We start from the raw sequence: 57,671 nt of genomic DNA, 5'->3' as shown, positions 1-57,671 counted from the left end.
TGTTAAGATGTTTTTTTAGCGGGGAATTATTGGCTCTCTATTTATATGCTATGCGTCAAAATGCATCTGAGAGTGATCTTCAATGTTTTGTAGAATTACTGAAAGAAACGGACAGACAACCTCAGCTCCTTTATCTATTACTAAATACTCCGATGATTAATCAGGCATTTCTAGACAAATTAATGCCGTTTATTGATGATAAAAATTTAATAACCTTAATCTTCCAACTACTTGATAAAGAAAAAACCGATCGCGATTACGCTACTACCTTGGATCCACTTCTGTGCCATTTCTGCTACAGATTACAACTTGCGCTTGATGAACACGCTCCGATTCATCAGTGGGTTGGATGGGAAAACTCCGGACTATTAGCCACTCATTTGCTTGAAAACCCGGAGAGCTTTCAAATCTTATGTTCTCGTTCCTCACTATTTCAAGATTTTACTCCATCACTACTGCAAGGTTATTTGGTTAACAACGCATCCACTGATTTAAAATTAAGGGCCAATCGTCTTTTAAATCTCATCGTTTTAGATTCACAGAAGGCAGAAAAAATTGCGTTTAATTTACTTAGCCACTACCAATCTTCTCCCAAAAAATTACAAACCATTTTCATCAATCTTGAAGCAGCTCAAGAAACCTTGAATGAACAAGGCAAGAAAAATTACACGTATTTAAAACAGGCCTGTTGGCGTCTATTACAAGCCAAATCAGATAGTTATGATGAAAATCATTGCGTCACTTTATTAACAACGCAACTTACCTTAACACATTGTTTTGATCCTTTGTTGGCGAAACTGGCCATCAATGTCTGCGAAAGTCAGGATGCTCATCTTAGTGCTCAATATTTAACCCAGATTGAAACCAGTACTCTGGAACAAATACAAGTTGATTATCTAGCCAAAATTTTGACTAAATCCTTATCCGAAAACACTAAAAGCAATTGGGAAAAAGTTGCAATTTATTTAAAAAACAAAGACAAAGAGCAAACGTTAGCGCTGATAAAGAGCCTAATAGCTCAAATTAAAGACAGCAATAACAACCCTATATTGATTGATAAAACTACACAATTTATTCTCAATTTACCCAATTTGGAGTCTCTCATTTCTCTTTTCACTGAAGAGGAATTATGCTGGCTTGTTAGAGAAACCAAAGCAACTGATATCATTGATAGATTTCCTGCCTGGTTTAATCAACTTATCACTAACAAACAATGTGCAGAATTAAATTATGGTTCCCTGATTATCTCTTTACCTCTGAACCAATCTTTATTGGATGCTATTTATCAACATGAGGATTTAAAACCTCACTTTCATACAATCTTCTTGCAGTTAGTGTCTGACGAAGCAGCGCCAGTGCATTTCATAGCGCTCTTCCGGCATGTGATTACACTTCCACCTGAGGACAAACATCATTTCATCACCCAAGTACAAAAACTCATCCGACCACAAAACTTGCAGGGATCTGCCTTATTGTTAATCAATATAACATTATTAAGTCTTCCTAGCATAAATGTGAACAAAGAGGCGGATGTAACACTCGTTCTAAAACATTTAAACTTAATCACAGACTTGCTCAAACAAAACAAAGAAAGCAGCAGAGACTCACAATACTGCCAAGAGCTAGAACAACTCGTACTTAATACCTTATCCTGTTTGACAGGGCATAATCTTCACTGGGCGCATAAATTTTTAGCAAGCGAAAGCTTTGCCGAGTGCGCCTTAATCTGGTTAAAAGAGGTTGACGTGAAAACAATAGGACGGCATCCATTAACCAAGATCTTACTCGAATATACAAATCAGCGACTACCGGCAAATTTAATTAATGATGGTAGTTATCAAAGATTCATTAAGCAATTGCTAAGTTCACCTCCTACTGACATGAACGATGATCAGTTTACAATATTGTTTGAGACATTAACTTCTCAGAATCAGCAACAATTAGCAGTTGAACTATTACAACGCCCTACCATCAGTGATGTCCAATGGTCATCACTGATGACCTTAGCTCGGGCTCTACCTGTATCGACTCTATATAGTATTTATACAAAGAGTAAGACACGATTCGTTTTCGTTGATTTATTGGCTAGGAACCCCATGGGACTAGCCGAACTTGGTAAAGCTGAACGCAATACACTTCTTGCTGACTTAAGCTCGGGGAAACAGATACTGAGAATTTTAGACAGCTACAGTCCTGTGTCCGCCAAAACGGCTTTTGTTGATGCTATCTTTGCCTATCTTGAGGAGAAAAATATACCTCTCGCTCAGTGGTTCGAGACCATGAACATTGATTCCCAAACCCTTGCCGCCTTCGCTAATTACACAATAAATGAAAAAAATAAAGCCAAGCTCATGCTCGTTATCGAGAAGAGCCTTTATCTTAGTCAGGGGATAGGTGCTTACTTACGTAACCCCACTTTGGACATGGCAATAGAACAACGAGGACTACTATATACTTTGTTACAACAAGGTGCTCTAAATCCTTGGTTAGGCTGTAATTGTAACCCCCGACTCGTGCAAGCTTTAGAACCAGATATTATCAGGGAGACAATAAAAGCCCATTTTGAATTGTGGAACCAAGTTAATGAATTGAATGCCTTTTATGAGCCTTTATCTGCTACTCAGGAAGTAGCTTCTCAAATCCTAACGAGTGCAAGATGGGTTCAACGTTTGCCCTTAATTTCTGAGGGAGTTTTAGAAGTTATTGGATATTTACGATCTCATCCCAGTGACCAAACAGTGATTGAACAAACGGAGCTTTATCAGCAAATAATTATCCCTTTATTGTTGCAAAAAAATCTTGACTCTCTTGCCGAAACTCAACTTAATCGTTTATTCAATCTACTCGTTGACTATGCGCAATCGATAAAAAACGTTGATGACTCTCATTACCAAAAAATTAAGGTTTGTATCCAAAATTACCAGCTGCATCTACAAGTCATGGAACATTTCTCAGATTCTAGGTTAATACAATTGTTCAAGCCTAATTCCTACATGGGCAGAATCATAAATGGAAAAATTAATCATTTACGAGAAGTAGAGGTCAAATTAATAAGTACTGCCTTACTAGCACATCAGCAGTGGTTCAAATCGCAACAACTGATACCTGTCATAGAATTTGCAAAATTGTTGCAGATAGGGTTTGGCAAACTAAAGGTATTCGAAGATAGAGGGTTTAGAAACTGGCTTTTGCAATATGGTTTATTTTCACCGCTAACAAATAGCTTAAGTGATGAATTCATTAAAGAACTACTGGGGAAATTTCCGCATATGGAATTCTCTCTGCAAATGGCACAGCTTCACAGGAAACAAATGGAACTAAGAAGTGCTTATCAAGATTTAAAAAATCTGGTAAAAACGACTTCGTTGCAGACACTTATACGGGAGTTATACCTGCAACCTTTGAACAACCTAAAACTTCAGCGCGATGCAGCTGCATTCGCTCACAAACCTAACCTAACCAACTTGCTCCTGTTCGTCATACAAGCAAAGGAAGCATGTTTAGACGAATCCCAATTGCAAGAATTGTTGTTACCAAAAACGTTTACCAATCATTTGGAAATGGATTGGTTTCTTCCAGAAATTGAAAAACTACGAGAGATCGAAAACACATTGACTACGCACACAATGCGTATAACTATTTTGGGGTTTAGTTTCAATAATGATAAGCAAGATATCGCCCGACTAACCAATCTGAAACAATCCTTTGTAAAAACCGATCAGGAAAGCATGGCTGCTATCCTAAATTCTTATTTGCCCGTTTTTGTGGATAAAAAAAATGAACTCCTCGCCAAGGAGTTACTCTATGTGCTAGAAAAATTATATTTGGAACGCAGCAAAACCCAAGGGTTATTAAAAAAATTAAGCCCAGACTTATTAGCACACATTATCCATTTTGCGCTTAACGAGCCTGTCCAACATGAAGAGCTTTTGCAACAAATTATTCATGCAGGCTTTGGTTTGCAATTTCAAAAAGCACTGAACAATATCCTCATCTCAGCATTTGGTCTTGAATCCGCCGGTAAAGAAAATAGCGAGAAACCTTTTTTAGTGCAATTCTCACTTAAGCAATTTGCTAATCTAACCGCAAGTGAATGCGAAAACTTGATCATCTCTCAACGCCTGCTATTTCAAATTAAGCCTGTACCAGAACTAACAAGTTGGCATAGTCAAGGTCAAGAAGCTCATGTCTATTTCTGTGCTGATGCCTCAATATTTAGCATGCTTATGCAATGGCAAGAAGTCATATCACAACACACGCCTAAGGATGAAATTACCATCGAAGCCCAACAAAATATTAATTACTGCTTTGATTTTTTTTCTAAGGAAACAAAGGGATTGGCTTATTATAAGCTTATGGAAAAATTTCATCAGGAAGTAAATAAAGATCAACCCGCTGTGTATTATCATTGGCTTTGCCTATTATCCTTCTTGAGCCACGACAAAACGGTTTTAATCACCTATTTTTTGACTTGGTTAGAACATACTGAAGATAAAAACTTAAAAAGCCAACCGTTTCTTGAAAAATTATTATCTCATATTTTTAATCACCATTTACTAGGAGAATTATGTCAACAACTGTCTCAAAATAAACCGCTAACGGAAAACAAATCACAATGGCTCTTTGAGCACATCCTTGCTACACAAGTAATGGATAATGGCTTGTTACAAAATATTGCTCTTGGTTTTTCATGGCCATGGTTACAGGAGAAAATGAAGGACCAGTCTCTTGATCAACTGGCTTTATTGCGGCTAACTCTGGGGCAGGGAAAGCATCTCAAGGCCATTACAGAAAATAACTCAGCCAAGCTGACTTTACTTACTTTGCTCAATGAATGCCGATTCCCACCTAATGAGCTAATTCCTTTACAAAAGAACATTACAGATATCACTACTAAAGCTTTGTTTGCAGCACATTTATTAAGTCGAAAAGATTATTTAGATCAACTTCCTGGTGAAAATTTTCTTGAAAACCAAGCTGAGTTCGAGGACCGCTTTGATTTTCGGCTACAGTCAATGGTAAATCAGCTTGATCTTGCAGCAATACCACCTGAAGCCATGAAGGAACTACAACCTGAAGCAGCAGCCACTCTATTATGCTCTGTTAGACATTTTCATCGGTTAAATACTTCTTATATGGAGCCCATTTTACAGCGAGTAGGAGAAAAAAATACTGCATTCATCAAATACTGGTTAATCCATTCTGCAAACATGCCAAACGTTGCCAAACCTCTCGTTGCTTTAATCAAACTGCAACCCCATGTCGTCCTAAGTCAACTTTTACAATTATCTGAGCCTAAAAGAAACGCCCACTTGCTAACATTGATTCAAAACCTTGATCAATTACCAACAACGACAGCTAAAAATTTAATTATGCTTTGTGATGAAGCGCATCTAAATTATGCCTGTCACTTGTATTTCTATGGAGGGCAGTCCGAAGATATTTCTATACAATTTATCCAAGATTTGACTGATAAAATTCTTGAGCAAAAAAAGCCCTTAACTTCACGGACGATTCAATTACTCATTAGGCTGAGCGAAGGAGAAAAATTTGATTCGCTTCGTGAAAAAATTGGTAAAGCCACGAGTGATTATTTGCGTAGCAGTGCTTTATTTGCTGACTGTTCAATTTTCTATGATGATGGTCACTTAAATATCAAGCGCATGCAAAAGCATATTCCTCTGCTAACCGGGCAAACGGATAGTGCAACACAGCAAAGTTATCGTCAGACATTCACAAAAATTTTTAAGAAAATGCTGTTAGTCAAGGATGAGACTCCTATTCAATTCACTGACACCACTATCACCATGAACCCTTTGATTGCGGTTTTAGCGAAAGACATTGAACAGATAAAATCAATTGATTATTTTCTCATACATTATCACGGCAAAGCAGAGGCACTGGAACAATGCCTAAATCATTATCTTAATCACCTTGAATTGGGCAACCGAACCCTGGGTAGTAAACAACTCCAGACTACAGCATGGCTTTTGAACCGCTCTGAGATTGCCATGAGCACACGAAAAATTTTATTTGAGGTATTTATTAAACATCCTAAATTACTCAATGAAAAAATTAGTGCATCCCTACTGACATTCAACGCCGATCGAATCGTAAGTCAGTTTGGCCAGAAAGGTGATTATCAAGCGCTCATTTTTGTGTGTTCTTTGGGGTTGCCCAGTATGGATGAAGACAGTGACAATACCAGAATGGTGCAACAAGCTTTACAAGAAGCTGAATTTGAATCTTCTCTAGCTAACATCACGGGATTCCTGTGCAATTTCCGCATTTGGTTAAAGCGCACTTTTTTTTATGGCTGGGAAACCTGGTTTGAACCAAAAAAACCCAAATATGTGATACCTTTCACTAAAGACAACTCGCAAGACCATTCAGCAAGCATCATTTTACAAGAACCAAGTTCTTCAAACTCTTCCATTGAGGAAGTGTTCTCCATCCAGCCTACGTCTGCATTAAAAGAGGGATTAGAAAGCTTATTACGTCGTGTGAAGGGAAATGCTGACTTAACTTCTCTGCAAATACTTGTTGATGGGCTTGCGATATATGATTGGCAAACCCCAAATTCGACTGAGTTAGACACAAGGAAAACGATTGATGATCTATTTGAGGTATTGCTGCAACGGATGAAATCAGAGCACAGCATGAGCACATGGCTACCACAGCATTTTGAAATTTTTATAGCCAACCGCACGCGCTTAGTAGGACTCTATCTGGAACACAATCAACAAGAAAAATTACTCGATTTATTATCCCACGCGAGCAAAGGACCGGGGAATTTTAATCAAATTTTAACAAAGCTATCAGAGGTAAAAGAACCTGAGCTTGTAACTGACAAAACAATACCTATTGTTGTGCAACAAATGGATGTTTCTTTATTGGGAAAAGTAACCGGCACACTTTCCTCGTTGTCTTCTTTTTTTTGGACATCGCCAAGCAAGAATGCAACTCCAGATCGGTCTGTAACCTCAACCTCAGAAAAGCGTGGATGGTTTCAGGGGATCCTGTTTAAATAGAGCATATCTAACTCATATACGGTTTGGGTTAGCATCGTTTCTTCCCTTTTTGACAAATTTATAACCCTAAATTATGCTTTGAGAGCGATTGCTGTTTTACCTGTTGCATACAAAACATCGGAGGTTGTAGTTAAATCTACAGGGGAGTTTGACATGATCCTATCCCCGTTAGAGCTAATTTCGGGGTAATACCGCAAAACCCCTCTTGAAATTTTCAAAATAACCACCATGGCATAGATTATGGAAATTAATAACAGGAGGAAAAAAATGAACCTTATCAAACGTGAGTTCCCATTGACCAGAGACTTAGGTACTTTGACTAGGGATTTTAATAATTTGTTAGAGAGCTTTTTCAAGAGTCATCCTGAAGATTACTCATTTGTTGATACAGGTGCGTGGGCTCCTGCAGTTGATATTAAAGAAGAAAAAGATCATTTTCTGGTACTCGCTGATATACCAGGAGTAAAGAAAGAGGATATGCACGTTTCCCTTGAAAATAATATCCTAACCATTCAAGGTGAACGGCATTTTGAAAAAAAAGAAACCAAGGGAAATTACTCTCGTATAGAACGTTCTGAAGGGCAATTTTATCGCCGCTTCAGTTTGCCAGAAACAGCTGATGAGAGCAAAATTCGCGCAAAATGTAAACACGGCGTACTGGAAATAACTATACCTAAGAAAAAAGTAGGCCTGGAAAAACGTATTGAAGTCAAAGTGGAAGAATAAAAACTAAAAACTAACCGGATGACGTCAAATAACGTCAATTTTGGAGGCCTTAGTAAGTAAGCTTTACTTCTAAAATTGAAGAGCTTTTTTATGACGTCTTGAAGTCTTTTCGTTGTATGAAGAGATTTCAAGGCGTATACTTCCCCGTGCACCTAGTATTGGCACCGATTTTTTCTGCTTGCTTAACTGCAATTAACCGAAATAAGCCCTATAAAGTAAATAAACGCCGATTAGAAGAGATATCACCGTAACGACTATCAAATAAGTTGGATTCCTCAACCACCATTGCCAAATCTTCATTATTGTGTCGGGGCAGAATAATCGAACAATCCCCCCTATGAGCACTAGCCAACCAATGATAGTAATAATCACCGGCCAACCCATTACCCAAACATTATGACTTACGACCATCATTAAACCTAAAATCAAAGTCACAATGGCAATGAAAAATAACAATGCTCGTTGCGCTAAAATATCCTCCATAATAGCTTTTGTAGCATCAAGCCTTAGCAAAGTGCAAAGACTCGCTATCACAAAGTACCAACCGACGACTTGGGCTAAAAAAATACTTAGTTCCATGATTTTTCTCCCAAATACACCCCTCCTATTATAAGTATAGGTGACTTATCTCACTCAAACCATGCAAATTTTGTCCTACAAAGCAACCTAGCCCTTGAGAGAAACATCAAATAAGAACCTCGAACCAGCCCCCTCATCCGCCCTTTGGGGCACCTTCTCCCCATTTCTGGGGAAAAAGGAGGAGGTTCTTTGGGGAGCAGGTTTATGATGATTTGAAAATCAATCCATTCAGCTTCATCTAAAATTAGTAAGAGCTGTGTTATTTATAGAGGAAGAAATAATGAAGGCTGCATACATCGAACACGTCGGAGGAAGTGAGAACATCCTAATCGGTGACTTACCTCTTCCCATGCTTGCACCAAGCGAAGTATTGGTAAAAGTTATTTATACCACTGTAAATCATGTAGATTGTTATATTCGTTCAGGAAAATACCCGCAGCCTCTCCCTAAGCCTTTTATTATTGGTCGTGACTTGTGTGGTGAAGTCGTACAAATAGGAGAACGAGTAACCGATTTTAAACCCGGAGATTATGTTTGGTCCAATTGCCAAGGGATCCATGGGCGGCAAGGAACGTTTGCAGAGTATGTCGCAGCATCTGAAGATACCCTCTTTCATTTACCCAGGAACGTTGATCCTCTTACAGCAATCATTGTCTTACATTCTTTTTTTACCGCTCTATTAGGTTTGGAGCGCGAGGCAAAACTTAAAAAGAACGAAACCATCTATATTCAGGGAGCAGCCGGCAGTATCGGTGCTGCAGTCACACAAGTTGCCAAATCATTTGGAGCAAGGGTCATTACAAGCACTAGTGGTCAAGAAAAAATGAATTATTGTTATCAGCTAGGTGCAGACGAAGTCCTGGATTATAGAGAAGATCTCAAAGCCATACTTATGCAACTTGCCCCCCAAGGAATTGATGTTTTTTGGAATACTTCTCGTATTCATGATTTTAAACAAAGCTTACCATTATTGGCTCATAAGGGTCGTTATATTTTAATGGCTGGCGCAGGTATGGAGGCAATATTGCCTATCGGTGAATTATATACAAGAGATGCTTCAATTCGCGGATTTGCAATTACGAATGCGACCCTTGATGAAATGAAGCTCACTGCTCCAAAAATCAATACCCTACTAGAGCAAACCAGCCCGCATAAAATTGCTAAAACTTTAACTCTTAAAGAGGCACGCCAAGCTCATGAGATGATGGAGACAGACGAGTTATGGGGTAAAATCGTCATAAAAATAGGTTAGTTCTCTGCCATTAGGTTAAACGATTTCGAATCTCCATTACGGCGAGTTGAATTCTAATCAAATATCGTCAAACCCTTACCTAACTCACACTCTATTTGATATGTTTTAACCTTACTATAATCTTGGGCACGCATGAGTGTAATATTAAGTGTCGCATGACCATTTGCTTGTAAGTTAAATTTACTATAGCCAAATGCGGGAGTATCAGGCAAAGAGGGATCGTTGAGGGTAAAATGTCTATCTGAAGCAGTAATTCGTTGATCAGCAATCAGCATGACAGCATTCGGTCTTACGGACGTAATGCTATTTGGTAGAGTTTGCTCAGAAGTACATTCTTTGATTGCCCAAACAAAGCTTAATTGCTTGCCGTTTTTAATTGCTGTCGCAATATCTGCGAAAGAAGCTAATTCTGCTGCATGAACGCTGAAACTTAATATCACAATCGCTAAAGTTAATAACTTTTTCATTTGTATCCTTCCTTTAAACTCAAACGCTGTGGATTGTACTGTAAGGAAGCCAATTTTCGAAGTAAATCCAATATTTTTTGAAAATAAATATCTCTAGTCTTTAAAGACGAAGGGAAGGATCCACAGTTAGCAAAATTAATTGCTTTAATTGAAGGATGAGGCGCTCACTATCTTGTCTTATTTATGCATTCATTGGGCACATTACAGACAAAAAACCACCAATTTTTATCAAGAGGTTGGCCTTCATGAATAAACATGATTTAATCCTCTTGTTCGAGCAAAGAGTTAACCCTTTGCTAATATTTTAATATACCTCTGTTTATGTAACATCATAATGTTTGAAGAAAAGAGAATAAATAAATTAAGTATCGATAAGATAAGCCATTTTTCGGCAAAATTCCCCATATCTAGTATCAAGCGTTACTGGATGGAGTGTTCTTTATTTCCAAAAACCCACTCCATCAGCCCTACTCTTGATTTTAATTCTATCGACATGGGAGACCGGAATGAGAAGCATCTCAATATTAGTGCGAACTCCAAAGCGATAAAGGAAGCTCCGATTTTACAGCAAACACAAGCACCCCATTTGCTTTTAGTGGAAGACAATATTATCGCGCTACGTTTACTTGAATCCATCACTAAACAAGCTGGATGTAAATTCACGTCCACATTGGACGGAGAAAAAGCTCTGGAGTTAGCCAAAACAAAACATTTTGATTTAATTGTCACTGATATTGGTTTACCTGGCATGTCAGGAATTGAAATGACCATTTACATTCGTCACTGGGAACAAGCCAGCAAAAAACAGGCCACGCCAATTGTCGGTCTTACAGCTCATTCATTAGCAAGTTCGGCTTATGAGTGTTTAGAAGCAGGTATGAATCAAGTATTTGCCAAACCAATTAATTTACAAACGATGAAGGAAATTATTTCAACCTTGGTCATTCCCTATAGCCAGAAAGAACCAATCCCTATGGAGTCTGATCATGAGATGCCCGAGAATGAAGATGAACTTTTTGCTTTAGATAACTTCCCACTCTTTAATCTGAAGCAAGGCATTACAAATCTCGGGGATATTAATTTACTCAAGGAACTCTTAAATCTAATGATAGAAGAAGTGATTCCGAAGGATCAAAGCGAGATACAGAAAGCCTATAGGGATGGGGATTGGACAAATGTAGAAAAAATTGCTCATAAAATGAAAAGCGGTGCCTTGTATTGTGGGACCACTAGATGGCAATATGCCTGTCAGTACCTGGAACGTTATAGCCAAGCAGGTCATAGTCGACTTTTAAACAAGTTGTATCAACAATTAATTGCTGTCTTAGAAGAAACAAAAAAAGAAATTATTCATTGGTTAAAGCAGCAAGAAGAAAAACCAAGACTCAGTTAATATGTCTTAACCATTACCCTGCTCAATGATGCTTGCTCCTGTCAGCCTGCCAGGTTAACAGACCAAGAATGAACGCAACTAAAAAGAGAGCAGGAACATCACCAAGCAAATGCTTTATATGCATAGGGTAATAAAGGGACTGAATCATCATGATTACACCATGAATGATACTCGACCACACAGTGAACCAAATCAAGCTAAGATGCTTTAAAGGGTTCTTGGATGCAATTATCAGAAAAACACCCAGTGTTGCATAAATTCCAAGAATCATTTGCAGATAGAGCGATACCCCCTCTGAATGCCAGGCCCAACCAGCAGGCCAAATAACGGTAAGGGGGTAAATTGCAAAAACAAATATTACACCCGTAATGAATAAAGCAAATTTTAACCATTTTAATGCTGTTGATGATTTCATTTTTCTTCTCCTGCATTAAGAAGTACCAGCGTCGAGAACACCTCCATATATTATTACCGTTCACTTTAAACTGGCCAAGATAATCTTGCTACCCTGGCCACTTCGTTTAAGGTACTAAAGTCGTTTCTCTGCTTTTATCTGCTACAATCGCACCAGACTCCCCACAGAAGGTAGCCCCAGCACGCGTAAATATGTTGATGAGGCTTGCGGGCAGCGACAGTAGAGTCGCTAAAACAAAACTAGGGGTTAAAACGACAGATACACCAACTGCCACGCCAGCAACATCTGCAATATCAAGAGATTCTCTAGCAAACTTATCCTTGCCGAATAAAGCAGCACTACCAGCAACGATATAAGCTAGCAGACAAATGGTAATAGCCAGTGCTACGATTAGCGCAGCTAATGCACTCAAAACGCCTAAGAGCAAGGGGGCACATATAGGGGCACTTAGGGTAATCGCGGTGTCTTTAGTATCACGGTAAGGGACAAAAAATCCAGGTATATATTTGCTGTAAAACTTATTTCCTTCATTCCAGGTTAATTTCAGAAGATCTTTTATCATGCTTAGGTTGTTATTTACTGTCATAAGTATCCCCCAATAAATTTCCATATCTTGAGCACTCCACTTTAGACAGTAACATCTTCAGCTCCTTTTGAAAATGATCGGCGAATAAACCATCTAGCATAATATATGGAGAAAGCTTGGGTGATGTTATTCTTGATGCAGGCAGTGGGCTAACCGAGGAATCCAGAAATCAGTGCAAAGGCTCTTCGTCAAACCAGAGGATAATTGAGTCAAGCTGGCTGACAACCGATAATTTCCGGTCTAACTTCTTTTAATTGATTGCGCTCATCCACAAATATCACAATAGGTTTATGCTGATGGCAAAATTCTTCTTGGATTTGAATAAATGAAGCAATAATTATAATATCGCCTGGTGTCACTAAATGGGCTGCTGCACCATTAACACAAATGCTCGTCGAATTCTTTTCTCCGGCGATTGCATAGGTCTCGAAGCGCGTACCTGCCGTTACATTCCATACATTGACAGCTTCATTAGGTAAAATATCTGCTGCGGCTAATAACTCTGGCGCGATGGTGATGCTCCCTTCATATTCCAAATCTGCATGAGTAACCTGGGCGCGATGGATTTTTGATTTCAACATTTTTCTATAAAACATGGGACAGCCTACTTCAATAATAATTAGAAAATCCAATTCTGAACAAACTAAAAGGAAGAATGATAGCATGGAATTGTCCTGCTATCATTCTTCCTCCAAGGCGTTAGGCCGCCATCCATTGTGTGAGTTTAACTTAAAACTACCTCTGATGATGCTTGTAATTTTAAAGATGACAAAAACTCCCACAATTTGGTTAGCATCTTACACTTAAATAGCCTATTAATGTTTTGAGATTTTTTCTAAATCCGCTAAAGAAAGCACCCCTGTTAATCGTTTATTTTTATTTAACACAATGAGGCGACGAATCTGATGATCCTTCATATATCTTGTTGCTTTCTTGATATCATCATTTTCGAAACAATAAAGCACCCCTTTATGCATGATACTTTGTACGGGTGTACTAAGATCCTTCCCTTTAGCGAGACAACTAACAACAATATCTCTGTCAGTAAGGGTGCCAACAAGTTTATCTGTTTTCTTATCACCAATAGGCAGAAAACCCACATCCAACTCTTGCATTTTTCTAGCTGCTTCACTGATTGTACAAGTAGTAGGCAAATACTCTGGATTAGGTGTCATAATTTCTCTTACTTCCATGGTGTTCTCCTTAAACTTGCTTCAGTAAATCTACTAATCCTATGGTCAACTTAAGCAAACAGCTGACAATATTATTGCTGTTATAAATGACCTTCCATCAATATAAGTATATTCAATTTTTCAAAAAAGGGCTGTTTAAGAGCTGACATTGTTTAATAATCACACGATAAGTTATTGAAAAATTGTATTTAATTGCCGTTAATTGTTGAAATTACAATAGGCGGTAAAAACCGCGATGCAAGTTCTATACTTTTAGATAAACCAATATCTAGATCCAGAGTTGGAAAATGAAACTTCTCTGCCTCATTAGTTTATTGTGTTGTCATCTTGGCTTTGCTGCAAATCAAAAGATAGTCATTGGGGTTCCCCAGTATGCTCCGCCTTATGTTATGGTCGAGTCACCTCAAATATTCTCTGGATTTGATATCGATTTGATGAATGAAATCTGCTCCCGATTGCAATGGGATTGTGAATATAAGCCAATGAAAATTAAAGCTTTCTTTTCTGCCTTGACTGATCAAACAATCGATTTTCTCATTGGCGCCATTGCTATTACACGAGACAGACGGCAGCAATTCTTGTTTAGTATTCCCTATATGATTTGTGAAGCTGGTTTTTCTGTGTTAGAAAGTAGTTCTATCAATAATGTAGGTGACTTGCAAGGAAAGCGAGTTGGGGTCCTAAAAGAACGAATCTATTATGATTTCCTTTCTCGCAATTTTCTTAATCAATTTACTATCGTACCTTATGAGCGTTACACAGAGATTTTTCTTGCAGCAAGAAATGGAGACATCGATGCCGTTTTTGGCAATTACTACAGCGCCCTGTATATGGATCATCAATGGCCCAATGAGCTTAAAGTTCTCAAAGAACACTTCCCTGTTGGAGAAGGGTTAGGTATTGCTACTCTGCCTGCCAATAAAGCCAAAATGGATCAAATCAATAAGGTTTTGTTGCAAATCCAAGCTGATGGCACTTTTAGTAAGAATATACAACTATAATTTCCAATTCTTTATTAAATCTAATCTCAACCAGAATTAAGCCGGCTCCTTCAGTTTCCAGCGCTTATGCAGCCAGTGCCATTGTTCAGGGTGCTCTAGAATAATCCGCTCCAAGGCTTGATTGTAGGTTAAGGTATTACGATAGATTGACTCTTGCGCATCACCATAATCCTGCCACAATATAGGTTCATGAAATTCAAGCACATGACGACCATCAGCTAATCGATAGCTAGCTGCAGGAACAACAGGAACGCCTGTATGACGAGCGAGGCTTGCGAGACTGCGATAAGTCCCCGCTTTCTTACCAAAAAACTCTACGGCAACCCCATCACGATTTGCTAGCGAAGCATGTTGATCCAAAACAAAAATAACAGCATGATTTTGCTCCAATGCATTGCAAACCTGCTCTAAAGAATTCTTTTTGGGGATAACATTCAAGCCAGCCTGATAGTAGCGCCTGAATAGCAATCGCTCCAGCGTTTTGCTTCCAAGGGTACGCCGAATAAAATGGAACTGTCCCTGGAATTCTTTGAAATTCAAAACGCCACCGAGGGGAGCAAACTCCCAGTTACCAAAATGTCCAGTGAGGATTAATACTCCACGTTTTTTAGCAATAATGTCTAATAAGCGTTGATGCCCTCGAACTTCTACGCGCTCTCGGAGGCTTTTCTCACTGATGAAACGTAGATGAATGATTTCTTTAATTGAAGTAGCCAAGTGAGAATAAAAGGCTTTTGCTAAACGTTCTTTTTGCGCTTTCGTTAATCTATCACCAAATACCAACTCGATATTTGCGCAGATCACACCCCGTCGGTATGGGATAAATCGATAAAGCATACGTCCCATCCAAGAGATACGAAGCTTACTTATCTTAAGATCAAGGTCAGTCACAGGATTTAATCACCAAACAAGCGTTCATACTGGCAAAGCCACGATTAATCATCACAGCTGTTTTAGCATTTTCAAGGTAACGATGGGCCGCGCTGAGATTCAAATTCTCACAAGAGGAAGCAGCGCTCTCAAAATTAGCTATACCAGGTAGACATTTGTTCTGCAAAGCATACGTTGTCAATACAGCATCTAACGTGCCCGAAGTACAGATAGTATGCCCCATCGACCACTTAAACGCCGTAACTGGAACCCGTCCAAACACCTGACTAATGGCCTGTGCTTCGCTGTCATCAGATTTAATATTGCCGTTACCATGAGCGACGACGAAATCAACTTCTGCTGGTTGAATATCCTGCCCCTGCAAAGCTTGAGTTATCACGTTAGCCAATGCTTTACCATCATGATTAATTGAGAACAAGCCAGCGGCTTCACTTGCAGCAATCCCACCAACAATCTCCCCATAACATTGAGCCGAGCGCCTTTTAACGCTTGCTTCACTTTCCAATATGAGCGCTGCTGCACCCTCAGCTAAAATCGTGCCATCATGCTCTTTATCAAAGGGTTTTAAGTGTCGTTTGCTGATGATACCTAATTTTTCGTAATAAAAGAGAGCCTGAGGTTCAATACCTATATCATAGGCCACCACCACAGCACGCTCCGCTTGGCCTTGCTTTAAAGCATGGTAAGCTTCAATAATAGCCTGGGTACCTCCAACTGCATGATTGGTAATATTATGATTTGGACCTTTGAAGCCATAAGTAATGCCCGTATAAGCCAAGACATTATTGGGTAAAATTCGCAATAACCACATCGGATGCACTTCATCAAATAATTGCTGTGCAAATTGCTGCATATTACCATCGGTTTTGGCTAATAATGGCAGAAAATCTTCCTGTTGAAAGTACTTGTTCCCAGGCGAACCGACATAAATGGCCGTTTTCTCATTAAAAGAAATTTGATCACTGGCGCCTAGGCTGTCACGGTAGCTCATTAGTTGACTGTGATTGATAGCTTGTACTGCTACATTAATGCCCATGACGTCTTGTCTTGAAATCACTTTCATTAATTTTCGATCAGGCAACATTTTTGCTGGTTGAAAATGCTTTAATTCTCCAGCCAAGCGATGGTTCCAGGAAGATAAGTCCCACTGTTTAGTTTCTTCAATCCCGCTTTGGCCTTGTAAGATTGCCTCCCAAGTACTATCAGCAGTATCACCACAGGCTGTCAGGGCGCTTAAGCCTGTAATAAAAACACGGTTGGAGCTCATTCTTTACCTCCAAACTCAGGATGCTTAAACAGCAAACAGCTATTTGAACCGCCAAAACCAAAAGAATTCGAAAGGACAACACCTAAAGATTTTTCCCGTGGTCCCTCACTAACATAATCGAGATCACATTCAGAGTCAGGTGTTGTCAAATTGGCCGTTTGAGGAATTTGAGCATGTTGAATGGCAAGAACTGACAACACAGCTTCTAGAGCACCAGCAGCTGCAATTAAATGACCTGTCTGACTTTTAGTTGAGCTCGTCGGCAGTTGCTTAGCGCGCTCTTGGAAAACAGCCTTAATAGCATTGGTTTCGCTCAAGTCATTCATTTTGGTGGACGTTCCATGAGCATTAATATAATCTACATCATTGGGCGTTACCCCAGCATCTGTCAAGGCACCTCGAATTGCTTGAATAGCCCCGTCACCATTGGGATGTGAATCAGTAATTCGATAAGAACTTAACGAGTTACCTTCACCTGCCAATTCTGCGTAAATTTTTGCACCACGGGCTTTTGCTTTATCCCATGCTTCAAGAACCAGAAAAGCGGCACCTTCACCTAAGACAAAACCATTCCGAGTGGCATCAAAAGGACGACTGGCCGTGCTCGGACTGTCATTGTAAGTCGACAATGCACCTAACAAACAAAAACTGGACAAGCCTAAGGGGCTGATCATGGAGTCAAAACCACCTACAAGCATAACGTCAGCCTCACCTCGCCTTATCACTTGTAATGCTAAACCCAAAGCTTGTCCACCTGACGCGCAGGCAGTATGTACAGAGGAAGCATAACCCTCTATACCAAATTGTTGGATGAGCAAGGATAGTCCTGAATTCGATGTGGTTTTACCAAAATCAACAAGATGATAGAATTTTTGTGCTTTTTCTTGTAGTTCTTGCCAGTTAATGATGCCATCGCTGGCACAGGTTTGCTGGAACCGTTGCAGATAATCAAATTCAGCCGTCATCATACCACTGCCAGTAACTACGCCCCAGCGATGAGCGGTCTCTTTGGTTGGTCGAATAGCGGCATCTTCCACGGCTTGGTACGCTGCTTCCAGAGCATATTGTGTAAATGACATCATAAAGCGATTCTGTTTACCTTTAATCGCAGGGTTCAGACTGAAGCCTTTTACTTCAGCTGCTATATGAGTTGGGAATGCACTAGCATCAAAATGGGTTATTTCTGCCACACCGGAGTGGCCTGCCAGCAAATTCGACCACGTAGACTGGACATCATTACCTAAGGGGGATACTACGCCTAACCCTGTGATTGCCACTCGTCTATTGTTCATCATTAACCCTTCCTCGCGGTCATCACTACATCTAAAATACAAACACGTTTGCCATTAACCTCACTGCGATAGTTTAAAATCAGCTGCTGCTCGTTCTGTTCTTTCACTTTGAGATCACACAAAATGATGTCCCCGGGCTGAATAAAATCAGTCATTTTAATTTTACGGAGTTCGCTTACTGTATAGTCAATACTAAAGGGGGCACGCGCTATAAATTCTCGAGCCAAATTGAGCTTGCATTCAAGCAATACAGTCATGGGCAATACTGGTTTTTTGGGGAAATGGTCAGGAAAATAAGGGGCTGCTCGCGTAATGCGCTTTTCAGCACTAAGGCTCACACCAGGTTCTGAGGCCACGATGCGGTCAAACGAAAAAACCGGTAAAGGACGAGCTGCCTCATCCCATAGGGTCTGTTGACATGTCATCTCAAGGCCTACGTCCCGCGACTTGTTCGCGGGATCCATGGATGCCGTGGACAAGCCACGGCACGTCGGCATTGTGGAGCAATTGTCAACACGCTCTAGAACGTTTTTTAGATTTACTGAGGTCGTTTTTACAGGCCATTCACCTGGGCGATTGATTTCACTGAATTGCTGACGCACTTCCTTTTCATCGATAAATTCAGTCATAGGCAACAAGGGACCCAAAGCACCATCAATGTTAAACACCACCTCGTCACCAACTCGAGCCACACTATTATACAGAACAGCTGATTCATCTAGGCGCTCAATGAAAGACTCCAGCTCCAATGTTTCGCCTATGTAGACGGATCGATGTAGACGAGCACTGGCAACTACCCCAGCCACAGGACGTAAGGTGAAGTCATTAAAGGCCATCACATTCCACGCAGCGAGTTGACCTAATGTTTCGCCAATTAAAGAAGGAGCGAAACATAATCGGTTGCTATCATCGGGACAAAGATAAGTATCTTCTCGAGTAATATGCTTTACCCCCCGAATGACCTCTCCAGGAGTTAGCTGCAAAATTCTGTCAACAAATAAAAAGCGCATCAGGCTAATGTTTCACAGGCTTTTTTTTCATTAACTGCAGAAATAACCATTTTACAAAACGTTTCTACAGTAAACAGTGTCGGGATTTCGCTGACTCTTATGTTTGCTTTAAAGTGCTCATCAGGCACTTCATTTAAATAATTTTTAAGTGCTTGCATACCTGCAGCAGTTAATACACCACCTTTTTCAAATTCGTCTTCCGCCAGGTTGCCACGAGCATTTTTTTCTAATTGACCTCGAGGAATTTTAATACTAAATTCTTTTTCAAGTTGAAAAACAAGATCAAGAAAATCAATCGATTCAGCACCCAAATCAGCTATTAAGCGACTATTTAAAGAAATTTCTTCCTCATCAATAACTAACACATCAGCGATAATTTCCCTGACTTTAGGGTATACGCTTTGTACATTCATGTTCATTCCTCAGCGGTCTTTCAGTTCTAAAAACTGCAGAGTATACCATACATTTTTTAAAGAGAGCTATGCGATGAAACAAGCAAAAAATCTTCTTTTACCCTTAGAATCAACAAGCGGAAAGCATGCAGCTTCAATCTATACAAAAAATGCTATGGCTATCCTTATCTCACTCTTATAATGTTTCCTGAATTATCATTAATTAAGCTGGAATATATGCATAAAGTCATAATAAGCATCGCCGTTGCGCTCTTTTTTTTCTACCTTCCTTTGCAAGCCTCAACTGCTACACACCCTTTACCCTCAACGGTAAATAGACCTCTTTCGAAAAATGAGAATCAAGAGTTTCGTGATATGGTCATTGCTTACGTCCGTGCTGTAGCTAATCATAAAATTCTTCATTTGCCATTAGCAAAATCACAGTTAAACGAGCGCTGGGGTTGGAATCCTTGGAAACGTTCCAATTGGAGTGTTCAAGTCGTCATTTATTATCATGGCAATAAGATTGGTGAAGGTAGCGCATGCGACAACCACCTCGAAGAGGTAGTACAAATCGCAACAGAAAAAGCGCTAGCTCATACTACTTTGCCAAAAATCACAGCCAAGGAACTGGCCGAATTTCGCTTCCAAGTTAGCTTTGCCTACTATCCGACTCAATATTACGCCTTTATTGAATACTTGGACAAAGGATTGGAGCTTCTGGGGAATCGCGTCGCTATACGCCTGCTTGATACGCAACTGATTAAACAACAACTGATTAATAGTCAACATTATCTTCTTAATTTAATGCATCCGATGCTGCATGGCTATGGGAAATTTTACAATGCTAAGGAGGACATCCGTCCAGATCAGCTAAGAACGATTTACAGCTCGTCAAGCTTATACACTTTCATAAAATTGTACCATTTCAATCACAACCAGCAGCTTGAGAAGCACTTCAAATCAATAGCTAATTTTATTCTATCAATGCAAGTTCCCTCTGGACCTAATGCCGGCGGTTTTTACTATTCCTACAATTTAAAAACAAATCAAAAGAGCAATTACATCGTTGTTGGGACCACTGCAAAAACGATTTTTACACTTTTGGAGTTGTACCAACTATACAATGAAGAAACTTATCTTATTGCCGCGAAAAAAGCGGGAGATTGGTTATTATCTATGGTTAGTGAGGATGGCAAAGTCACAGTAAAGGCCAAGTATGAGAACAATATCTGGCAATATAAACAACAACAGTCTTTTCTTTATTCTGGGCAAGTGCTCTCAGCCCTCTCACGTCTTTATGCAGTAACCAAAGATCAACGCTATTATGATGGCGCTACAAAGATTGCCAAGCGATTAAAAGATGAAGCTGAGAAACAAAATCTTTTTGTAGGTGATGATTATCGAGATAAAAATACGATTTCCACTAGTTGGGTTCTTATGTCCATGATTGACTATGCAAAAATCAATCAGGATGAGGTTTATCGGGAGCTTATCCGTCAACTTTCTAACGTCATTCTGTCAATGCAAATTACCAATAGTCATGACGCTTACGTATATGGACGTTATTGGGATGCCACAACACCGAGTGGCAATGGTTGGCTCAATGAGGTGATCGGGAATTTATATGAGTTTTGCAAAAATACCCATTTGACTGATTGCCAACAATATCGCAAGCCAATGATATTAACAGCTCGCTGGTTAATTCAAAATGCTTATACTAAAGCCAATACTTATGATGTTAAAAATCCATCCCAGGCTATTGGTGGTTTTATTACTCTTTCCAATAGCCAAACGGTACGGACTGATGCTGTTTGTCATGGAGTAAACAGTTTAATTAGTCTGTTAAACATAGTCGGCGATAAAGAGCAAGTGTTGCTAGTGGTCCCTGAAAGACCATTAACAGAAATTTTGCCCTCATTAAGAGAGGGCAATGGATTTTCTTAACCAGATGCTAAGAAGGTTGTTGACGGTTCGCTAGCTGTTCGGCCAATATAGTAGAAACGTCAACAGTCCCTATCCTACCTGACTATAGCCTGCATCAACAAACAATGTATGAGCATTGATCATTTTTGCTTCCGGGAGACACAGAAGATAAATAGCATCAGCCACATGCTCTGGTGTTAGCGGTTCTACGGATAATGCACGCGAATGGTATTCATCAAGCAATTGTTCACGATTAGGAAAGTGCTTTAGAGCATCCGTATCAACGACTCCAGCAGAGACAGTATTTACAGTGATGCCCAATGGCGCTAATTCAAGACTTAAGGAGCGGACTAAGGCCTCAAGTGCCGCTTTAGATGCACCAATAAAGGCATAATTGGGTATAGCCCTTAAAGCACCTAAACTGGAAAGAGCGATCACGCGACTGTTAGGCGGCATTAATTCTCTTCCTTCAGTAACCAGATGATTTAATGCTAAAGCGTTCGTTTCTAGACACCAACGCCAATGCTTGGTAGACATCTTAAGCGCTGGTTTGAGTACACCGCTTGCGGCATTACTAATAAGAAAATCAAGCCGATTAAACTGCTCACGATATTGGGAAAACATATCCTTGACGGATTGATGATCCGCAACGTTAGCCTGAATAGCTATGGCCTTGCGATCTAATTGTTGGATTTCTCTAAGCAAAGCTTGAGCTTCATCCGAGCTATTGTAATAAACAATGGCTACGTCACAGCCGGCCCGTGCCAATTTCAAAGCGGTTGCTCTGCCTATTCCGCGTGCTCCACCGGTGATGAGTGCTACTTTATTAGCAAAAACCAAACTCATGTTTTTTCCTTTAGGTGAAAAATCCACCAAACTACAGCGATTCTGATTATCTGTCAATCACACCCGACAAATGCAAGATATTCTTGTCTGTTTGACGTTTACTTTGTACCATCTGCAAATGACGTCATGAAGTGCATTGTTAATGAAGTATTCCTGGTTAAAAACAGTTTTTCCCATTGCTACAATCTTCTCCTTTCGTATGCTGGGCTTATTTATGTTAATCCCGGTGTTTACAGTCTTTGCCACCCAACTCGAAGGAGCCACACCTACTTTGATGGGTCTAGCATTGGGAAGTTATGGCTTGACACAAGGACTATTACAAATGCCATTCGGCATGCTTTCTGATCGGTTTGGAAGAAAACCCATATTAACGTTGGGTTTATTATTTTTTGCATTGGGAAGTTTGCTTGGTGCCCTAAGTCATTCGATTTATATGATGATTTTTGCCCGTATCTTACAAGGGACAGGAGCGATTGGCAGTGTTTTGATTGCCTTACTTGCCGATTTAACCCCAGATGAACAGCGCACCAAAGCGATGGCTGTCATTGGTATGACTATAGGCCTGTCGTTTAGCTTAGCAATGATTTTAAGTCCAGCGCTTACTTCTCTTTTTGGTTTACCTGGAATTTTTTATCTCACTACGCTACTAGCCCTATTAGGTTTATTATTACTTCATTTAGTTATTCCAACACCAAGCAAACAATGTTTTCATGTCGATAGTGAGGCAAATCCTTCGCTCTTTAAATCAGTTATTGGCAATAAGCATCTGCAACGCCTGAATGCTGGGATCTGTTTGCAACACTTTATTTTGACCGCTACTTTTTATGCGATCCCCATTCTCTTGCAGCAGCAAATTAAGCAAGGGCATTTAAATCAGCAATGGCATTTTTATCTTCCTTTAATGCTTTGCTCATTTGTCTTTATGATCCCATTTATTTTACTTGCTGAAAAGAAACATCTAATAAAGCAAATATTCATTATCGCTGTTTTCTTAACAACGATTGTTCAATTTTTTCTTGCCTTCTTTAGCCAGTATTGGCTTAGTCTCTGGCCTTTGATGTTTATTTATTTCATAGCGTTTAACATTTTAGAAGCCACTCTTCCTTCCTTGGTCTCCAAGCAAGCTGACCCAAACACCAAAGGCACTGCTCTGGGTATCTATTCCAGTAGCCAATTCTTGGGGATCTTTTTAGGCGGTGCTTCTGCAGGTCTTTTATATCAATTTAATGGTAATGCTGCGATATTCTTTGCGAATGCATTTTTGGCCTTGTGTTGGTTAGCTATTGCTTTATTTATGAAACCGGACGTTTATCTATCAACACTTATCTTGCCTTATTCCAAAAATATCAAAGATATTAGTGAATTAGCAGGGCGTTTAAAAACCTTGGCAGGAGTTAAGGAGCTTAATATTGCCCATACTGAAGGAGTCATTTACTTGCAGGTTGATAAAGCCAGTTATCAAGAAGGTAGTGCAGCAAAACTCCTGCAACAATAGCCGTCACCATAGCTAGTACCACAAAACTAATCCATTTATCTAACTACGCAATTCTAGCTAGATTGGTTATAATCCAGCTCTAACTTTCGCACAGGAGAATTATAATGGCACGTGGAATCAACAAAGTAATTTTGGTTGGTAATGTTGGGGTAGACCCTGATGTGAGGTATATGCCCAATGGCAACGCCGTAACAACCATATCTCTGGCAACAAGTGAAACATGGAAGGATAAGCAGACAGGAGATAAGCAAGAGCGCACTGAATGGCACCGTGTTGTATGCTTTAACCGCTTAGGTGAGATTGCCGGTGAATATGTTCGTAAAGGCTCCAAGCTCTATGTCGAAGGTAGCTTACGCACCCGCAAATGGCAGGATCAACAAGGCCAAGATCGCTACACAACCGAAATCGTTGCTACCGATCTCCAGATGCTCGATAGCAAAACAGGTTCATCAAGCTATGATGATGTGCCAGTTCCATCTCAAGGACAACAACAAGGTGGTCGTAAACCCCAAGCAGTATCAGAAGCAGCACAAAACGCTTTTGATGAGTTGGATGATGACATCCCATTTTAATGGGTAGATACAAAAAAGGATGTGTAAAAAAGCCCGCGCTTGCGGGCTTTTTTACATTAATAGATTTATTCTTCTACAGAAGTATCTTCTACTGGTCTATCCACTAGCTCAACAATAGCCATTGGTGCATTATCACCAGCCCGATAACCACATTTCAGAACACGGACATAGCCACCAGGTCGCTCAACATAACGAGGTCCCAGAGTTGTAAATAGTTTCCCTACAGCGCTCTTAGAGCGTAATCTGTCGAAAACATAACGTCTAGAGGCAACAGAATCTTTTTTGCTGACAGTGATAAGAGGCTCGATATAACGACGTAGCTCTTTTGCTTTTGGCAATGTAGTTTTAATCAGCTCATACTCAATAAGAGAAACACACATATTAGAGAACATGGCTTTTCTGTGGCTGCTGGTCCGGCTAAAACTACGACCTGAATTACGGTGACGCATGACAAACTCCTAAATATTACTCGCCAAGATTTGCTGGCGGCCAATTTTCTAGCTTCATTCCCAATGATAAAGAGCGTGAAGCAAGTACGTCTTTAATTTCAGTGAGAGATTTCTTGCCTAAATTTGGTGTCTTCAACAATTCATTTTCAGTTTTTTGAACCAAATCACCAATATAGTAAATATTTTCTGCTTTTAAACAGTTAGCTGAGCGAACTGTAAGTTCAAGATCATCAACTGGCCTTAGCAAGATAGGGTCAAACTCATGACGCTCTTTATGATCTGCACGAGACTCTTCAAACTTCATATCTACAAAAGCATGTAGCTGTCGTTGCAGTATAGATGCAGATATGCGTATTGCTTCTTCCGGATCTAAGGTACCATCAGTTTCTAAGTCAATGGTCAGCTTATCAAGGTCAGTTCTATTTTCAACACGAGCATTATCGACGAAATAAGCTACCTTTCTTACAGGTGAAAATGTATTATCAATTTTCAACTTGCCCACAGACTTACGTGCAATATCATCATCTAAATCGCGTACAAAAGTATCTGTTGAATGGAAGCCTACACCTTTTTCAACTTTCAAGGTCATGTTCAGCTTGCCATTTTCATTAAGATTAGCAATAACCAACTCAGGGTTAATTATCTCTTGACCATGGGTCAATTGAATATCACCAGCGGTTACTTGACATGGCCCCTGCTTACTTAAAGTAAGGAGAGCCTCGTTGCCAGTTGTAAGTTTAATGGCCACTTGCTTAAGGTTGAGCAGAATGTCAACCACATCCTCTTGTACTCCTTCTATAGTAGAGTATTCATGCAAAACACCATCAATAGATACCTCTGTAATAGCATAGCCTGGCATAGAGGATAAAAGTATCCGCCTTAGCGCATTACCTAGTGTATGGCCATAGCCACGCTCTAAAGGCTCAAGTACGACTCGTGAGTGGTAAGGCGACTTAGCATCTACTTTAAGTACAGATGGCGTCATCATTTCATGTATATCCATTCGGTTTGTCTCCGAGCTTACTTAGAGTAAAGTTCTACAACTAAATTAACGTTATAATAGCTTGCTAAATCATTTAGTGTAGGCGAATTGTTATACGTGCCTTTTAATGCACTTGAATCAACAGCCAACCAATCACAGGGAGCACGTTGTTCAGAGAGTGCCATAGCAGCTTGGACTCGCCCTTGTCCCTTCGCTTTTTGGCGAATTGAAATGACGTCACCAGGTTTTACTAAATAAGAAGGGATGTTAACCACTTGCTCATTTACTAAAACAGCTTTGTGCGCAACCAGTTGTCTGGCTTCGGCACGAGTGCTGGCAAAACCCATACGATAAACGACATTATCAAGACGTCGCTCGAGCAGAATCATCAGGTTTTCACCGGTTGAACCTGTTTGTCGAGCCGCCTTTTTATAGTAATTACGAAATTGTCTTTCCAATATACCATAAAGACGTCTAATTTTTTGTTTTTCACGTAACTGAAGACCATAATCACCCAAGCGTGGCTTATTCGCACCATGCTGTCCCGGAAGTTTTTCAGATTTACATTTAGATTTATGATCGCGAACACCGCTTTTTAAAAATAGATCCGTACCTTCTCTACGTGATAATTTACATTTTGGACCAAGGTATCTAGCCATTAAAAACTCCTGATTTTATACGCGACGTTTTTTGGGTGGCTTACATCCATTATGAGGTATGCCAGTTACATCGGTTATCTCAACAATTTTAAAATCCTGTGATATCAATTCACGAATCGTAGACTCGCGACCTGGTCCAGGACCATCAATAAATACCGCAACAGACTTCATGCCATACTCTTTTGCAACAGCAGAAGCCTTCTCAGTTGCAACTTGGGCAGCATAAGGCGTACTCTTCCTAGAGCCTCGAAATCCGGAACCGCCTGCAGTTGCCCAACACAATGCATTACCTTGGCGATCGGTAAACGTTACAATGGTATTGTTGAAAGAAGCATGAATATGAACGATACCATCAGATACCACGCGTTTTACCTTTTTTCTTGTTTTTTGTTGCTTTGCCTTACTTATAGCCATCTTTCTTTCCTACATATAATTTAGATATTGCTAGTCTTACGTCGACCTTTACGAGTACGAGCGTTCGTTTTTGTGCGCTGTCCACGCAACGGTAAGCCACGACGATGGCGAAGACCACGATAGCAGCCAAGATCCATAAGTCGTTTAATATTCATGGTTACAACACGACGTAAGTCACCTTCTACAGTCATTTTAGCGATCTCTGCACGCAAAGCTTCGAGCTTTTCTTCAGGCAATTGAGATACCTTTGTTGATGCATCAATTCCTACAGCCTCACATAAATTAATTGCTGTCGATTTGCCAATACCATAAATCGAGGTAAGTGCTATCACGATGTGTTTATGATCCGGTATATTAACACCTGCAATACGAGCCATTAGTCTCTCCGAACGTTATTTTGCTCTGCCACAAAGGGACAGAAGAATACTATTATAATGATCCAAAATCAAGCAAAGATTTAACCCTGTTTTTGTTTATGCCGTGCATCTTTGCATATAACGCGGATAGTTCCATTACGCTTAATAATCTTGCAGTTGCGACAAAGTCGCTTTACTGATGCTCTAACTTTCATTAAAAACTCCAATAATAAATCATAAAAGACCAGGCAACTTGGTCCCTCTAAAATTGGCTTTTTTCATCAAGGAATCATATTGTTGTGTCATCAAATGAGCTTGTACTTGAGCGACAAAATCCATAATTACCACAACGATGATTAACAGCGAAGTTCCACCAAAATAAAAAGGCACATGCCAGGTATACATTAAAATTTGTGGCAATAAACAAACAAGCACTAAATAAATAGCACCCACTAAAGTTAAGCGAGTCATCACTGAATCGATATAGCGAGTTGTTTGTTCACCGGGACGTATACCAGGAATGTAAGCTCCTGATTTCTTTAAATTATCGGCCGTATCTTTAGGATTAAATACCAATGCCGCATAGAAAAAAGCAAAAAACAGGATAGCAGCAGCATAAATAATCAGATAAAGCGGTTGTCCTGGGGAAAGCGCCATACCAATATCAGCAAGCCAATCCATACCTCTACCTTTGGCAAAGAATTGTGCAAGAGTAGCTGGTAATAAAATGATGCTTGAAGCAAAAATTGGTGGGATAACTCCCGACATATTAATCTTCAATGGCAAGTGGCTTGTCTGCGCAGCATATACCTTACGACCATGCGTTCGCTGTGCGTAGTTAACCCTTATACGTCGCTGCGCTCTTTCCATGAAGACCACAAAACCAGTAACTAACACAACAATAACACCAATCAGAAGTAAAGTCAGAGCCTGCATCTGTCCTTCTTTAACCTGTTGGAATACAGAAGCAATAGCATGAGGCATACTTGAAACAATACCTGCAAAAATAATGAGTGATATTCCATTGCCCACTCCTTTCTCGGTGATTTGTTCCCCTAACCACATCAAGAACATTGTACCGGTCACCAGTGTGACAACCGCTGTAAAGTAGAAAAATATATCTGCATGCAGCGCAATTTGTTGACCCGCTAACCATCTAGCCATACCTAAGGATTGGAAAATGGCCAGGACTAGAGTTAGGTAGCGAGTATACTGGTTGATTTTTCTGCGTCCAGATTCACCTTCTTTCTTGAGTTGTTCAAGCTTTGGCGAAACAACTGAAAAAAGCTGAATAATGATGGATGCAGAGATATAGGGCATGATTCCTATTGCAAAAACAGTAACGCGCGACAAAGCTCCACCAGAAAACATATTGAATAGACCAAAGATGGTATTCTGTTGTTCACCAAAAAAATTGGCTAATTTCTGCGGATCTAAGCCCGGAACAGGAATATGCGCACCTAATCTGTAGACTAAAATTCCAAGTATGACAAATATCAATCGTGATTTTAATTCAGCCAATCCACCGCGAGATTGGCTAGATGTTTGCCTCTGGTTATTCATAGTCACTCTTCAATACTGCCGCCAGCTTGCTCTATAGCTGCGCGGGCACCTTTGGTTACACGCAACCCCTTTAACTTAAGAGAAACATTTAATTCGCCAGATAAAATAACCTTAACTTCACGAATTGATTTATTAACCAAGCCAGAATCTTTTAATACCTGGAGATCAATGCTCTCTGCACCTAAAGCAGCCAATTCATTCAGAGTCACTTGATCAATTGAACGTGCAACACGCGATTTAAAGCCCATTTTAGGAAGACGACGCTGGATAGGCATTTGTCCACCTTCAAAGTTTATCTTGTGAAAACCGCCTGCACGAGCCTTTTGCCCCTTATGTCCTTTCCCACAGGTTTTACCTAAACCAGAGCCAATTCCTCTACCAACACGTCTTCTATTTGGACGTGAACCAGGATCTGGAGATAGTGAATTCAGATTCATTACGCACCTTCCTCAACTTGTACTAGGTAGTTCACAATGTTAATCAGCCCTCTAATAGCAGGAGTATCTTGTTGAACAACACTACTATTCAATTTTCCTAAACCAAGTTGCTTAACTATATCTTTATGCTTTGGCTTACGTCCGATGGTGCTTTTCACCAATGTGATTTTAATTTTCTTGCTCATTATTCTTCCGCCATGACTTCTGCAACTGACTTTCCGCGCTTCGCAGCAACATAATCAGGTGTTCCAATATTAGTAAGCGCGCTAATCGTAGCTCGTACAATGTTACTTGGATTGGTTGAGCCAATGCTTTTTGCAAGGATATTTTGTACTCCCAAAACCTCAAGCACAGCACGCATTGCACCACCCGCAATGATTCCTGTACCTTCACTCGCAGGCTTCATAAATACTTTAGAAGCTCCATAGTTCCAGGTAATTTCATGGTAGATGGTATTACCAGCTAATGGAATATAAACCATGTTCTTTCTAGCTTGATCCATTGCTTTTTGAATCGCGATAGGCACTTCTCTGGCTTTACCTCGCCCAAAGCCTACTTTGCCTTTACCATCACCGACAACCACTAATACGGCAAAGCCAAAAACACGACCGCCCTTAACTACTTTGGCTGTACGAGTTACAGATACCAACTTTTCTTGGTAGCCGTCACTTTTTTGAATTTCATCAAATGACATAACCGTTCCTTAAAAATTCAACCCAGCTTCACGCGCACCTTCGGCCAAAGCTTTAACTCTCCCGTGATATTTATAACCTGCACGATCGAAGGAAACATCACTTATCTTTTTAGCCTTTGCTCGTTTACCTAAGAGCTTACCAACTTGTTGGGCTTGCTCTATCTTAGTTCCCGAAAGCTTAGACTTTAACTCACGATCCAAAGTAGATGAGCAAACAAGTACTTTGTCCCCACGAGCTTCACGAACGACAATCTGAGAATAGATATGTGAGCCACTTCTATGAACCACAAGTCTTGGTCTTTCAGGATTGCGACCTTGAATAATTTTTGCCTTCAAACTGCGTCGGATACGGGCTTTTTCTTTATTACTCATTTTTGCACCTTATTTCTTCTTGGCTTCTTTACGAACAATAACTTCACCAGCATATTTGACACCCTTACCTTTATAGGGTTCTGGGGGTCTGAAACCGCGGATTTCTGAAGCCACTTGTCCAAGCAACTGCTTATCAATACCACGAATAATAATCGTCGTGTTATTAGGAGTCTCAACCGTCACACCTTGAGGTAGATGATATTCAACGGGATGTGAAAAACCTAAAGACATGGTTACTGTTTTTCCACCAGCCTGAGCACGATACCCTACTCCTACTAGTTCGAGTGTCACATCAAAACCAGTAGTGACACCTTTAACCATGTTATTTACCAAAGCACGAACTGTTCCTGCTTGCGCCCAAGCATTGGGGTCATTGGAAGCCGGCTTAAATATAATTTGATTGTTATTCTCTTTACTTTTACTAACACTAACCAGCTTATTATAATGTTGAACGAGTGACCCTTTTGGCCCCTTAACAGTTAGGGTATCTTTTTCTATCGTAAGCTCAACATTCGCAGGCAAATTAATTGGGGCTTTTGCTACTCTAGACATATCATTCCTCTCAAGTATTAGGCCACTTCACAAAGAACTTCACCACCCACCCCTTGCCTTTTAGCTGCAACATGACTCATTACCCCTTTAGAGGTAGAAAGAATGGCAATTCCAAAACCAGGTATTGAAGGTAAATCCTTGAACGATTTATAAACCCTTAAACCAGGGCGACTAATACGCAAAATACGTTCAATTACAGGTCTACCGTGATAATACTTCAATTGCAACGTAATTGATTTAAGATTATTCTCAAGAGACTGTACACTATAGTCCAATATATAACCTTCTTCTTTTAATACCCTAGCAATTTCTTCTTTCAACTTAGATGAATTTAGGGTTACGCTCTGATGTTTAGCTTGCTGACCATTACGAATTCTAGTCAACATGTCAGCAACAGGATCATGCATACTCACAGTTGTTCTCCATAGAATAAAATTTACCAGCTGGATTTACGACCGCCAGTGACGTTACCAGTCATTAATTGCTGTCTTAAGCAAATCCTACATAGTCCAAATTTGCGATAAACAGCATGCGGACGCCCGCATTGCTGACAACGCGTGCTGTGCCTTACTGGATTAGAGTTAATAGGAAGCTTGGCTAATTGAGCTTGAGCTTCCATAACTGCATCAAAATCCGTAGACGATTTAATTAATGTCTTTAGTTTATTTCTTCGCTCTCTATATTTCGCGACAAGTTTAGCTCTTTTATGTTCGCGGGCGAGCATTGATTTTTTAGCCACAATATTACCCTTTCTTAGTGTTTATCTCTGTCTTTCAAAGGCAGGTTGAACGCTTCTAACAAGGCCTTCGCTTCTTCATTCGTTTTAGCACTCGTAGTAATGCAGATATCTAAACCGCGAATGCTATCCGTTTTGTCAAAATCAATCTCAGGGAAAACGATTTGCTCATGAATCCCCATACTGTAGTTTCCAGTACCATCAAATGACTTTGGATTTAATCCACGAAAATCGCGCACACGAGGCAGAGCAATTGTAATAAGACGATCAAGAAATTCGTACATCCGCTCACGTCTTAACGTTACTTTGCAGCCAATTGGCCAACCTTCACGAATCTTAAATCCTGCTATGGATTTTTTGGCTTTTGTCATCACCGGCTTTTGCCCAGATATTAAAGACATATCTTCCATAGCATGGTTCATAATTTTTTTATCACCCACTGCTTCGCCGACGCCCATATTTAGCGTAATCTTAAGAATCTTGGGGACTTCCATCACACTTTTGTAGCCAAATTTCTTGACCATCATTGGCACTACATCTTTCTTATAAAACTCTTTAAGTCTAGCCATTTCCGTCACCTAATTAGACAAGCTCGATTACTTCGTCATTGGATTTGAAGTATCTAACCTTGTGCGTTTTACCGTCTTTTTCCAGGAATTTGAACCCTACCTTGTCTGCCTTCTTAGATACGGGGTTATACATGGCAACATTAGAAACATGGATCGGTGCTTCGCGAGTGATGATCCCACCTTGCTGGTTGAGTTGAGGATTTGGTCTTAGATGCTTCTTAATAAGATTACCACCCTCTACAACAACAGTATTGCCAAGAACCTTCATTACCTTGCCTACGTGACCCTTGCTCTTACCAACGGTAACGATCACAGTATCACCTGATCTAATACGATTCATAACTAATCCTTCTCACAATACTTCAGCAGCTAGAGAAATGATTTTCATAAATCGTTCTCTTAGCTCACGAGTTACAGGCCCAAATATACGAGTGCCTATAGGCTCATTTTGGTTGTTTAAAAGTACAGCTGCATTACCATCAAAGCGAATGAGAGAGCCATCATCACGGCGCACGCCTTGACTTGTTCTTACAACAACGGCTCTCATAACCGCGCCTTTTTTTACCTTGCTACGTGGTATTGCATCTTTAATGCTTACTTTGATTACATCACCAACACGGGCATACCGTCTATGTGACCCACCAAGCACTTTGATACACATCACTTTACGTGCTCCACTGTTATCTGCAACGTCGAGCACAGTCTGCATTTGTATCATGTTATTCTCCAGCTCTAAATTCGACCAGAAAAAGGCTGCTGATTATATCAGGCCTCTTAGTATTTTAAAAGTAATCAAAATGATTATTAGGAAATTACTTCAACTAATACCCAACTTTTCATTTTAGAGAGTGGTCGAGATTCGCGAATTCTTACAATATTTCCAATTTTGCCAATTTGATTCTCATCATGAGCGTGAAGTTTCGTTCTGCGCTTCATGATTTTTCCATATTTTGGATGTCTTACAGTGCGTTCAACCATTACAACAATGGTTTTCTGCATTTTATCGCTGACAACTTTGCCAACGATTGTTCTGGCATTAGTTTCACTATTTGGCATGACGCTTTCCCACCTTCTCAGTCATAATTGTTTTAACTTTTGCAATACCTCTTCTGACCTTGCGAATAAGATGTGTCTTATCCAGAGAGCCATTAGCTTTTTTCATGCGTAAGTTAAACTGATCTTTACGTAGAGAGAGAAGCTCGGCTTGCAATTCTTCGGGGGTTAAATCTCTTAGCTCGTTAATATCTTTCATTACATCACCTTGCGCTCTTCAAATATAACCTTGAAAGGCAATTTCGCTCTGGCCAACTCAAACGCTTCCATAGCCAACTCTCTGCTCACGCCTTCCATTTCAAATAGAATTTTTCCTGGTTGAATTTGAGCAACCCAATATTCAACACTACCTTTACCTTTACCTTGTCGAACTTCAAGAGGTTTTTGGGTAATTGGTTTGTCTGGGAAAACTCGAATCCAAATTTTTCCACCCCGTTTAATATGGCGGGTCATGGCACGTCTCGCAGCTTCGATCTGTCTTGCAGTTAAACGACCTCTTTCGAGTGCTTTTAGACCAAATTCACCAAAGCTTACCTTGGAACCTCTTTGAGCCAAACCACGGTTTCGCCCCTTCATTTGCTTACGATATTTCGTACGTTTTGGCTGTAACATGACTGTAATTCCTCACTTACTTACCGCTTTTTTCAGCGGCATTGCGATTCTTCTGGGGAAGAATTTCACCTTTGAAGATCCATACCTTAACGCCAATGATCCCGTAGGTGGTTTTTGCTTCAGCAGTACCATAGTCAACGTCGGCACGGAAAGTATGTAAAGGAACTCTTCCTTCGCGATACCACTCGCTACGAGCAATTTCAGCACCGCCCAGCCGACCGCTCACACAGATTTTAATTCCTTTAGCACCAGCCTTCATTGCAGAAGTAACTGCACGCTTCATTGCACGTCTGAACATAACACGTTGTTCGAGTTGTTGAGCAATCCCTTCAGCGACTAAGGTCGAATCTAATTCAGGCTTACGAACTTCTTCAATATTTAGATGAACCGGAACACCCAATTTAGATGCTATTTCATTGCGTAAAGCTTCGATACCGCCACCTTTTTTACCAATAATGACACCTGGACGGGCAGTCTGGATAGTTACAACTGCATTACTAGCAGGACGTTCAATGCGGATCTTACTCACTGCTGCGGCCATTAACTTCTTCTTCAAGTACTTTCGCAGATTTATATCTTGATTCAGAAGCTGCCCGTAATTCTTACTTGCATACCACTTAGAATTCCAGTCTTGAATAATACCTAGTCTTATACCTATAGGGTTTACTTTCTGTCCCATCGCTATTCCTCGTCAGATACTTTAATTGTGATGTGGCAAGTACGCTTACAGATACGATTAGCTCGACCTTTAGCCCGAGGACTAATTCTTTTCAGAGTTGCTGCCTCATCCACGCAAACCACACCCACTCTAAGTTCGTCAATATCTGCACCCATATTGTTTTCTGCACTTGCAATTGCAGATTCCAATAATTTCAGCATAAGATGCGCGCCTTTTTTAGGAGTGAATTTCAGAACGTCAATAGCGTCGGAAACATCCTTCTTACGAATCATATCAGCGATCAGTCTGCCCTTTTGGGCAGAAAGCGGTGCATTTTTTAATTTTGCTGTTACTTCCATCATTGCCTCTTACTTAGCTTTGGCTTTTCTGTCACCAGAATGGCCTTTGAATGTACGAGTCATGGCGAACTCACCTAACTTATGACCCACCATGTTGTCTGTAATATAAACAGGAACATGATCTTTGCCATTATGTACCGCAATCGTGAGATCAATCATCTCAGGTACAATTGTGGAGCGCCTGGACCAAGTTTTAATTGGTTTTTTGGACTTAGACTCAATCGCCGCTTCTATTTTCTTCATTAAGTGATGATCGACAAAAGGACCTTTTCTTATAGAACGTGCCACCTTGATATCCTCTTAGCTAATTATTTTTTCTTACGTCTTCTGACGATAAAACGATCAGTTCGTTTATTACTGCGCGTTTTATACCCTTTAGTGGGAATACCCCATGGAGTTACCGGATGACGACCACCAGAAGTTCGACCTTCACCACCACCGTGAGGATGGTCCACAGGGTTCATAGCCACACCACGAACCGTCGGTCTAATTCCACGCCAACGCTTTGCACCAGCTTTACCAAGCACACGCAAGCTGTGTTCACTATTGCTGACTTCACCAATAACAGCCCTACAAGAACTCAAAACCTTACGCATCTCGCCAGAACGCAATTTTAATGTTGCATAAGTACCTTCTTTAGCAACAATTTGCCCACTGCAGCCAGCGCTTCTGAGCATTTGAGCGCCTTTTCCAGGTTTGAGCTCAACACAATGAATCGTCGTACCAACTGGTATATTTCTAAGAGGCAAGCTGTTTCCGGTGCTAATAGGGGAATCTTCTCCGCTCACAACAATGTCCCCGGCCTTTAAGCCAGACGGCGCAATAATGTAACGCCGTTCACCATCTTTGTAAACCACTAATGCGATTAAAGCAGAGCGGTTTGGATCATACTCGAGTCTTTCAACTCTGGCTTCGATACCGTCTTTGTTTCGCTTGAAATCAATAATTCGGTATTTGGAGCGAACCCCTCCACCAATATGACGTACGGTAATACGACCTTGGTTATTGCGTCCACCCGTTTTATTTAACTTCTCAACAAGACCAGCGTATGGCTGTCCCTTATGAATATTATGATGGACGACGCGAATTTCACCACGCTTTCCGGGTGACGTTGGTTTAGATTTTAATAATGCCATCTTAATCTGCCTTATTCAGTCACAGTAAAATCAATGTCGTAATTTTCATGCAAGGAGACAAAAGCTTTCTTCCAATCACTACGCTTGCCACTCATTTGCTTGAATCGCTTTCTCTTGCCCTTAACGTTGATTACGGACACAGATTTCACTTTGACATTAAACATCTGCTCAACAGCCTGTTTAATCTCTTGTTTGGTTGCAGTTTTTAAAACCTTAAAAGTGAACTGCTTATATTTATCTGCCATTACAGTCGTTTTTTCAGAGGTGTGCGGTTCGCGCAGAACCATTAATATATGTTCAGCATTCATTGTAACTGCTCCTCTAAACTCTTAATGGCCTCTTCTGTCATCAACACTTTCTCGAAACGTAACAAAGAGACTGGATCTAATGATGTTACGTCACATATGTCATATTGAACCAGGTTGCGAGAAGCCAGGTATTCAGATTCACCTACTTCATGCATAACAATTAATGCATTTTGCAACTCAAGTTCATTCATCTTCTTAAGGAAATGCTTGGTTTTATGAGATTCGCATTGAAAATCACTAACCACAACAAGATTCCCTGTACGATGAAGCTCGGAGATTATACTGCGCAATGCGCGTTTGTACATTTTTTTGTTGAATTTTTGGCTATAATCGCGTTTCTTTGAAGCAAAAGTAACACCTCCAGAACGCCATAAGGGACTTCTTATAGTTCCTGCTCTTGCTCTACCGGTCCCTTTTTGCCGCCATGGTTTTTTTCCACCACCACTTACTTCAGAACGAGTTTTTTGGGCGCTGTTCCCACTCCGAGCATTATTCATAAAGGTAACTACAGCTTGATGAATAAGTCCTTCATTGTAAGCGTAATTGAAAATATCATCGTTCACTTTCAATTGTGTATTGGTATCTTTGGTTTGGATTTCCATCATTTGCCCCCTTTCTTCTTAACTGCGGGCCTTACTTCGACTCGTGCACCTGGGCAACCGGGAATAGCGCCTTTAATTAGAAGCAAATTACGTTCTTTATCAACACGAATCAATTCTAGGTTCTGAATAGTACTGCGTGAATTTCCAAGATGCCCAGCCATTTTCTTTCCTTTGAAAACACGACCAGGAGTTTGATTCTGTCCAATAGATCCTGGGACACGGTGAGAAAGTGAATTACCATGAGTAGCATCTTGCGTACGGAAATTGTGACGCTTTACTGTTCCAGCAAAACCCTTACCTTTCGTATTGGCTGCCACGTCAACAAACTGTCCTTCAGTAAAAACATCATGCACAGAAATAATCTGACCTGCAGTAAATGCATCAATAGCGTCAACACGAAATTCGCACATCATATCACCGGCTTCAATTTCAGCTTTGGCAAAATGACCTGCCATAGGTTTACTAACATGGCTAGACTTCTTTTTCCCGCCAGTCAGTTGAACAGCTATATAACCATCTGATTCCATGGTTTTAATTTGAGATACACGGTTAGGAGCAACCTCAACCACAGATACAGGAATAGATATGCCGTCCTCTGTAAACACCCGTGTCATACCGATTTTACGGCCTAATAACCCTATCGTCATTCTAACACCTCGTTAATAACCTTTGCCTCGATTTATTCATCATCAAGACTAATCTGTACGTCAACTCCTGCAGCCAGATCAAGCTTCATCAGTGCGTCTACTGTTTTTTCTGTAGGATGCACAATAACCACCAGGCGTTTATGAGTACGCAATTCATATTGATCTCGGGCATCTTTATTAACATGAGGAGAGATCAACACAGTGAATTTCTCTTTCTTAATTGGCAAAGGTATAGGGCCACGCAATTGAGCCCCAGTACGTTTTGCTGTTTCAACGATCTCGCGAATTGATGAATCAATCAATCGATGGTCGAAAGACTTAAGTCGGATTTTAATGTTTTGATTATTGCTCATTATCTTCACTCAATAATTTTTGCGACTACACCGGCACCAACGGTGCGGCCACCTTCACGAATCGCGAAACGCAATCCTTCATCCATTGCAATGGGTGAATGCAAACTAACTGTCATTTGGACGTTATCACCTGGCATAACCATCTCAACGCCGCTTGGCAGTTCGCATGAGCCTGTTACATCTGTCGTTCTGAAGTAAAATTGCGGACGATAACCATTGAAAAATGGAGTATGCCGGCCACCTTCGTCTTTTGACAGAACATATACTTCTGCTTCAAATTTGGTGTGCGGCTTAATTGTACCAGGTTTCGCTAATACTTGACCTCGTTCAACTTCATCTCGTTTCGTTCCACGCAACAACACACCTACGTTATCGCCTGCTCGACCTTCATCCAGTAGCTTCCTAAACATCTCAACGCCTGTGCAGGTCGTCTTCTGCGTATCACGGATACCTACTATCTCAACTTCTTCACCTACCCTAACTATTCCACTCTCTATACGGCCAGTAACTACTGTTCCACGTCCAGATATGGAGAATACATCTTCAATCGGCAGCAGGAAGCTCTTATCAATGTTTCTCACTGGCTCAGGAATGTAGGAGTCCATCGTCTCAATCAATTTCTCAATCGCAGGTACACCAATCTCGCTCGTATCCCCTTCCAGAGCTTTCAATGCTGAACCAACAACAATCGGAATCTCATCACCAGGAAATTCATAGCTGCTTAATAGGTCGCGGACTTCCATCTCTACCAACTCAAGAAGTTCAGGGTCATCAACCATGTCCGCTTTGTTCATGAATACCACAATATAAGGAACACCCACTTGGCGAGACAATAAAATATGCTCCCTCGTCTGAGGCATCGGACCATCTGCTGCTGATACAACCAGAATAGCACCGTCCATCTGAGCCGCTCCCGTAATCATGTTCTTCACATAATCCGCGTGACCTGGACAGTCCACATGCGCATAGTGACGATTTGCTGATTCATATTCCACATGCGCCGTCGATATCGTAATTCCTCGCTCGCGCTCTTCTGGCGCCGCATCAATTTGATCATAAGCCTTCGCTATACCACCAAATTTCTTTGCCATAATCGTTGTAATCGCCGCTGTCAATGTGGTCTTGCCATGGTCCACGTGACCAATCGTCCCCACGTTTACGTGTGGCTTCTTACGCTCAAACTTTTCCTTCGCCATTTTTAATACCTCATTAACTTTTATTGTTTCTTAATAATTGCTTCAGCAATGTTGGTTGGCGCTTCTGCATATCTAGAGAACTCCATAGAATATGTTGCACGACCTTGAGTTGCAGAACGAAGATCTGTAGCGTAACCAAACATTTCAGCAAGAGGGACTTCTGCCCGCACTATTTTTCCAGCAGGAGAATCTTCCATACCTTGAACCATACCTCTTCTACGGTTGAGGTCACCCATTACATCACCCATGTAATCTTCAGGAGTAACCACTTCCACATGCATTATAGGTTCAAGTAAAACAGGCTTAGCCTTCAATGCACCTTGCTTGAAGCACTGTGAACCAGCAATCTTGAATGCCATCTCGCTTGAATCGACCTCATGGAATGAACCATCAAACAAAGTCACTTTGACATCAACAACGGGATATCCAGCGAGAACACCATTTTGAAGTTGCTCTTGTACACCTTTATCAACAGCAGGAATATATTCTTTGGGAATAACACCGCCAACGATAGCATTTACGAACTCATAACCAACACCTGGTTCTTGGGGTTCGATTTTAAGCCAAACGTGACCATATTGACCACGGCCACCTGATTGGCGAACAAACTTACCTTCTTGTTCAACGGCAGTTTTGATTGTCTCGCGATAAGCAACTTGTGGCTTACCAACGTTCGCCTCAACATTGAACTCACGTTTCATTCTATCAACAATAATTTCTAGGTGGAGTTCTCCCATGCCCTCGATAATTGTTTGCCCTGACTCTTCATCTGTATGAACACGGAATGAAGGATCTTCTTGTGCTAATTTGCCAAGAGCAATAGACATCTTTTCTTGATCCGCTTTTGTTTTAGGCTCAACAGCCACAGCAATAACTGGATCAGGGAAATCCATGCGCTCTAAAGTCACAACATGGTTAACGTCACAGAGCGTATCACCGGTCGTTACGGTTTTTAGCCCCACAGCTGCAGCTATATCTCCAGCTCTAACCTCTTTAATTTCTTCGCGCGAATTAGCATGCATTTGCAATAAGCGACCAATGCGTTCTTTTTTGCCTTTTACTGGATTGTAAACGGTATCACCACTTTTAAGTACCCCAGAATAGGTACGAAAATAGGTCAGGGTACCCACGAAAGGATCCGTTGCAATTTTAAAAGCCAATGCCGAGAACGGTTCATCATAAGACGTTTTGCGATGAATTTCTCCACCATCTTCATCCATACCACGAATATCCGGGATATCAATTGGGGAAGGCAGATACTCAATCACTCCATCAAGAACAGCTTGAACTCCTTTATTTTTGAACGCTGAACCACAAAATACTGGAACGATCTCATTGTTAACAGTACGTTGTCGTAATGCGCTTTTAATTTCTTGCTCAGTGAATTCTTCACCTTCAAGATACTTTTCCATTAACTCTTCTGATACTTCAGCTGCAGCTTCAATAATTTTAGCGCGGTACTCTTCACATTTCGCTAACATGTCTGCAGGGACGTCTTTATATTCAAAGCTCATGCCTTTGGATTCTTCATCCCAATGAATGGCTTTCATTTTTACCAAATCAACTACGCCTTTGAAGGCATCTTCAGCACCAATAGGCAACTGCACTACCACAGGATTAGAACCTAAGCGTTGCTGGATTTGCTCAACTACTCTGATGAAATTAGCTCCCATTCGGTCCATTTTGTTCACAAAAACGATCCGTGGAACACCATACTTATCAGATTGTCGCCATACAGTCTCGGATTGTGGCTCCACTCCTGACACGGAGTCAAACACCACGATCGCGCCATCAAGAACACGCAATGAGCGTTCTACTTCAATCATAAAGTCAACGTGGCCTGGGGTATCAATAATATTAATACGATGGCGCGGATAATTTTTATCCATTCCTGACCAGTAGCAAGTCGTAGCTGCCGAAGTAATGGTGATTCCACGCTCCTGCTCCTGAACCATCCAGTCCATCGTTGCAGCACCATCATGTACCTCACCCATTTTATGTGACATACCCGTGTAAAAAAGAACACGTTCGGTGGTTGTAGTCTTTCCGGCATCAACGTGTGCAGCAATGCCAATATTTCTGTATAGCTCAAGTGGAGTAGACACGACTTACCTCTCTATTAATTCCATCTAAAATGCGCAAAAGCTTGGTTAGCTTTAGCCATTTTATGTGTATCTTCACGTTTTTTAACTGCTGAACCTTTGTTCTCAAACGCGTCCATTAGCTCACCTGCCAGACGTAACATCATCCCTTTTTCGCCACGGGAGCGGGCAGCCTGAACAATCCAACGCATGCCTAAAGCGATGCTTCTATCAGTACGAACTTCTACAGGAACCTGATAAGTAGCTCCACCTACACGACGTGATCTAACCTCAACGCTTGGACGCACATTATCCAGTGCTTGTTCAAAATAACGCAAAACACCAACAGCGCTTGAACCAGTGCTGCCTTCATCACCACTCTCTTCATCAGTCTTTCGGTTCTTCTTTACACGCTCGTTTAATAGCTCCAATGCACCATAAATTATTTTCTCAGCAATAGATTTTTTGCCGCTAACCATGAGCACATTAATAAATTTAGCGAGCAGTTCACTATGATGTTTAGGATCAGGTAAAATCTCGCGTTTGGGGACTTCTCTTCTTCTTGGCATGTCTAATTCCTACAATCAGATTATTTCTTATCTTTTGGTTTCTTAGTACCGTACTTAGAACGACCTTGTTTACGATCGTTGACACCAGAGGTATCCAAGCTACCGCGAACAGTGTGATAGCGCACACCAGGTAAGTCTTTAACACGACCACCGCGAATCAATACTACAGAGTGCTCTTGCAGATTGTGGCCTTCACCACCAATATACGATGTAACCTCGAAACCATTGGTCAAACGAACACGGGCAACCTTACGCATAGCTGAGTTAGGCTTTTTAGGTGTGGTTGTATACACACGAGTACAAACACCACGTCGCTGTGGACATGATTCCAATGCTGGGACATTACTCTTCTTTTTAGGGTTCACGCGAGGCTTTCTTACTAGCTGATTAATAGTAGCCATTTATTCTTAACTCCGATCTTCACTATATCTGTTTTCGAATGCATAAGGAGGCCGGATTCTATATAGGTACGGCAAGTTTGTCAAGTTCACAAACCTGCCGCTAAATAGAGTCCGTATTAATGCTCATTGTGATCCGCATTCAGCGCTTCGCTCAATGCATGTTCTACATCACTAGCAGTCACCGTATGCGTGCTAGGCTCTACACCAGCAGCTCTAGCGCGTTTAGCCTTGCGGCTTTGATGATAGGCATAACCAGTTCCGGCTGGGATCAAGCGACCTACCATTACGTTTTCTTTTAAACCACGCAAATCATCAACTTTTCCACTGACAGCAGCTTCGGTTAAGACCCGAGTCGTCTCTTGGAAAGAAGCGGCGGAAATAAAGGATTCGGTCGCCAATGAAGCTTTGGTGATACCCAGCAGAATTGGTGTTCCCTCCGCAATTTGCTTACCATCAGCAAGCAACTTATCGTTTTCTTGGAGCATGACGCTTTCTTCAACTTGTTCACCCACCAGGAATTTCGAGTCCCCGGCTGAAGTTATCACTCGCTTACGCAGCATTTGTCTTACAATCACTTCAATGTGTTTGTCATTGATTTTTACCCCTTGTAAGCGGTAAACGTCTTGTACCTCATTGACGATATAATTTGCCAATGCTCCAACACCAAGCAAACGTAAAATATCATGAGGATTGAGCGGGCCATCGGCAATAACCTCACCACGCTCCACATGTTCACCTTCAAAAACTGAAATATGGCGCCATTTAGGAATCAATTCTTCATGATATTCATGTTCAGATGCAGTAATAATTAGACGTCGTTTACCTTTTGTCTCTTTGCCAAAGTTCACTAATCCAGAAGTCTCCGCCATGACAGCAGCATCTTTTGGTTTTCTGGCCTCGAAGAGATCAGCTACCCTTGGTAATCCCCCGGTAATATCACGCGTCTTGGAACGTTCTTGCGGGATACGAGCAATAACATCACCAATACCAACAGTGCTACCATCTTCAAAATTAATGATTGCATCGACAGGCAAATAATATTGAGCAGGAACATTTGTACCTGCCAAGTAGATATCCTCACCATCGTCAGAGACCAATTTCACCATCGGACGCAGATCTCGGCCAGCGGCACTGCGTTGCTTGGCATCGATAACGACGATATTGCTTAAACCTGTTAATTCATCTGTTTGGCGATTCATGGTCAGGCCTTCGATAAGGTCTACAAATTTCAACCTACCGCTAACTTCTGAAATCACTGGGTGTGTATGTGGATCCCAGGTGGCAATAATTTGCCCAGCTTCGACAGACATATTGTCATGTACCGTTAATACAGCACCGTATGGTAACTTGTAACGTTCACGCTCACGACCAAAATCATCAGCGATGGATACCTCCCCAGAACGAGAAACAGCAACAAGATTACTATTTTCATGGGATACGGTTTTAATGTTATGTAAACGGATGACCCCTTTATTCTTAATTTGAATGTTGTTAGCCGCCGTCGCTCTTGATGCAGCACCTCCAATATGGAAAGTACGCATTGTTAACTGTGTTCCAGGTTCACCGATGGATTGTGCAGCAATAATACCCACAGCCTCCCCGGTATTAACTAGATGACCACGCGCCAAATCACGACCATAACATTTTGCACAAAGTCCAAATCTGGTTTCACAAGTAATGGGAGATCTTACCAGTACTTGGTCAACACCAAATTTCTCAAGTTTTTCCACCCAATCTTCATCCAACAATGTACCTGCGGTGACGATGGGTTCTTTTTCATTTGGAATATAGACGTCAGTAGCCACTACACGACCAAGCACACGCTCATGCAGTGGTTCAACAATGTCTCCACCTTCAATCAACGGTTGCATTAAAATACCATGCTCTGTACCGCAATCATCTTCAGTAATGACAACGTCTTGTGCCACATCCACCAGACGACGTGTTAAATAACCTGAGTTTGCCGTTTTTAACGCAGTGTCAGCCAGACCTTTACGTGCTCCGTGAGTGGAAATAAAGTATTGGAAAACATTTAAGCCTTCACGGAAATTAGCTGTAATTGGTGTCTCAATGATCGAGCCATCAGGCGCAGCCATTAACCCTCGCATTCCTGCCAACTGTCTAATCTGAGCTGCGGATCCTCTAGCACCAGAGTCGGCCATCATAAAGATGGGATTGAACGATTCTTGGCGCGCTATCTTACCATCAGGCGTTGTGACTTCTTCTGTAGCAATTTTCGTCATCATTGATTTAGCCACCATTTCATTGGTACGTGACCAAATGTCAATGACCTTATTGTATCGTTCGCCGTTGGTTACTAATCCTGAACGATATTGTGTTTCAATCTCACGCACCTCATTGTCGGCTTGTTCAATGATGGCGGCTTTATCGTCAGGGATTTCCATATCTTCTATACCAATAGACGCTCCAGCTCTGGTAGCAAATTTAAAGCCGGTATACATCAGTTGGTCTGCAAAGATAACCGTTTCTTTCAGACCAAACTTACGATAGCAAGTATCAACAACTTTGGTGATGGCCTTTTTAGTCATTGCTCTGTTGATTAAAGAAAATGACATTCCTTTAGGTAAAAGATCTGAGAGAATAGCACGGCCGACGGTTGTTTCCACCAACTGATATCCCTCTCCCTCTTCATGCGGCATTCTAATTTTCACTTTGGCATGAATATCAACATAACCTGCTTCATAGAAATTTTGCGCTTCTTGTGCACTGGCAAAAATTTTGCCTTCACCTTTCGCGCCTATACGTTCTCTCGTTAAATAATAAAGCCCTAGTACCACGTCCTGGCTAGGAACAATAATTGGCTCACCACTCGCTGGTGATAAAATATTGTTAGTTGACATCATGAGCGAACGTGCCTCTAACTGGGCTTCCAGCGTTAAGGGCACGTGAACAGCCATTTGGTCACCGTCGAAATCCGCGTTATAAGCGGTACAAACTAAAGGATGAAGCTGTATCGCTTTGCCTTCAATTAAAACGGGTTCAAAAGCCTGAATACCTAACCTGTGCAAGGTAGGTGCGCGGTTCAAGAGAATCGGATGCTCACGAATAACATCATCCAAAATATCCCAAACCACCGGGTCTTCACGCTCAACCATTTTTTTAGCAGCTTTAATCGTGGTTGCTAAACCTCTAAATTCAAGCTTGCTAAAAATGAACGGTTTGAAAAGCTCTAGTGCCATCTTTTTGGGTAAACCACATTGGTGAAGACGCAATGTTGGGCCGACCACGATAACTGAACGTCCTGAATAGTCAACACGTTTACCAAGGAGATTCTGTCTAAAGCGGCCTTGCTTACCCTTAATCATGTCTGCCAATGATTTTAAAGGACGCTTGTTCGTTCCAGTAATAGCACGGCCACGACGACCATTATCGAGCAAAGCATCAACTGACTCTTGCAGCATGCGTTTTTCATTGCGCACAATAATATCAGGCGCACTAAGATCAAGTAGTCTCTTCAAGCGGTTATTACGATTAATAACTCGACGGTAGAGGTCATTTAGATCAGAGGTAGCAAAACGTCCACCATCTAAAGGTACTAGAGGACGTAAATCAGGAGGCAGAACGGGGAGAACATCCATAATCATCCACTCAGGTTTATTGCCTGACTCCTGAAACGCTTCTAGCAGCTTCAATCGCTTAGTAATCTTTTTGATTTTCGTTTCGGAATTCGTTGTCGGTAACTCTTCACGTAGTGTGCTAACTTCTTCGTCAAGATCAATTTGACGCAGTAAATCACGGATTGCTTCTGCACCCATACGAGCATCGAATTCATCACCATACTGCTCCATTGCATCGAGGTACGCTTCATCATTTAGTAGCTGGCCGCGCTCCAGTTCCGTCATGCCTGGGTCAACTACGACAAAAGCTTCAAAGTACAGGACACGTTCAATGTCGCGTAAAGTCATATCGAGTAATAGACCAATTCGTGATGGCAACGATTTGAGGAACCAGATATGAGCCACTGGGCTTGCAAGCTCAATATGCCCCATGCGTTCCCGGCGTACTTTAGCCAATGCGAGCTCCACGCCGCATTTTTCGCAGATAACTCCGCGGTGCTTGAGACGCTTATACTTACCACATAAGCATTCATAGTCTTTGACTGGGCCAAATGTTTTGGCACAAAACAATCCATCACGTTCTGGTTTGAACGTGCGATAGTTGATAGTCTCAGGCTTTTTAACTTCGCCGTAGGACCATGAACGAATTAAATCCGGTGAAGCCAGTGCAATTTTGATTGCATCAAATTCTTCACTTTGACCTTGCTGTTTGAGGATGCCAAGCAAATCACTCATTACAGGTGGTTTTCTCATAGGTTCGAGATTAGCCAAGTCTATGCCTCCAAAAATAGTTGTCAGAAGTTATCATTGAACGAATTAATCATGTTCGAGCTCGATATCGATACCCAAAGCCCTTATTTCTTTCAATAAAACGTTGAAAGATTCAGGCATACCGGGATCCATACGATGATCGCCATCAACTATATTTTTATATATCTTAGTACGTCCTCCGACATCATCTGATTTAACTGTTAACATCTCTTGCAACGTATATGCAGCGCCGTAAGCTTCTAGAGCCCAAACCTCCATCTCCCCAAAGCGTTGGCCACCAAACTGGGCTTTACCACCTAATGGCTGTTGGGTCACCAGGCTGTAAGAACCAGTGGATCGCGCATGCATCTTGTCATCAACTAAATGATTTAGCTTAAGCATATACATATAGCCTACAGTTACTGGATTATCAAATTGCTTTCCAGTTCTGCCATCATACAAAATTGTCTTGCCATCAGGTCGAAGGCCAGCCAATTCCAACATCGCTTTAATCTCATTTTCGCTAGCCCCATCGAAAACAGGGGTTGCCATTGGCACACCCGCTTTAAGATTATCAGCTAAAATCATGACTTCCTCATCATTCAAACTCTCAAGATGAACTCGTTTCTTATCATGATTGTAAATTTTATCTAGGTAAGATCTAATTTCTTTCACAGAATTCTGACTTTCTATGAGATCAGCAATTCTTTGGCCAAGACCTTTGGCAGCCAGACCAAGATGTGTCTCTAGCACCTGGCCGATGTTCATCCGAGAAGGAACCCCTAATGGATTTAGTACGATATCCACAGCGGTGCCATCCTCCATATAAGGCATGTCTTCGACTGGAACAACAATGGAGATAACGCCTTTGTTTCCGTGACGTCCCGCCATTTTGTCACCCGGTTGTATGCGTCGTTTAACGGCCAAGTAAACCTTAACGATCTTCAATACGCCAGGTGCTAGATCATCTCCTTGCACGATTTTTTTGCGACTGTCATTAAAGCGTTTTTCCATTTCTTTACCGAGTAAATCCATTTGTTTGGAAAGTTGCTCTAATTGTTGACTGATAGCATCATCATCCACACGAATATCGAACCATTTTTCTCGGTCGATTTTATTCAGATGATCAGACGTTACCTTGGAACCAGCTTTTATTCCTGGACCGCCTTTCACAACCTTATCAAGTAAAAGATTACTGACACGATGGTAAATATCTTCTTCGCGAATGCGTCGTTCGTCGATTAAGTCCTTGCGAACACGAGCGAGATGTTCTTCCTCAATACTTTTTGCACGCTCATCCTTCTCAAGGCCATCACGAGTAAAGATTTGCACATCGATTACTGTGCCATTCATACCAGATGGTACCCGCAGAGAAGAGTCTTTAACATCTGAAGCTTTTTCACCAAAAATAGCTCGTAATAATTTCTCTTCTGGAGTAAGTTGTGTTTCACCTTTTGGAGTTACTTTACCAACCAAAATATCGCCAGCACTAACTTCTGCACCAATATAAACCACACCTGATTCATCAAGATTTGCTAAAGCAGCCTCACCTACATTAGGAATATCGGCAGTGATCTCCTCTGTTCCAAGCTTCGTATCTCTAGCGATGCAGGTTAATTCCTCGATATGGATGGTAGTAAATCTATCTTCTTGAACAATTCGCTCTGAAATAAGAATAGAATCCTCGAAGTTGTACCCGTTCCATGGCATGAACGCCACTAAAAGATTTTGTCCTAAAGCAAGTTCACCCATATCTGTACAAGGGCCATCAGCCAATATGTCGCCTCGCTGTATTCGATCCCCTTTGGACACGATAGGACGTTGGTTAATGCAAGTATCTTGGTTTGAGCGGAAATATTTGGTTAAGTTATAAATATCGACTCCCGCTTCACCAGCAGTTGTTTCATCATCATTAACACGAACCACTATGCGTGACGCATCCACAGAATCAATAACTCCGCCACGTTTTGCTACGACAGACACGCCTGAGTCAGAAGCGACAGTACGCTCCATTCCTGTGCCCACCAATGGCTTCTCTGAACGTAGCGTCGGTACTGCTTGCCGTTGCATATTTGAACCCATCAAAGCACGGTTAGCATCATCATGCTCCAAGAAAGGAATCAGCGATGCTGCCACAGAAACGATCTGCTTAGGAGAGACATCCATGTAGTTTATTTTGTCAGGTGTCGTTAAGGAAAATTCATTCTGATGTCGGCATGGGACCAAGTCAGCCAAAATATTCCCCTTGGCATCCACCGGGACATTTGATTGCGCGATATATTGATCAACTTCCTCGATTGCTGAAAGGTATTCGATCTCATTGGTCACACGACCATTAATTACCTTACGACAAGGTGTTTCAATAAAGCCATAATCATTCGTTCTAGCATAAACAGACAAGGAGTTAATTAACCCAATATTTGGTCCTTCAGGTGTTTCAATTGGGCAAACTCGACCATAGTGAGTCGTGTGTACGTCACGAACCTCAAATCCAGCTCGCTCTCTTGTCAATCCACCTGGACCAAGAGCAGAAACACGTCGCTTGTGTGTAACACCTGATAAGGGGTTAACTTGATCCATAAATTGCGACAATTGACTTGAACCAAAGAATTCTTTTACTGCAGCAGAAACAGGTTTTGCGTTGATTAAATCTTGCGGCATCAAATTCTCGGATTCCACCAAGCTTAAACGTTCCTTGACAGCTCGTTCAACCCTTACAAGGCCAACCCGGAATTGGTTTTCCGCCATTTCACCTACACTGCGTACTCGTCGGTTTCCTAGGTGATCAATATCATCAACCATTCCGATACCGTTGCGGATATCGATAAGCGTTTTGATGACGGCAAGAATATCCTCTTTAGTCAAAGTGCCTGGACCAGAATCCTCTTTTCTACCTACACGACGATTAAATTTCATGCGCCCAACAGCTGACAAATCATAACGATCTTCAGCAAAGAAAAGGTTTTTAAACAATGCTTCGGCGGCCTCTTTTGTAGGTGGCTCACCTGGGCGCATCATGCGATAAATCTCAACCAGTGCTTCAAGCTGACTGGTCGTGGGATCTATTCTCAGGGTATCAGATATATAAGAACCATGATCAAGATCATTTGTATAAATCATATCGAAACTGAGGATGCCATTATCAGCAAGCTGATCAAGTAATTCAGCGCTAACTTCATCATTAGCCTGAGCAATAATTTCTCCTGTTTCAGCATTAATTATATTTTTAGCCAGTACCTTACCAATGAGATAATCAGTGGGGACTACAAGATCCCGCATATTGCTTTTTTCCATTTGCTTAATATGACGAGCAGTAATGCGACGACCTTGCTCTACAATGAGTTCTCCAGTTTCAGGTACAGCAATATCAAAGGATGCAATTTCACCACGTAGCCTAGCAGGAATGAGATTAATGTGGAACTCACCGTTTCTTAATTGACAGGTCGTGGTTTCAAAAAATTCGGCAAGAATATCTTCTGTTTCGTAACCTAAAGCACGTAGCAAAATAGTAACTGGTAGCTTACGTCTTCTATCAATACGTACAAAGACACAATCTTTAGGATCAAACTCAAAATCAAGCCAGGAGCCACGATAAGGAATAATACGTGCTGAGTAGAGTAATTTACCGGAAGAATGTGTTTTACCGCGATCATGCTCAAAAATAACGCCTGGGGAACGATGCAGCTGAGACACCACAACCCGCTCTGTACCATTAACAACAAATGTACCAACATCGGTCATTAAAGGAATTTCACCCATAAACACATCTTGCTCACGGATGTCCTTAATCGGCTTTGGTTCACCACTTGCCTCTTTGTCAAAAACAACTAATCTGATTTTGACTCGCAGTGGCGCTGAATAAGTTAGGCCTCTTAATTTACACTCACGCACATCAAAAGCTGGCTCGCCTAATTTGTAACTGACGTATTCAAGTTTGGCATTTCCAGAAAAACTCTCAATAGGGAAGACGGATGAGAATGCAGCATGTAATCCCGTCTTTTGCTGACCATTTCCCGTTGAATCTGTCTGCAAGAAGTCTCTATACGATTTGAGCTGGATCTCAAGCAGATTGGGAATGTCCATCATATCTGCCTGCCTACCAAAGCTTTTGCGAAATCGTTTTTTCTCAGCATGTGAATATTGAGGTTTAGCTTTTGCAATTGCCATGGTGGTTCCTCTGTAAAATTATTTGGATATCATCAAACACACAAACCCAGCCATGAAACCATGGCCGGGTTCTTTAACTTTTCTGTAACAGTATTACTTAACTTCGACAGTCGCGCCGGCTTCTTCAAGTTTCTTTTTAATTTCGGCGGCTTCGTCTTTAGATACACCTTCTTTAACAGTTGAAGGAGCTCCTTCTACCAAGTCTTTAGCTTCTTTCAAGCCTAAACCGGTGATTTCACGAATTGCTTTAATTACGCCGACTTTGTTTGAACCAAAGCTGCTCATTACAACGTTGAATTCAGTTTTTTCTTCAGCGGCGGCAGCAGCACCTGCAGCAGGTGCTGCAACAGCAACAGCAGCAGCGGCAGCGGAAACATGGAATTTTTCTTCCATTGCTTCTATTAGTTCTACTATTTCCATTACAGACATGTTAGAGATTGTGTCAAGAATCTCATTTTTTGATACAGCCATTTCTAGCTCCTAGGTTAAAAATTATAAAGATTATGTGGTTTATTACTGTTTTTTGTCCTTGATTGCAGCAAGCGTTCTGACCAACTTGGCATGCGGCTCTGCAAGAGTACGAACAAATTTTTCGATAGGTGCTTTCATCACATACATAAGTTTAGCCAATGCTTCCTCACGTGTAGGTAGACTAGCTACAGCGTCGAGTTGATCAGGACTAAATACCTTACCACTGACAGCTAATGCTTTGATCTCAAGCTTATCAAATGTCTTGACGAACTCCTTTAACATTCTTGCTGCATCACTCGGGGCTTCGAGAGATAAAGCAATAAATAAAGGACCAACTAGCATATCATTGAGACAGGCAAAATCGGTGCCTTCGAAAGCTCTACGAGTGAGTGTATTTCGCACTACCCGTAAATAAACACCGGCTTTGCGTGCTTCGCTACGCAATTGTGTCATTTGATTGACAGTTAAACCACGATAATCAGCAACGACTGCCGAAATAGCCTTAGAAGCAACAGCAGTTACTTCTTCAACAACGGCTTTTTTTGCAGCTAATGTTAACGTCACGTTACTGACCTCCTAAGTTGAGCAAATCATATCAAGAATGATTTGACAGTTATGGTGGCCGTCCCAGAAAAATCCCGGAGCCGGTTCACCGTCTGCGCAGGATATTAAGCTCTAATCTAGGCACCTGCGGTCTTCGACGGCATCGAACCATGTCTTTGCCGTGAAAGCGATTTAAAAGGCGATATATATTACACGGGTAGTGTAGCAATATCAATAGGCAAACCTGGTCCCATTGTGGTTGATAAGGATATTTTCTTTAAGTAAACACCCTTCGCCGATGCTGGCTTAGCCTTTTTCAAGTCAATAATCAATGTAGAAATATTTTCGATTAAATCTTCTGGGGAGAAGGTTATCTTTCCTACTGTACAGTGAATAATACCGTTTTTATCAGTTCTATAACGCACTTGACCAGCTTTAGCATCAGCAACAGCAGCTTCTACATTCGTAGTAACAGTACCGACCTTCGGGTTGGGCATTAATCCACGAGGACCTAGAATTTGACCCAGCTGACCAACAATACGCATTGCATCTGGTGTTGCAATCACCACATCGAAATTCATTTCACCTGCTTTAATTTGCTCGGCTAAATCCTCGAAACCAACCAAATCAGCTCCAGCATTTTTAGCTTTCGTTGCATTTTCGCCTTGTGCAAATACCGCAACGCGAACTTTTTTACCAGTACCTTTTGGTAGATTTGTTGAAGAGCGTACAACTTGATCTGACTTACGAGGATCGACGCCTAAATTTACGCTGATATCAACACTTTCTTCAAAATTCTTACTCGCAAATTCCTTAAGAATTGCTATTGCTTCTGTTGCATTATAAAGATGATTTACTTTCACCTTTTCACGGATATTCTTTTGCTTTTTACTCATCGCCATTGCATCACCCCTTATTCCAAACCTTCGACTTCTATGCCCATGCTTCTAGCAGTTCCAGCGATACTGTGGACTGCTGCATCTAAACTACCCGCTGTCAAATCAGGTTGTTTCATTTTGGCGATGTCTTCAAGTTGAGCGCGAGTAAGCTTAGCAACTTTTTTGGTGTTGGGCGTGCCACTACCGCTCTGTATTCCCGCAGCTTTTTTAAGTAAAACAGAAGCTGGTGGGGTTTTGGTTACAAACGTGAAACTACGATCAGAATAAACCGTAATAATTACTGGGGTGACCAGACCTGGTTCAATATTTTGAGTAGCAGCATTAAATGCCTTGCAGAACTCCATAATGTTGACACCACGTTGTCCCAGTGCCGGACCTACTGGAGGACTTGGATTAGCCTTACCAGCAGGGATTTGCAATTTAATATATGCTTCAACTTTTTTAGCCATTATGACTCCTCATGGGTATAGCGCTAGTTCACTGCAACAAAAGAGCATCACAAAGTTACTTTAGCTTCCCGGTTTACAAAATTAGTTAGGTTTTCTCAACCTGACTAAACTCCAATTCAACTGGTGTCGAACGACCAAATATCAACACGGCCACTCTTAAGCGGTTTTTCTCATAATTAACTTCCTCAACCACACCATTGAAATCAACAAAAGGTCCTTCTTTAACTCGAACCACCTCACCTGGTTCAAAGAGAATTTTGGGTTTCGGCTTGGTAACACCTTCTTCAACACGTTGCAAAATAGCCCTTGCTTCCTTATCCGTAATCGGAGTTGGAGTCTGACTTGTTCCGCCAATGAATCCCAGAACTCGAGGAATAGCTCGTATCATATGCCAGGTTTCATCATCCATCACCATGTGAACAAGGACATAGCCAGGGAAGAATTTTCGCGTGCTCTTTCGTTTTTGACCGGCCCGCATTTCAACGACTTCTTCAGACGGAACGACGACCTCACCAATCTTATCTAATAGATGATGATACTCTGCGCGAGATTTAATTTCACGCATAACAAAATTTTCATAACCTGAATAGGCATGGACCACATACCACTGTTTAGTTTTATGTTCTTCCACCGTATTTTCAACCCAAATGTGTTAATTTAGCGATTGCCCACATCATTACAGAGTCTACACCCCAAAGAACAAAACCTGTTATGGCCACCATAGCCATAACAATTGATGTGGTTTGAATAGTCTCCTGGCGTGTTGGCCAGACCACTTTTTGTAATTCTATTTTTGCATCTTTTGCAAATGCAAAGACTTCTTTTCCTTTCGATGTGAAAAACGCTAACAAAACTGATAGTACAAACCAACTAACCCAAATGATAGCTTTTATGGGTCCTGAGAAATCAAAATAATAGGTTCCCCAAAAAGCTAAAGCTGTGACCAGCAAAATGCCAAACCACAATACTATTTCTTTCAAATTCATTCCGGAGTCAGCTGATTTTTTCATAATTATCTAATTGTTGGCAGGCCAGGAGGGAATCGAACCCCCAACCTGCGGTTTTGGAGACCGCCGCTCTGCCAATTGAGCTACTGGCCTAATATTAACCCAATGGTGTGAAGCTTTTCAGCTTCACACTTAAATCATTCAATAATTTTTGCGACTACACCGGCACCAACGGTGCGGCCACCTTCACGAATCGCGAAACGCAATCCTTCATCCATTGCAATGGGTGAATGCAAACTAACTGTCATTTGGACGTTATCACCTGGCATAACCATCTCAACGCCGCTTGGCAGTTCGCATGAGCCTGTTACATCTGTCGTTCTGAAGTAAAATTGCGGACGATAACCATTGAAAAATGGAGTATGCCGGCCACCTTCGTCTTTTGACAGAACATATACTTCTGCTTCAAATTTGGTGTGCGGCTTAATTGTACCAGGTTTCGCTAATACTTGACCTCGTTCAACTTCATCTCGTTTCGTTCCACGCAACAACACACCTACGTTATCGCCTGCTCGACCTTCATCCAGTAGCTTCCTAAACATCTCAACGCCTGTGCAGGTCGTCTTCTGCGTATCACGGATACCTACTATCTCAACTTCTTCACCTACCCTAACTATTCCACTCTCTATACGGCCAGTAACTACTGTTCCACGTCCAGATATGGAGAATACATCTTCAATCGGCAGCAGGAAGCTCTTATCAATGTTTCTCACTGGCTCAGGAATGTAGGAGTCCATCGTCTCAATCAATTTCTCAATCGCAGGTACACCAATCTCGCTCGTATCCCCTTCCAGAGCTTTCAATGCTGAACCAACAACAATCGGAATCTCATCACCAGGAAATTCATAGCTGCTTAATAGGTCGCGGACTTCCATCTCTACCAACTCAAGAAGTTCAGGGTCATCAACCATGTCCGCTTTGTTCATGAATACCACAATATAAGGAACACCCACTTGGCGAGACAATAAAATATGCTCCCTCGTCTGAGGCATCGGACCATCTGCTGCTGATACAACCAGAATAGCACCGTCCATCTGAGCCGCTCCCGTAATCATGTTCTTCACATAATCCGCGTGACCTGGACAGTCCACATGCGCATAGTGACGATTTGCTGATTCATATTCCACATGCGCCGTCGATATCGTAATTCCTCGCTCGCGCTCTTCTGGCGCCGCATCAATTTGATCATAAGCCTTCGCTATACCACCAAATTTCTTTGCCATAATCGTTGTAATCGCCGCTGTCAATGTGGTCTTGCCATGGTCCACGTGACCAATCGTCCCCACGTTTACGTGTGGCTTCTTACGCTCAAACTTTTCCTTCGCCATCGAAAGATCTCCCCATTTCAAATGTTGATAACTGTATGGTGCCCACAACTGGACTCGAACCAACGACCTCTTCCTTACCAAGGAAGTGCTCTACCGCCTGAGCTATGTGGGCTCTAACTACAGTCTGCACTATTCACAGGCTGTTAATAAAACTTGGAGCGGGTGATGGGAATCGAACCCACGCTATCAGCTTGGAAGGCTGAAGTTCTACCATTGAACTACACCCGCTTTTTTACTTACCATGTCTGCACGATACTGGTGGAGGGGGAAGGATTCGAACCTTCGAAGGCAGAGCCGTCAGATTTACAGTCTGATCCCTTTGACCGCTCGGGAACCCCTCCCAAAAGAACGCCATTTTCTTTCATGGTATGGCTAAAGTCAATAGCTTTAGTCCAGTATGAGGACTAGATCTAGATGGTGCTGGCACCAGGAATCGAACCCGGGACCTACTGATTACAAGTCAGTTGCTCTACCTACTGAGCTACGCCAGCAATACTCTTTTCTCTACATGCCTTCTTTAGGATTAATTTCAGTGATCCTAAACAGCACATCATCAGCCTTGCGGACTACTACTTATAAAAAAGCCCTGGCGATGACCTACTTTCACATGAGGAAACCTCACACTATCATCGGCGCTGGTCTGTTTCACTACTGAGTTCGAGATGGAGTCAGGTGGTTCCAAACCGCTATGGTCGCCAGGAAAAACGGTATTCTGCTGGTTTAATCACCAGTCAGGTTGGTAAAGATAATATTCGGTAACACAAGCTTTTCTTCTGTCTTTTATTGTTTGGCCATACACCCAAAGCAATTCAGGTTATATGGTCAAGACAATCAGCCAATTAGTACGAGTTAGCTTCACACATTACTGTGCTTCCACACCTCGCCTATCAACGTCGTCGTCTTCAACGGGCTTCAGGGGAAAACTCATCTTGAGGGAGGCTTCCCGCTTAGATGCTTTCAGCGGTTATCCCGTCCGAACTTAGCTACCCGGCAATGCAACTGGCGTCACAACCGGTACACCAGAGGTTCGTCCACTCCGGTCCTCTCGTACTAGGAGCAGCTCCTCTCAATTTTCCTACGCCCACGGCAGATAGGGACCGAACTGTCTCACGACGTTCTAAACCCAGCTCGCGTACCACTTTAAATGGCGAACAGCCATACCCTTGGGACCTGCTTCAGCCCCAGGATGTGATGAGCCGACATCGAGGTGCCAAACACCGCCGTCGATATGAACTCTTGGGCGGTATCAGCCTGTTATCCCCGGAGTACCTTTTATCCGTTGAGCGATGGCCCTTCCATTCAGAACCACCGGATCACTAAGACCTACTTTCGTACCTGCTCGACCCGTCAGTCTCGCAGTCAAGCACCCTTTTGCCTTTACACTCTTGGTACGATGTCCGACCGTACCGAGGGTACCTTTGTGCTCCTCCGTTACTCTTTGGGAGGAGACCGCCCCAGTCAAACTACCCACCATACACTGTCCTCATCCAGGATTACTGGACCAAGTTAGAACCTCAATAATAACAGGGTGGTATTTCAAGGTCGGCTCCATGCGAACTAGCGTCCGCACTTCTTAGCCTCCCACCTATCCTACACAGTCATCATCAAAGTCCAGTGCAAAGCTGTAGTAAAGGTTCACGGGGTCTTTCCGTCTAGCCGCGGGTACACTGCATCTTCACAGCGATTTCAATTTCACTGAGTCTCGGGTGGAGACAGCGTGGCCATCGTTACGCCATTCGTGCAGGTCGGAACTTACCCGACAAGGAATTTCGCTACCTTAGGACCGTTATAGTTACGGCCGCCGTTTACCGGGGCTTCGATCAAGAGCTTCTCCGAAGATAACCCCATCAATTAACCTTCCGGCACCGGGCAGGCGTCACACCCTATACGTCTTCTTTCGAATTGGCAGAGTGCTGTGTTTTTAATAAACAGTCGCAGCCACCTGGTCTCTGCGGCCTTCTTCAGCTCATTGCGCAGGCAACTCACCAAAAAAGGCGTACCTTCTCCCGAAGTTACGGTACCATTTTGCCTAGTTCCTTCACCCGAGTTCTCTCATGCGCCTTAGTATTCTCTACTTGTCTACCTGTGTCGGTTTGCGGTACGGTTCTCTATAAGTTATGGCTAGCAGCTTTTCCTGGAAGCAGGGCATCAATGACTTCTCTGCACCCCGAAGGGTCAGAACCACTCAGCACCTCAGCGTTAACAAGAAACCGGATTTGCCAGGTCTCTCCGCCTACATGCCAGTACCGGGACAACCACCGCCCGGCTCACCTAGCCTTCTTCGTCCCCACATCACCACTTATAGAAAGTCCAGGAATATTAACCTGGTTCCCATCAGCTACGCTCTTCAGCCTCACCTTAGGAGCCGACTCACCCTGCTCCGATTA

61 protein-coding genes, 5 tRNA genes and 2 rRNA genes (2 of these 68 running past the window's edge) are annotated in these 57,671 nt (G+C 41.7%); 8 read left to right on the top strand and 60 right to left on the bottom strand.

Annotated elements, in window-relative coordinates; all coding sequences use genetic code 11:
• A protein-coding gene (locus CKV79_RS01405; protein WP_028373322.1) for a hypothetical protein crosses the window boundary here: on the top strand, positions 1–7,031 show its 3' portion. 1,561 nt of this gene lie to the left of the window's left edge; the window shows 7,031 of its 8,592 coding nt (coding positions 1,562–8,592); the start codon falls outside the window, past its left edge; the stop codon is at positions 7,029–7,031.
• Positions 7,032–7,271: 240 nt separating this feature from the next.
• The gene (locus tag CKV79_RS01400) at positions 7,272–7,757 is read left to right on the top strand and encodes an Hsp20/alpha crystallin family protein (RefSeq protein WP_331712963.1); all 486 of its coding nucleotides are present in this window, start codon (positions 7,272–7,274) and stop codon (positions 7,755–7,757) included.
• A gap of 192 nt (positions 7,758–7,949) precedes the next feature.
• On the opposite strand, the gene CKV79_RS01395 is transcribed toward CKV79_RS01400, so the two are convergent.
• A complete protein-coding gene (locus CKV79_RS01395) occupies positions 7,950–8,336 on the bottom strand; it encodes a hypothetical protein (protein ID WP_028373320.1) in 387 nt (128 codons plus the stop codon).
• A gap of 280 nt (positions 8,337–8,616) precedes the next feature.
• On the opposite strand from CKV79_RS01395, the gene CKV79_RS01390 reads away from it, so the two are divergent.
• Positions 8,617–9,588, top strand: a complete 972-nt coding sequence (locus tag CKV79_RS01390; protein ID WP_028373319.1) for an NADPH:quinone reductase — start codon at positions 8,617–8,619, stop codon at positions 9,586–9,588.
• A 53-nt stretch (positions 9,589–9,641) separates the two neighbouring features.
• On the opposite strand, the gene CKV79_RS01385 is transcribed toward CKV79_RS01390, so the two are convergent.
• Positions 9,642–10,055, bottom strand: a complete 414-nt coding sequence (locus tag CKV79_RS01385; RefSeq protein WP_028373318.1) for a VirK family protein — start codon at positions 10,053–10,055, stop codon at positions 9,642–9,644.
• 334 nt (positions 10,056–10,389) lie between these two features.
• On the opposite strand from CKV79_RS01385, the gene CKV79_RS01380 reads away from it, so the two are divergent.
• The gene (locus tag CKV79_RS01380; RefSeq protein WP_028373317.1) at positions 10,390–11,448 is read left to right on the top strand and encodes a response regulator; all 1,059 of its coding nucleotides are present in this window, start codon (positions 10,390–10,392) and stop codon (positions 11,446–11,448) included.
• A gap of 22 nt (positions 11,449–11,470) precedes the next feature.
• Here CKV79_RS01380 and CKV79_RS01375 read toward each other — a convergent pair whose 3' ends face one another.
• The 4 genes from CKV79_RS01375 to CKV79_RS01360 all read right to left on the bottom strand — a co-directional run bounded on the left by CKV79_RS01375 (position 11,471) and on the right by CKV79_RS01360 (position 13,642).
• A complete protein-coding gene (locus CKV79_RS01375) occupies positions 11,471–11,863 on the bottom strand; it encodes a DUF6632 domain-containing protein (RefSeq protein WP_028373316.1) in 393 nt (130 codons plus the stop codon).
• A gap of 106 nt (positions 11,864–11,969) precedes the next feature.
• Positions 11,970–12,473 (bottom strand): hypothetical protein, encoded by a 504-nt coding sequence (locus CKV79_RS01370; RefSeq protein WP_028373315.1) that lies wholly within the window; start codon positions 12,471–12,473, stop codon positions 11,970–11,972.
• A gap of 185 nt (positions 12,474–12,658) precedes the next feature.
• Positions 12,659–13,045 (bottom strand): aspartate 1-decarboxylase, encoded by a 387-nt coding sequence (panD, locus tag CKV79_RS01365; RefSeq protein ID WP_028373314.1) that lies wholly within the window; start codon positions 13,043–13,045, stop codon positions 12,659–12,661.
• 219 nt (positions 13,046–13,264) lie between these two features.
• A complete protein-coding gene (locus CKV79_RS01360) occupies positions 13,265–13,642 on the bottom strand; it encodes a CBS domain-containing protein (RefSeq protein ID WP_051546160.1) in 378 nt (125 codons plus the stop codon).
• A gap of 287 nt (positions 13,643–13,929) precedes the next feature.
• Between CKV79_RS01360 and CKV79_RS01355 the strand changes: the two genes are divergently transcribed.
• The gene (locus tag CKV79_RS01355; RefSeq protein WP_028373313.1) at positions 13,930–14,643 is read left to right on the top strand and encodes a transporter substrate-binding domain-containing protein; all 714 of its coding nucleotides are present in this window, start codon (positions 13,930–13,932) and stop codon (positions 14,641–14,643) included.
• A 36-nt stretch (positions 14,644–14,679) separates the two neighbouring features.
• Here CKV79_RS01355 and CKV79_RS01350 read toward each other — a convergent pair whose 3' ends face one another.
• Genes CKV79_RS01350 through CKV79_RS01330 form a run of 5 tightly spaced genes read right to left on the bottom strand, consistent with a single transcriptional unit; the run spans position 14,680 to position 19,516 of the window.
• The gene (locus CKV79_RS01350) at positions 14,680–15,534 is read right to left on the bottom strand and encodes a lysophospholipid acyltransferase family protein (protein ID WP_028373312.1); all 855 of its coding nucleotides are present in this window, start codon (positions 15,532–15,534) and stop codon (positions 14,680–14,682) included.
• The gene (locus CKV79_RS01345; RefSeq protein ID WP_028373311.1) at positions 15,527–16,801 is read right to left on the bottom strand and encodes a beta-ketoacyl-[acyl-carrier-protein] synthase family protein; all 1,275 of its coding nucleotides are present in this window, start codon (positions 16,799–16,801) and stop codon (positions 15,527–15,529) included. Before CKV79_RS01345 ends, CKV79_RS01350 begins: the two co-directional genes overlap by 8 nt.
• Positions 16,798–18,093, bottom strand: coding sequence for a beta-ketoacyl-[acyl-carrier-protein] synthase family protein (locus CKV79_RS01340; RefSeq protein ID WP_028373310.1), 1,296 nt, complete (start codon positions 18,091–18,093; stop codon positions 16,798–16,800). Before CKV79_RS01340 ends, CKV79_RS01345 begins: the two co-directional genes overlap by 4 nt.
• A gap of 2 nt (positions 18,094–18,095) precedes the next feature.
• Positions 18,096–19,103, bottom strand: coding sequence for a hotdog family protein (locus CKV79_RS01335; RefSeq protein ID WP_028373309.1), 1,008 nt, complete (start codon positions 19,101–19,103; stop codon positions 18,096–18,098).
• Positions 19,103–19,516 carry an acyl carrier protein gene (locus CKV79_RS01330; protein WP_028373308.1) on the bottom strand — a complete coding sequence of 138 codons (414 nt, stop codon included), beginning with the start codon at positions 19,514–19,516 and terminating at the stop codon, positions 19,103–19,105. Before CKV79_RS01330 ends, CKV79_RS01335 begins: the two co-directional genes overlap by 1 nt.
• A gap of 216 nt (positions 19,517–19,732) precedes the next feature.
• Here CKV79_RS01330 and CKV79_RS13965 point away from each other — a divergent pair, with 216 nt between their 5' ends.
• On the top strand, positions 19,733–21,442 hold the full coding sequence (locus CKV79_RS13965) for a glycoside hydrolase family 76 protein (protein WP_231950168.1): 1,710 nt from the start codon (positions 19,733–19,735) through the stop codon (positions 21,440–21,442).
• Between the two features lie 69 nt (positions 21,443–21,511).
• Here CKV79_RS13965 and fabL read toward each other — a convergent pair whose 3' ends face one another.
• A complete protein-coding gene (fabL, locus tag CKV79_RS01320; protein ID WP_028373306.1) occupies positions 21,512–22,267 on the bottom strand; it encodes an enoyl-[acyl-carrier-protein] reductase FabL in 756 nt (251 codons plus the stop codon).
• 142 nt (positions 22,268–22,409) lie between these two features.
• Here fabL and CKV79_RS01315 point away from each other — a divergent pair, with 142 nt between their 5' ends.
• Together CKV79_RS01315 and ssb are read left to right on the top strand one after the other, a co-directional pair.
• A complete protein-coding gene (locus CKV79_RS01315; protein ID WP_028373305.1) occupies positions 22,410–23,762 on the top strand; it encodes an MFS transporter in 1,353 nt (450 codons plus the stop codon).
• A gap of 104 nt (positions 23,763–23,866) precedes the next feature.
• Positions 23,867–24,334: a single-stranded DNA-binding protein gene (gene ssb, locus CKV79_RS01310; RefSeq protein WP_028373304.1), complete on the top strand. Its 468-nt coding sequence runs from the start codon at positions 23,867–23,869 to the stop codon at positions 24,332–24,334.
• A gap of 65 nt (positions 24,335–24,399) precedes the next feature.
• Here the strand turns inward: ssb and rplQ are convergent, their stop codons facing one another.
• The 48 genes from rplQ to CKV79_RS01070 all read right to left on the bottom strand — a co-directional run.
• A complete protein-coding gene (gene rplQ / locus CKV79_RS01305) occupies positions 24,400–24,783 on the bottom strand; it encodes a 50S ribosomal protein L17 (protein WP_028373303.1) in 384 nt (127 codons plus the stop codon).
• 16 nt (positions 24,784–24,799) lie between these two features.
• Entirely contained in the window at positions 24,800–25,786 is a 987-nt protein-coding gene (locus CKV79_RS01300; RefSeq protein ID WP_035915540.1) for a DNA-directed RNA polymerase subunit alpha, read from the bottom strand.
• 17 nt (positions 25,787–25,803) lie between these two features.
• Entirely contained in the window at positions 25,804–26,424 is a 621-nt protein-coding gene (rpsD, locus tag CKV79_RS01295) for a 30S ribosomal protein S4 (protein WP_028373301.1), read from the bottom strand.
• A gap of 15 nt (positions 26,425–26,439) precedes the next feature.
• A complete protein-coding gene (rpsK, locus tag CKV79_RS01290) occupies positions 26,440–26,838 on the bottom strand; it encodes a 30S ribosomal protein S11 (protein ID WP_035915538.1) in 399 nt (132 codons plus the stop codon).
• A 20-nt stretch (positions 26,839–26,858) separates the two neighbouring features.
• A complete protein-coding gene (rpsM, locus tag CKV79_RS01285; RefSeq protein WP_028373299.1) occupies positions 26,859–27,215 on the bottom strand; it encodes a 30S ribosomal protein S13 in 357 nt (118 codons plus the stop codon).
• A gap of 80 nt (positions 27,216–27,295) precedes the next feature.
• Positions 27,296–27,409, bottom strand: a complete 114-nt coding sequence (rpmJ, locus tag CKV79_RS01280) for a 50S ribosomal protein L36 (protein WP_081778074.1) — start codon at positions 27,407–27,409, stop codon at positions 27,296–27,298.
• Positions 27,410–27,428: 19 nt separating this feature from the next.
• A complete protein-coding gene (gene secY / locus CKV79_RS01275; protein WP_028373298.1) occupies positions 27,429–28,757 on the bottom strand; it encodes a preprotein translocase subunit SecY in 1,329 nt (442 codons plus the stop codon).
• 2 nt (positions 28,758–28,759) lie between these two features.
• The gene (gene rplO, locus CKV79_RS01270) at positions 28,760–29,194 is read right to left on the bottom strand and encodes a 50S ribosomal protein L15 (protein ID WP_028373297.1); all 435 of its coding nucleotides are present in this window, start codon (positions 29,192–29,194) and stop codon (positions 28,760–28,762) included.
• Complete coding sequence (gene rpmD / locus CKV79_RS01265) at positions 29,194–29,379, bottom strand: 50S ribosomal protein L30 (protein WP_028373296.1); 186 nt, start codon at positions 29,377–29,379, stop codon at positions 29,194–29,196. Before rpmD ends, rplO begins: the two co-directional genes overlap by 1 nt.
• Positions 29,379–29,888, bottom strand: coding sequence for a 30S ribosomal protein S5 (gene rpsE / locus CKV79_RS01260; protein ID WP_028373295.1), 510 nt, complete (start codon positions 29,886–29,888; stop codon positions 29,379–29,381). The genes rpmD and rpsE overlap by 1 nt, the downstream gene beginning before the upstream one ends.
• A 9-nt stretch (positions 29,889–29,897) precedes the next feature.
• Positions 29,898–30,260, bottom strand: coding sequence for a 50S ribosomal protein L18 (rplR, locus tag CKV79_RS01255; RefSeq protein WP_028373294.1), 363 nt, complete (start codon positions 30,258–30,260; stop codon positions 29,898–29,900).
• Between the two features lie 9 nt (positions 30,261–30,269).
• A complete protein-coding gene (rplF, locus tag CKV79_RS01250; RefSeq protein ID WP_028373293.1) occupies positions 30,270–30,812 on the bottom strand; it encodes a 50S ribosomal protein L6 in 543 nt (180 codons plus the stop codon).
• Positions 30,813–30,829: 17 nt separating this feature from the next.
• Positions 30,830–31,219, bottom strand: a complete 390-nt coding sequence (rpsH, locus tag CKV79_RS01245) for a 30S ribosomal protein S8 (protein ID WP_197697236.1) — start codon at positions 31,217–31,219, stop codon at positions 30,830–30,832.
• 29 nt (positions 31,220–31,248) lie between these two features.
• Entirely contained in the window at positions 31,249–31,551 is a 303-nt protein-coding gene (gene rpsN, locus CKV79_RS01240) for a 30S ribosomal protein S14 (protein WP_028373291.1), read from the bottom strand.
• A 14-nt stretch (positions 31,552–31,565) separates the two neighbouring features.
• On the bottom strand, positions 31,566–32,117 hold the full coding sequence (rplE, locus tag CKV79_RS01235; protein WP_028373290.1) for a 50S ribosomal protein L5: 552 nt from the start codon (positions 32,115–32,117) through the stop codon (positions 31,566–31,568).
• A 13-nt stretch (positions 32,118–32,130) separates the two neighbouring features.
• Entirely contained in the window at positions 32,131–32,457 is a 327-nt protein-coding gene (gene rplX / locus CKV79_RS01230) for a 50S ribosomal protein L24 (protein ID WP_028373289.1), read from the bottom strand.
• A 12-nt stretch (positions 32,458–32,469) separates the two neighbouring features.
• A complete protein-coding gene (gene rplN / locus CKV79_RS01225) occupies positions 32,470–32,835 on the bottom strand; it encodes a 50S ribosomal protein L14 (protein WP_028373288.1) in 366 nt (121 codons plus the stop codon).
• An 86-nt stretch (positions 32,836–32,921) separates the two neighbouring features.
• The gene (gene rpsQ, locus CKV79_RS01220) at positions 32,922–33,173 is read right to left on the bottom strand and encodes a 30S ribosomal protein S17 (RefSeq protein WP_028373287.1); all 252 of its coding nucleotides are present in this window, start codon (positions 33,171–33,173) and stop codon (positions 32,922–32,924) included.
• Positions 33,163–33,369: a 50S ribosomal protein L29 gene (rpmC, locus tag CKV79_RS01215; RefSeq protein ID WP_028373286.1), complete on the bottom strand. Its 207-nt coding sequence runs from the start codon at positions 33,367–33,369 to the stop codon at positions 33,163–33,165. Before rpmC ends, rpsQ begins: the two co-directional genes overlap by 11 nt.
• The gene (gene rplP, locus CKV79_RS01210; protein WP_028373285.1) at positions 33,369–33,782 is read right to left on the bottom strand and encodes a 50S ribosomal protein L16; all 414 of its coding nucleotides are present in this window, start codon (positions 33,780–33,782) and stop codon (positions 33,369–33,371) included. Before rplP ends, rpmC begins: the two co-directional genes overlap by 1 nt.
• A 16-nt stretch (positions 33,783–33,798) precedes the next feature.
• On the bottom strand, positions 33,799–34,461 hold the full coding sequence (gene rpsC, locus CKV79_RS01205; protein WP_028373284.1) for a 30S ribosomal protein S3: 663 nt from the start codon (positions 34,459–34,461) through the stop codon (positions 33,799–33,801).
• Between the two features lie 2 nt (positions 34,462–34,463).
• Positions 34,464–34,799 (bottom strand): 50S ribosomal protein L22, encoded by a 336-nt coding sequence (rplV, locus tag CKV79_RS01200; RefSeq protein WP_028373283.1) that lies wholly within the window; start codon positions 34,797–34,799, stop codon positions 34,464–34,466.
• Between the two features lie 9 nt (positions 34,800–34,808).
• Positions 34,809–35,087 carry a 30S ribosomal protein S19 gene (gene rpsS, locus CKV79_RS01195; RefSeq protein ID WP_028373282.1) on the bottom strand — a complete coding sequence of 93 codons (279 nt, stop codon included), beginning with the start codon at positions 35,085–35,087 and terminating at the stop codon, positions 34,809–34,811.
• A 20-nt stretch (positions 35,088–35,107) separates the two neighbouring features.
• On the bottom strand, positions 35,108–35,935 hold the full coding sequence (rplB, locus tag CKV79_RS01190; RefSeq protein WP_028373281.1) for a 50S ribosomal protein L2: 828 nt from the start codon (positions 35,933–35,935) through the stop codon (positions 35,108–35,110).
• A gap of 11 nt (positions 35,936–35,946) precedes the next feature.
• Complete coding sequence (gene rplW, locus CKV79_RS01185) at positions 35,947–36,243, bottom strand: 50S ribosomal protein L23 (protein ID WP_028373280.1); 297 nt, start codon at positions 36,241–36,243, stop codon at positions 35,947–35,949.
• Positions 36,240–36,845 carry a 50S ribosomal protein L4 gene (gene rplD, locus CKV79_RS01180; protein ID WP_028373279.1) on the bottom strand — a complete coding sequence of 202 codons (606 nt, stop codon included), beginning with the start codon at positions 36,843–36,845 and terminating at the stop codon, positions 36,240–36,242. The genes rplW and rplD overlap by 4 nt, the downstream gene beginning before the upstream one ends.
• The gene (gene rplC / locus CKV79_RS01175; protein ID WP_028373278.1) at positions 36,845–37,492 is read right to left on the bottom strand and encodes a 50S ribosomal protein L3; all 648 of its coding nucleotides are present in this window, start codon (positions 37,490–37,492) and stop codon (positions 36,845–36,847) included. Before rplC ends, rplD begins: the two co-directional genes overlap by 1 nt.
• Positions 37,493–37,524: 32 nt before the next feature.
• Positions 37,525–37,845 (bottom strand): 30S ribosomal protein S10, encoded by a 321-nt coding sequence (gene rpsJ, locus CKV79_RS01170; protein ID WP_028373277.1) that lies wholly within the window; start codon positions 37,843–37,845, stop codon positions 37,525–37,527.
• 5 nt (positions 37,846–37,850) lie between these two features.
• Positions 37,851–39,041 (bottom strand): elongation factor Tu, encoded by a 1,191-nt coding sequence (gene tuf, locus CKV79_RS01165; RefSeq protein WP_028373276.1) that lies wholly within the window; start codon positions 39,039–39,041, stop codon positions 37,851–37,853.
• 20 nt (positions 39,042–39,061) lie between these two features.
• Entirely contained in the window at positions 39,062–41,146 is a 2,085-nt protein-coding gene (gene fusA, locus CKV79_RS01160) for an elongation factor G (RefSeq protein ID WP_028374165.1), read from the bottom strand.
• 14 nt (positions 41,147–41,160) lie between these two features.
• Positions 41,161–41,691 (bottom strand): 30S ribosomal protein S7, encoded by a 531-nt coding sequence (rpsG, locus tag CKV79_RS01155; RefSeq protein WP_028374164.1) that lies wholly within the window; start codon positions 41,689–41,691, stop codon positions 41,161–41,163.
• Between the two features lie 20 nt (positions 41,692–41,711).
• Positions 41,712–42,092 (bottom strand): 30S ribosomal protein S12, encoded by a 381-nt coding sequence (gene rpsL / locus CKV79_RS01150; protein WP_028374163.1) that lies wholly within the window; start codon positions 42,090–42,092, stop codon positions 41,712–41,714.
• Positions 42,093–42,208: 116 nt separating this feature from the next.
• Positions 42,209–46,405 carry a DNA-directed RNA polymerase subunit beta' gene (rpoC, locus tag CKV79_RS01145; RefSeq protein ID WP_035916136.1) on the bottom strand — a complete coding sequence of 1,399 codons (4,197 nt, stop codon included), beginning with the start codon at positions 46,403–46,405 and terminating at the stop codon, positions 42,209–42,211.
• A gap of 81 nt (positions 46,406–46,486) precedes the next feature.
• Positions 46,487–50,587: a DNA-directed RNA polymerase subunit beta gene (gene rpoB, locus CKV79_RS01140; protein ID WP_028374161.1), complete on the bottom strand. Its 4,101-nt coding sequence runs from the start codon at positions 50,585–50,587 to the stop codon at positions 46,487–46,489.
• 93 nt (positions 50,588–50,680) lie between these two features.
• Positions 50,681–51,058, bottom strand: a complete 378-nt coding sequence (rplL, locus tag CKV79_RS01135; RefSeq protein ID WP_028374160.1) for a 50S ribosomal protein L7/L12 — start codon at positions 51,056–51,058, stop codon at positions 50,681–50,683.
• Positions 51,059–51,100: 42 nt separating this feature from the next.
• A complete protein-coding gene (gene rplJ / locus CKV79_RS01130) occupies positions 51,101–51,622 on the bottom strand; it encodes a 50S ribosomal protein L10 (protein WP_028374159.1) in 522 nt (173 codons plus the stop codon).
• A gap of 188 nt (positions 51,623–51,810) precedes the next feature.
• Entirely contained in the window at positions 51,811–52,503 is a 693-nt protein-coding gene (gene rplA, locus CKV79_RS01125) for a 50S ribosomal protein L1 (RefSeq protein WP_028374158.1), read from the bottom strand.
• Between the two features lie 11 nt (positions 52,504–52,514).
• Entirely contained in the window at positions 52,515–52,949 is a 435-nt protein-coding gene (gene rplK / locus CKV79_RS01120; protein ID WP_028374157.1) for a 50S ribosomal protein L11, read from the bottom strand.
• Between the two features lie 85 nt (positions 52,950–53,034).
• Positions 53,035–53,580 carry a transcription termination/antitermination protein NusG gene (nusG, locus tag CKV79_RS01115; RefSeq protein ID WP_028374156.1) on the bottom strand — a complete coding sequence of 182 codons (546 nt, stop codon included), beginning with the start codon at positions 53,578–53,580 and terminating at the stop codon, positions 53,035–53,037.
• Positions 53,581–53,587: 7 nt separating this feature from the next.
• Complete coding sequence (gene secE, locus CKV79_RS01110) at positions 53,588–53,959, bottom strand: preprotein translocase subunit SecE (protein ID WP_028374155.1); 372 nt, start codon at positions 53,957–53,959, stop codon at positions 53,588–53,590.
• A 14-nt stretch (positions 53,960–53,973) separates the two neighbouring features.
• Positions 53,974–54,049, bottom strand: a tRNA-Trp gene (locus tag CKV79_RS01105).
• 44 nt (positions 54,050–54,093) lie between these two features.
• Positions 54,094–55,284 (bottom strand): elongation factor Tu, encoded by a 1,191-nt coding sequence (tuf, locus tag CKV79_RS01100; RefSeq protein WP_028373276.1) that lies wholly within the window; start codon positions 55,282–55,284, stop codon positions 54,094–54,096.
• Positions 55,285–55,320: 36 nt separating this feature from the next.
• Positions 55,321–55,396, bottom strand: a tRNA-Thr gene (locus CKV79_RS01095).
• A 42-nt stretch (positions 55,397–55,438) separates the two neighbouring features.
• Positions 55,439–55,512: transfer RNA gene (locus CKV79_RS01090), tRNA-Gly, on the bottom strand.
• 28 nt (positions 55,513–55,540) lie between these two features.
• Positions 55,541–55,625 (bottom strand) — tRNA-Tyr (locus tag CKV79_RS01085).
• 74 nt (positions 55,626–55,699) lie between these two features.
• Positions 55,700–55,775: transfer RNA gene (locus CKV79_RS01080), tRNA-Thr, on the bottom strand.
• A 93-nt stretch (positions 55,776–55,868) separates the two neighbouring features.
• Positions 55,869–55,984: ribosomal RNA gene (rrf, locus tag CKV79_RS01075) — 5S ribosomal RNA — on the bottom strand.
• A 118-nt stretch (positions 55,985–56,102) separates the two neighbouring features.
• Positions 56,103–57,671, bottom strand: a 23S ribosomal RNA gene (locus CKV79_RS01070); it runs 1,324 nt beyond the window's last position.

This window comes from Legionella lansingensis, from assembly GCF_900187355.1.
Classification (GTDB): domain Bacteria; phylum Pseudomonadota; class Gammaproteobacteria; order Legionellales; family Legionellaceae; genus Tatlockia; species Tatlockia lansingensis.
This window is presented reverse-complemented; position numbering and strand designations above follow the sequence as displayed.

Bases quoted from the DNA above. Each gene is read 5' to 3' on its own strand.
- CKV79_RS01400 (WP_331712963.1), top strand. From the start codon at position 7,272: ATGGAAATTAATAACAGGAGGAAAAAAATGAACCTTATCAAACGTGAG.
- CKV79_RS01395 (WP_028373320.1), bottom strand. From the start codon at position 8,336: ATGGAACTAAGTATTTTTTTAGCCCAAGTCGTCGGTTGGTACTTTGTG.
- CKV79_RS01390 (WP_028373319.1), top strand. From the start codon at position 8,617: ATGAAGGCTGCATACATCGAACACGTCGGAGGAAGTGAGAACATCCTA.
- CKV79_RS01385 (WP_028373318.1), bottom strand. From the start codon at position 10,055: ATGAAAAAGTTATTAACTTTAGCGATTGTGATATTAAGTTTCAGCGTT.
- CKV79_RS01380 (WP_028373317.1), top strand. From the start codon at position 10,390: ATGTTTGAAGAAAAGAGAATAAATAAATTAAGTATCGATAAGATAAGC.
- CKV79_RS01375 (WP_028373316.1), bottom strand. From the start codon at position 11,863: ATGAAATCATCAACAGCATTAAAATGGTTAAAATTTGCTTTATTCATT.
- CKV79_RS01370 (WP_028373315.1), bottom strand. From the start codon at position 12,473: ATGGAAATTTATTGGGGGATACTTATGACAGTAAATAACAACCTAAGC.
- panD (WP_028373314.1), bottom strand. From the start codon at position 13,045: ATGTTTTATAGAAAAATGTTGAAATCAAAAATCCATCGCGCCCAGGTT.
- CKV79_RS01360 (WP_051546160.1), bottom strand. From the start codon at position 13,642: ATGGAAGTAAGAGAAATTATGACACCTAATCCAGAGTATTTGCCTACT.
- CKV79_RS01355 (WP_028373313.1), top strand. From the start codon at position 13,930: ATGAAACTTCTCTGCCTCATTAGTTTATTGTGTTGTCATCTTGGCTTT.
- CKV79_RS01345 (WP_028373311.1), bottom strand. From the start codon at position 16,801: ATGAGCTCCAACCGTGTTTTTATTACAGGCTTAAGCGCCCTGACAGCC.
- CKV79_RS01340 (WP_028373310.1), bottom strand. From the start codon at position 18,093: ATGAACAATAGACGAGTGGCAATCACAGGGTTAGGCGTAGTATCCCCC.
- CKV79_RS01335 (WP_028373309.1), bottom strand. From the start codon at position 19,103: ATGCGCTTTTTATTTGTTGACAGAATTTTGCAGCTAACTCCTGGAGAG.
- CKV79_RS01330 (WP_028373308.1), bottom strand. From the start codon at position 19,516: ATGAATGTACAAAGCGTATACCCTAAAGTCAGGGAAATTATCGCTGAT.
- CKV79_RS13965 (WP_231950168.1), top strand. From the start codon at position 19,733: ATGCATAAAGTCATAATAAGCATCGCCGTTGCGCTCTTTTTTTTCTAC.
- fabL (WP_028373306.1), bottom strand. From the start codon at position 22,267: ATGAGTTTGGTTTTTGCTAATAAAGTAGCACTCATCACCGGTGGAGCA.
- CKV79_RS01315 (WP_028373305.1), top strand. From the start codon at position 22,410: ATGAAGTATTCCTGGTTAAAAACAGTTTTTCCCATTGCTACAATCTTC.
- ssb (WP_028373304.1), top strand. From the start codon at position 23,867: ATGGCACGTGGAATCAACAAAGTAATTTTGGTTGGTAATGTTGGGGTA.
- rplQ (WP_028373303.1), bottom strand. From the start codon at position 24,783: ATGCGTCACCGTAATTCAGGTCGTAGTTTTAGCCGGACCAGCAGCCAC.
- CKV79_RS01300 (WP_035915540.1), bottom strand. From the start codon at position 25,786: ATGGATATACATGAAATGATGACGCCATCTGTACTTAAAGTAGATGCT.
- rpsD (WP_028373301.1), bottom strand. From the start codon at position 26,424: ATGGCTAGATACCTTGGTCCAAAATGTAAATTATCACGTAGAGAAGGT.
- rpsK (WP_035915538.1), bottom strand. From the start codon at position 26,838: ATGGCTATAAGTAAGGCAAAGCAACAAAAAACAAGAAAAAAGGTAAAA.
- rpsM (WP_028373299.1), bottom strand. From the start codon at position 27,215: ATGGCTCGTATTGCAGGTGTTAATATACCGGATCATAAACACATCGTG.
- rpmJ (WP_081778074.1), bottom strand. From the start codon at position 27,409: ATGAAAGTTAGAGCATCAGTAAAGCGACTTTGTCGCAACTGCAAGATT.
- secY (WP_028373298.1), bottom strand. From the start codon at position 28,757: ATGAATAACCAGAGGCAAACATCTAGCCAATCTCGCGGTGGATTGGCT.
- rplO (WP_028373297.1), bottom strand. From the start codon at position 29,194: ATGAATCTGAATTCACTATCTCCAGATCCTGGTTCACGTCCAAATAGA.
- rpmD (WP_028373296.1), bottom strand. From the start codon at position 29,379: ATGAGCAAGAAAATTAAAATCACATTGGTGAAAAGCACCATCGGACGT.
- rpsE (WP_028373295.1), bottom strand. From the start codon at position 29,888: ATGTCATTTGATGAAATTCAAAAAAGTGACGGCTACCAAGAAAAGTTG.
- rplR (WP_028373294.1), bottom strand. From the start codon at position 30,260: ATGAGTAATAAAGAAAAAGCCCGTATCCGACGCAGTTTGAAGGCAAAA.
- rplF (WP_028373293.1), bottom strand. From the start codon at position 30,812: ATGTCTAGAGTAGCAAAAGCCCCAATTAATTTGCCTGCGAATGTTGAG.
- rpsH (WP_197697236.1), bottom strand. From the start codon at position 31,219: ATGCATGATCCTGTTGCTGACATGTTGACTAGAATTCGTAATGGTCAG.
- rplE (WP_028373290.1), bottom strand. From the start codon at position 32,117: ATGGCTAGACTTAAAGAGTTTTATAAGAAAGATGTAGTGCCAATGATG.
- rplX (WP_028373289.1), bottom strand. From the start codon at position 32,457: ATGAATCGTATTAGATCAGGTGATACTGTGATCGTTACCGTTGGTAAG.
- rplN (WP_028373288.1), bottom strand. From the start codon at position 32,835: ATGATACAAATGCAGACTGTGCTCGACGTTGCAGATAACAGTGGAGCA.
- rpsQ (WP_028373287.1), bottom strand. From the start codon at position 33,173: ATGCCAAATAGTGAAACTAATGCCAGAACAATCGTTGGCAAAGTTGTC.
- rpmC (WP_028373286.1), bottom strand. From the start codon at position 33,369: ATGAAAGATATTAACGAGCTAAGAGATTTAACCCCCGAAGAATTGCAA.
- rplP (WP_028373285.1), bottom strand. From the start codon at position 33,782: ATGTTACAGCCAAAACGTACGAAATATCGTAAGCAAATGAAGGGGCGA.
- rpsC (WP_028373284.1), bottom strand. From the start codon at position 34,461: ATGGGACAGAAAGTAAACCCTATAGGTATAAGACTAGGTATTATTCAA.
- rplV (WP_028373283.1), bottom strand. From the start codon at position 34,799: ATGGAAGTAACAGCAAAATTAAAAAATGCACCGCTTTCTGCCCAAAAG.
- rplB (WP_028373281.1), bottom strand. From the start codon at position 35,935: ATGGCATTATTAAAATCTAAACCAACGTCACCCGGAAAGCGTGGTGAA.
- rplW (WP_028373280.1), bottom strand. From the start codon at position 36,243: ATGAATGCTGAACATATATTAATGGTTCTGCGCGAACCGCACACCTCT.
- rplD (WP_028373279.1), bottom strand. From the start codon at position 36,845: ATGGAAATCCAAACCAAAGATACCAATACACAATTGAAAGTGAACGAT.
- rplC (WP_028373278.1), bottom strand. From the start codon at position 37,492: ATGACGATAGGGTTATTAGGCCGTAAAATCGGTATGACACGGGTGTTT.
- rpsJ (WP_028373277.1), bottom strand. From the start codon at position 37,845: ATGAGCAATAATCAAAACATTAAAATCCGACTTAAGTCTTTCGACCAT.
- tuf (WP_028373276.1), bottom strand. From the start codon at position 39,041: ATGGCGAAGGAAAAGTTTGAGCGTAAGAAGCCACACGTAAACGTGGGG.
- rpsG (WP_028374164.1), bottom strand. From the start codon at position 41,691: ATGCCAAGAAGAAGAGAAGTCCCCAAACGCGAGATTTTACCTGATCCT.
- rpsL (WP_028374163.1), bottom strand. From the start codon at position 42,092: ATGGCTACTATTAATCAGCTAGTAAGAAAGCCTCGCGTGAACCCTAAA.
- rpoC (WP_035916136.1), bottom strand. From the start codon at position 46,405: ATGAGTGATTTGCTTGGCATCCTCAAACAGCAAGGTCAAAGTGAAGAA.
- rpoB (WP_028374161.1), bottom strand. From the start codon at position 50,587: ATGGCAATTGCAAAAGCTAAACCTCAATATTCACATGCTGAGAAAAAA.
- rplL (WP_028374160.1), bottom strand. From the start codon at position 51,058: ATGGCTGTATCAAAAAATGAGATTCTTGACACAATCTCTAACATGTCT.
- rplA (WP_028374158.1), bottom strand. From the start codon at position 52,503: ATGGCGATGAGTAAAAAGCAAAAGAATATCCGTGAAAAGGTGAAAGTA.
- rplK (WP_028374157.1), bottom strand. From the start codon at position 52,949: ATGGCTAAAAAAGTTGAAGCATATATTAAATTGCAAATCCCTGCTGGT.
- secE (WP_028374155.1), bottom strand. From the start codon at position 53,959: ATGAAAAAATCAGCTGACTCCGGAATGAATTTGAAAGAAATAGTATTG.
- tuf (WP_028373276.1), bottom strand. From the start codon at position 55,284: ATGGCGAAGGAAAAGTTTGAGCGTAAGAAGCCACACGTAAACGTGGGG.